Source organism: Aliiroseovarius sp. F47248L (assembly GCF_023016085.1).
GTDB lineage: Bacteria > Pseudomonadota > Alphaproteobacteria > Rhodobacterales > Rhodobacteraceae > Aliiroseovarius.
Genome location: NZ_JALKBF010000001.1, coordinates 1,475,900 through 1,533,570 on the forward strand (window position 1 = coordinate 1,475,900; position 57,671 = coordinate 1,533,570).

At 54.6% G+C, this 57,671-nt stretch carries 50 protein-coding genes and 1 tRNA gene (2 of these 51 running past the window's edge); 24 read left to right on the top strand and 27 right to left on the bottom strand.

The window, feature by feature from the left end:
* Both MWU51_RS07375 and MWU51_RS07380 read left to right on the top strand, forming a co-directional pair.
* A protein-coding gene (locus MWU51_RS07375) for an MBL fold metallo-hydrolase (protein ID WP_247038756.1) crosses the window boundary here: on the top strand, window positions 1-11 show its end. 868 nt of this gene lie to the left of the window's left edge; 11 of the gene's 879 nt are visible here — the last part of the coding sequence; the start codon falls outside the window, past its left edge; it ends in the stop codon at window positions 9-11.
* Window positions 12-67: 56 nt separating this feature from the next.
* Window positions 68-142: transfer RNA gene (locus MWU51_RS07380), tRNA-Asn, on the top strand.
* Between the two features lie 305 nt (window positions 143-447).
* Here MWU51_RS07380 and MWU51_RS07385 read toward each other — a convergent pair.
* Complete coding sequence (locus tag MWU51_RS07385; RefSeq protein WP_247035984.1) at window positions 448-987, bottom strand: GIY-YIG nuclease family protein; 540 nt, start codon at window positions 985-987, stop codon at window positions 448-450.
* A 130-nt stretch (window positions 988-1,117) separates the two neighbouring features.
* Between MWU51_RS07385 and MWU51_RS07390 the strand changes: the two genes are divergently transcribed.
* Together MWU51_RS07390 and MWU51_RS07395 are read left to right on the top strand one after the other, a co-directional pair.
* Complete coding sequence (locus tag MWU51_RS07390) at window positions 1,118-3,169, top strand: AAA family ATPase (RefSeq protein ID WP_247035986.1); 2,052 nt, start codon at window positions 1,118-1,120, stop codon at window positions 3,167-3,169.
* Between the two features lie 90 nt (window positions 3,170-3,259).
* A complete protein-coding gene (locus MWU51_RS07395; RefSeq protein ID WP_247035987.1) occupies window positions 3,260-5,035 on the top strand; it encodes a UvrD-helicase domain-containing protein in 1,776 nt (591 codons plus the stop codon).
* Window positions 5,036-5,167: 132 nt separating this feature from the next.
* Here the strand turns inward: MWU51_RS07395 and MWU51_RS07400 are convergent, their stop codons facing one another.
* The 5 genes from MWU51_RS07400 to MWU51_RS07420 all read right to left on the bottom strand — a co-directional run bounded on the left by MWU51_RS07400 (window position 5,168) and on the right by MWU51_RS07420 (window position 10,665).
* Window positions 5,168-5,683, bottom strand: coding sequence for a deaminase (locus MWU51_RS07400; RefSeq protein ID WP_247035991.1), 516 nt, complete (start codon window positions 5,681-5,683; stop codon window positions 5,168-5,170).
* Window positions 5,670-6,239, bottom strand: coding sequence for a class IV adenylate cyclase (cyaB, locus tag MWU51_RS07405; protein WP_247035996.1), 570 nt, complete (start codon window positions 6,237-6,239; stop codon window positions 5,670-5,672). Before cyaB ends, MWU51_RS07400 begins: the two co-directional genes overlap by 14 nt.
* A gap of 14 nt (window positions 6,240-6,253) precedes the next feature.
* Window positions 6,254-7,516, bottom strand: coding sequence for a class I SAM-dependent methyltransferase (locus tag MWU51_RS07410; RefSeq protein ID WP_247035997.1), 1,263 nt, complete (start codon window positions 7,514-7,516; stop codon window positions 6,254-6,256).
* A 252-nt stretch (window positions 7,517-7,768) separates the two neighbouring features.
* The gene (locus MWU51_RS07415) at window positions 7,769-9,292 is read right to left on the bottom strand and encodes a recombinase family protein (protein WP_281502650.1); all 1,524 of its coding nucleotides are present in this window, start codon (window positions 9,290-9,292) and stop codon (window positions 7,769-7,771) included.
* Between the two features lie 206 nt (window positions 9,293-9,498).
* Window positions 9,499-10,665, bottom strand: a complete 1,167-nt coding sequence (locus tag MWU51_RS07420; protein ID WP_281502651.1) for a DUF87 domain-containing protein — start codon at window positions 10,663-10,665, stop codon at window positions 9,499-9,501.
* Between the two features lie 198 nt (window positions 10,666-10,863).
* Here MWU51_RS07420 and MWU51_RS07425 point away from each other — a divergent pair, with 198 nt between their 5' ends.
* The 7 genes from MWU51_RS07425 (at window position 10,864) to MWU51_RS07455 (ending at window position 17,019) form a co-directional block, all read left to right on the top strand.
* A complete protein-coding gene (locus MWU51_RS07425) occupies window positions 10,864-11,391 on the top strand; it encodes a DUF3768 domain-containing protein (RefSeq protein ID WP_247036000.1) in 528 nt (175 codons plus the stop codon).
* A gap of 348 nt (window positions 11,392-11,739) precedes the next feature.
* The gene (locus MWU51_RS07430; RefSeq protein ID WP_247036002.1) at window positions 11,740-12,090 is read left to right on the top strand and encodes a helix-turn-helix transcriptional regulator; all 351 of its coding nucleotides are present in this window, start codon (window positions 11,740-11,742) and stop codon (window positions 12,088-12,090) included.
* Window positions 12,080-12,541: a hypothetical protein gene (locus tag MWU51_RS07435; RefSeq protein ID WP_247036003.1), complete on the top strand. Its 462-nt coding sequence runs from the start codon at window positions 12,080-12,082 to the stop codon at window positions 12,539-12,541. Before MWU51_RS07430 ends, MWU51_RS07435 begins: the two co-directional genes overlap by 11 nt.
* 194 nt (window positions 12,542-12,735) lie before the next feature.
* The gene (locus MWU51_RS07440; protein WP_247036004.1) at window positions 12,736-13,503 is read left to right on the top strand and encodes a hypothetical protein; all 768 of its coding nucleotides are present in this window, start codon (window positions 12,736-12,738) and stop codon (window positions 13,501-13,503) included.
* A gap of 173 nt (window positions 13,504-13,676) precedes the next feature.
* Window positions 13,677-14,036 carry a hypothetical protein gene (locus MWU51_RS07445; RefSeq protein ID WP_247036007.1) on the top strand — a complete coding sequence of 120 codons (360 nt, stop codon included), beginning with the start codon at window positions 13,677-13,679 and terminating at the stop codon, window positions 14,034-14,036.
* On the top strand, window positions 14,036-16,111 hold the full coding sequence (locus MWU51_RS07450) for a type IV secretory system conjugative DNA transfer family protein (protein ID WP_247036008.1): 2,076 nt from the start codon (window positions 14,036-14,038) through the stop codon (window positions 16,109-16,111). Before MWU51_RS07445 ends, MWU51_RS07450 begins: the two co-directional genes overlap by 1 nt.
* Before the next feature lie 20 nt (window positions 16,112-16,131).
* On the top strand, window positions 16,132-17,019 hold the full coding sequence (locus MWU51_RS07455; protein WP_247036010.1) for a replication-relaxation family protein: 888 nt from the start codon (window positions 16,132-16,134) through the stop codon (window positions 17,017-17,019).
* Window positions 17,020-17,048: 29 nt separating this feature from the next.
* On the opposite strand, the gene MWU51_RS07460 is transcribed toward MWU51_RS07455, so the two are convergent.
* The 6 genes from MWU51_RS07460 to MWU51_RS07485 all read right to left on the bottom strand — a co-directional run bounded on the left by MWU51_RS07460 (window position 17,049) and on the right by MWU51_RS07485 (window position 23,724).
* The gene (locus tag MWU51_RS07460) at window positions 17,049-19,877 is read right to left on the bottom strand and encodes a type I restriction endonuclease subunit R (protein WP_247036012.1); all 2,829 of its coding nucleotides are present in this window, start codon (window positions 19,875-19,877) and stop codon (window positions 17,049-17,051) included.
* Window positions 19,878-19,885: 8 nt separating this feature from the next.
* The gene (locus MWU51_RS07465; protein WP_247036014.1) at window positions 19,886-20,512 is read right to left on the bottom strand and encodes a hypothetical protein; all 627 of its coding nucleotides are present in this window, start codon (window positions 20,510-20,512) and stop codon (window positions 19,886-19,888) included.
* The gene (locus MWU51_RS07470) at window positions 20,512-21,798 is read right to left on the bottom strand and encodes a restriction endonuclease subunit S (protein WP_247036016.1); all 1,287 of its coding nucleotides are present in this window, start codon (window positions 21,796-21,798) and stop codon (window positions 20,512-20,514) included. Before MWU51_RS07470 ends, MWU51_RS07465 begins: the two co-directional genes overlap by 1 nt.
* Window positions 21,799-21,800: 2 nt before the next feature.
* Window positions 21,801-23,135 carry a type I restriction-modification system subunit M gene (locus tag MWU51_RS07475; protein WP_247036018.1) on the bottom strand — a complete coding sequence of 445 codons (1,335 nt, stop codon included), beginning with the start codon at window positions 23,133-23,135 and terminating at the stop codon, window positions 21,801-21,803.
* A 3-nt stretch (window positions 23,136-23,138) separates the two neighbouring features.
* Window positions 23,139-23,369 carry a type I restriction-modification system subunit M N-terminal domain-containing protein gene (locus MWU51_RS07480; protein WP_247036021.1) on the bottom strand — a complete coding sequence of 77 codons (231 nt, stop codon included), beginning with the start codon at window positions 23,367-23,369 and terminating at the stop codon, window positions 23,139-23,141.
* Between the two features lie 130 nt (window positions 23,370-23,499).
* The gene (locus MWU51_RS07485) at window positions 23,500-23,724 is read right to left on the bottom strand and encodes an AlpA family phage regulatory protein (RefSeq protein WP_348646721.1); all 225 of its coding nucleotides are present in this window, start codon (window positions 23,722-23,724) and stop codon (window positions 23,500-23,502) included.
* A gap of 240 nt (window positions 23,725-23,964) precedes the next feature.
* On the opposite strand from MWU51_RS07485, the gene MWU51_RS07490 reads away from it, so the two are divergent.
* Both MWU51_RS07490 and MWU51_RS07495 read left to right on the top strand, forming a co-directional pair.
* Complete coding sequence (locus tag MWU51_RS07490; protein ID WP_247036023.1) at window positions 23,965-26,466, top strand: hypothetical protein; 2,502 nt, start codon at window positions 23,965-23,967, stop codon at window positions 26,464-26,466.
* 28 nt (window positions 26,467-26,494) lie between these two features.
* Window positions 26,495-27,514, top strand: a complete 1,020-nt coding sequence (locus tag MWU51_RS07495; protein WP_247036026.1) for a hypothetical protein — start codon at window positions 26,495-26,497, stop codon at window positions 27,512-27,514.
* 208 nt (window positions 27,515-27,722) lie between these two features.
* Here the strand turns inward: MWU51_RS07495 and MWU51_RS07500 are convergent, their stop codons facing one another.
* A complete protein-coding gene (locus tag MWU51_RS07500) occupies window positions 27,723-28,829 on the bottom strand; it encodes a site-specific integrase (protein ID WP_247036028.1) in 1,107 nt (368 codons plus the stop codon).
* An 815-nt stretch (window positions 28,830-29,644) separates the two neighbouring features.
* Here MWU51_RS07500 and MWU51_RS07505 point away from each other — a divergent pair.
* Window positions 29,645-29,986 (top strand): TfoX/Sxy family protein, encoded by a 342-nt coding sequence (locus MWU51_RS07505; RefSeq protein WP_247036030.1) that lies wholly within the window; start codon window positions 29,645-29,647, stop codon window positions 29,984-29,986.
* A 158-nt stretch (window positions 29,987-30,144) separates the two neighbouring features.
* On the opposite strand, the gene ndk is transcribed toward MWU51_RS07505, so the two are convergent.
* Window positions 30,145-30,567 carry a nucleoside-diphosphate kinase gene (gene ndk, locus MWU51_RS07510; RefSeq protein WP_247036032.1) on the bottom strand — a complete coding sequence of 141 codons (423 nt, stop codon included), beginning with the start codon at window positions 30,565-30,567 and terminating at the stop codon, window positions 30,145-30,147.
* 178 nt (window positions 30,568-30,745) lie between these two features.
* On the opposite strand from ndk, the gene MWU51_RS07515 reads away from it, so the two are divergent.
* The 3 genes from MWU51_RS07515 (at window position 30,746) to MWU51_RS07525 (ending at window position 33,886) form a co-directional block, all read left to right on the top strand.
* A complete protein-coding gene (locus MWU51_RS07515; RefSeq protein WP_247036034.1) occupies window positions 30,746-32,602 on the top strand; it encodes an ABC-F family ATP-binding cassette domain-containing protein in 1,857 nt (618 codons plus the stop codon).
* A 2-nt stretch (window positions 32,603-32,604) separates the two neighbouring features.
* Complete coding sequence (locus MWU51_RS07520; protein WP_247036036.1) at window positions 32,605-33,228, top strand: MarC family protein; 624 nt, start codon at window positions 32,605-32,607, stop codon at window positions 33,226-33,228.
* Between the two features lie 70 nt (window positions 33,229-33,298).
* The gene (locus tag MWU51_RS07525; protein ID WP_247036038.1) at window positions 33,299-33,886 is read left to right on the top strand and encodes a TIGR02281 family clan AA aspartic protease; all 588 of its coding nucleotides are present in this window, start codon (window positions 33,299-33,301) and stop codon (window positions 33,884-33,886) included.
* A 29-nt stretch (window positions 33,887-33,915) separates the two neighbouring features.
* On the opposite strand, the gene MWU51_RS07530 is transcribed toward MWU51_RS07525, so the two are convergent.
* Together MWU51_RS07530 and MWU51_RS07535 are read right to left on the bottom strand one after the other, a co-directional pair.
* Window positions 33,916-34,374, bottom strand: coding sequence for a DNA polymerase III subunit chi (locus MWU51_RS07530; RefSeq protein ID WP_247038760.1), 459 nt, complete (start codon window positions 34,372-34,374; stop codon window positions 33,916-33,918).
* Between the two features lie 53 nt (window positions 34,375-34,427).
* Window positions 34,428-35,906 carry a leucyl aminopeptidase gene (locus tag MWU51_RS07535; protein WP_247036040.1) on the bottom strand — a complete coding sequence of 493 codons (1,479 nt, stop codon included), beginning with the start codon at window positions 35,904-35,906 and terminating at the stop codon, window positions 34,428-34,430.
* 96 nt (window positions 35,907-36,002) lie between these two features.
* Between MWU51_RS07535 and lptF the strand changes: the two genes are divergently transcribed.
* The 6 genes from lptF to rsmA are packed head-to-tail and all read left to right on the top strand — an operon-like array spanning window position 36,003 to window position 43,625.
* Window positions 36,003-37,202, top strand: coding sequence for an LPS export ABC transporter permease LptF (gene lptF, locus MWU51_RS07540; RefSeq protein ID WP_247036042.1), 1,200 nt, complete (start codon window positions 36,003-36,005; stop codon window positions 37,200-37,202).
* On the top strand, window positions 37,199-38,296 hold the full coding sequence (gene lptG / locus MWU51_RS07545) for an LPS export ABC transporter permease LptG (protein ID WP_247036044.1): 1,098 nt from the start codon (window positions 37,199-37,201) through the stop codon (window positions 38,294-38,296). Before lptF ends, lptG begins: the two co-directional genes overlap by 4 nt.
* A complete protein-coding gene (gene lptD / locus MWU51_RS07550) occupies window positions 38,293-40,446 on the top strand; it encodes an LPS assembly protein LptD (protein ID WP_247036052.1) in 2,154 nt (717 codons plus the stop codon). Before lptG ends, lptD begins: the two co-directional genes overlap by 4 nt.
* A gap of 58 nt (window positions 40,447-40,504) precedes the next feature.
* Window positions 40,505-41,791: a peptidylprolyl isomerase gene (locus MWU51_RS07555; protein WP_247036054.1), complete on the top strand. Its 1,287-nt coding sequence runs from the start codon at window positions 40,505-40,507 to the stop codon at window positions 41,789-41,791.
* Window positions 41,788-42,789, top strand: coding sequence for a 4-hydroxythreonine-4-phosphate dehydrogenase PdxA (gene pdxA, locus MWU51_RS07560; protein ID WP_247036056.1), 1,002 nt, complete (start codon window positions 41,788-41,790; stop codon window positions 42,787-42,789). The genes MWU51_RS07555 and pdxA overlap by 4 nt, the downstream gene beginning before the upstream one ends.
* A complete protein-coding gene (gene rsmA, locus MWU51_RS07565) occupies window positions 42,786-43,625 on the top strand; it encodes a 16S rRNA (adenine(1518)-N(6)/adenine(1519)-N(6))-dimethyltransferase RsmA (RefSeq protein ID WP_247036057.1) in 840 nt (279 codons plus the stop codon). The genes pdxA and rsmA overlap by 4 nt, the downstream gene beginning before the upstream one ends.
* Before the next feature lie 11 nt (window positions 43,626-43,636).
* Here the strand turns inward: rsmA and MWU51_RS07570 are convergent, their stop codons facing one another.
* A complete protein-coding gene (locus tag MWU51_RS07570) occupies window positions 43,637-45,325 on the bottom strand; it encodes a chloride channel protein (RefSeq protein WP_247036058.1) in 1,689 nt (562 codons plus the stop codon).
* Between the two features lie 76 nt (window positions 45,326-45,401).
* Between MWU51_RS07570 and MWU51_RS07575 the strand changes: the two genes are divergently transcribed.
* Entirely contained in the window at window positions 45,402-46,775 is a 1,374-nt protein-coding gene (locus MWU51_RS07575; RefSeq protein ID WP_247036059.1) for an FAD-linked oxidase C-terminal domain-containing protein, read from the top strand.
* A gap of 6 nt (window positions 46,776-46,781) precedes the next feature.
* On the opposite strand, the gene recN is transcribed toward MWU51_RS07575, so the two are convergent.
* From recN to MWU51_RS07625, 10 genes are all read right to left on the bottom strand, one after another.
* Window positions 46,782-48,434, bottom strand: a complete 1,653-nt coding sequence (gene recN, locus MWU51_RS07580; RefSeq protein WP_247036060.1) for a DNA repair protein RecN — start codon at window positions 48,432-48,434, stop codon at window positions 46,782-46,784.
* A 39-nt stretch (window positions 48,435-48,473) separates the two neighbouring features.
* Complete coding sequence (locus MWU51_RS07585) at window positions 48,474-49,400, bottom strand: outer membrane protein assembly factor BamD (protein WP_247036061.1); 927 nt, start codon at window positions 49,398-49,400, stop codon at window positions 48,474-48,476.
* A gap of 220 nt (window positions 49,401-49,620) precedes the next feature.
* Window positions 49,621-50,553 carry a UDP-3-O-acyl-N-acetylglucosamine deacetylase gene (gene lpxC / locus MWU51_RS07590; protein WP_247036062.1) on the bottom strand — a complete coding sequence of 311 codons (933 nt, stop codon included), beginning with the start codon at window positions 50,551-50,553 and terminating at the stop codon, window positions 49,621-49,623.
* A gap of 536 nt (window positions 50,554-51,089) precedes the next feature.
* A complete protein-coding gene (gene ftsZ / locus MWU51_RS07595) occupies window positions 51,090-52,733 on the bottom strand; it encodes a cell division protein FtsZ (protein WP_247036063.1) in 1,644 nt (547 codons plus the stop codon).
* 234 nt (window positions 52,734-52,967) lie between these two features.
* Window positions 52,968-54,302, bottom strand: coding sequence for a cell division protein FtsA (gene ftsA, locus MWU51_RS07600; RefSeq protein ID WP_247036064.1), 1,335 nt, complete (start codon window positions 54,300-54,302; stop codon window positions 52,968-52,970).
* The gene (locus MWU51_RS07605) at window positions 54,299-55,261 is read right to left on the bottom strand and encodes a cell division protein FtsQ/DivIB (protein WP_247036066.1); all 963 of its coding nucleotides are present in this window, start codon (window positions 55,259-55,261) and stop codon (window positions 54,299-54,301) included. The genes ftsA and MWU51_RS07605 overlap by 4 nt, the downstream gene beginning before the upstream one ends.
* Window positions 55,249-56,163 carry a D-alanine--D-alanine ligase gene (locus tag MWU51_RS07610; protein ID WP_247036068.1) on the bottom strand — a complete coding sequence of 305 codons (915 nt, stop codon included), beginning with the start codon at window positions 56,161-56,163 and terminating at the stop codon, window positions 55,249-55,251. The genes MWU51_RS07605 and MWU51_RS07610 overlap by 13 nt, the downstream gene beginning before the upstream one ends.
* A gap of 230 nt (window positions 56,164-56,393) precedes the next feature.
* Complete coding sequence (gene murB, locus MWU51_RS07615) at window positions 56,394-57,326, bottom strand: UDP-N-acetylmuramate dehydrogenase (protein ID WP_247036070.1); 933 nt, start codon at window positions 57,324-57,326, stop codon at window positions 56,394-56,396.
* 1 nt (window position 57,327) lies between these two features.
* Entirely contained in the window at window positions 57,328-57,573 is a 246-nt protein-coding gene (locus tag MWU51_RS07620; protein WP_247036072.1) for a DUF2484 family protein, read from the bottom strand.
* Window positions 57,570-57,671, bottom strand: partial view of a DUF2484 family protein gene (locus MWU51_RS07625; protein ID WP_247036074.1) — the 3' end only. It continues 138 nt past the right edge of the window; only the last 102 of its 240 coding nucleotides appear in the window; its start codon lies beyond the right edge, outside the window; it ends in the stop codon at window positions 57,570-57,572. Before MWU51_RS07625 ends, MWU51_RS07620 begins: the two co-directional genes overlap by 4 nt.

The window sequence follows — 57,671 nt, forward strand, 5'->3', positions numbered from 1 at the left end:
GGATCAGTTGAAAATACGCTAATAGCTCTTGCGGCCCTGAATCGCACTTGCTATATCGCCCACGTGTTCCGGCGTAGCTCAGCGGTAGAGCAGTTGACTGTTAATCAATTGGTCGTAGGTTCGATCCCTACCGCCGGAGCCAAAGAATTCAAGGGCTTAGCGATAAATCGCTAAGCCCTTTTGGTTTCTCAGGCTCATTTTAGGCTCAGAAATCTTTGAATTTCCCCACGAAAACTTATGTTCCGCCATGTGCAACTGCTTCGTACAGATCAGGGCTGGAGGGATCTGCCGAGCGTAGCCGCCGTTTAACGACCAATCTCGATGCTGCGATTGCAGCCCGCATTGCTGCCGTTCACGGGCAGCGCAGTATATATTAGCATTAGGCCAGGATGAGCGCCCCTTCCCACTGCTCAGTGGCGTTGGGTCGAGGTAAACGTGCAAATCTGCTTAATGCGCGTCAAAAGCGCAGACATCGTAGTCGTTGCCTGATGCACCACATTTCAGACACCTCTCGCATCCATAGTTTTCATTGAAGGACCACCCTCCGGCCCATCCACAAGAGGGGCAAAAGCCTTGAGCTTCGACATCTCCCCACGCCCACGGGCTTGCGAATTCAGGCACCCCGTGACGATCATAGGAGACTACTTCAAAAGCATCTTGGCCGACTGTAACAAACCCGTTTGCGGAGTGAGACTTCAGAACATCAATCACTACGGCCGGATACAAAGAAAACCACTCATTCAGCATTCGTTGAGCTTCGAATTGCTGATGCAGTGACCTTTCGATGGCCCGATCATCTTCCTGAGAACGAGACTTAATAATGCCCATCAGTGCCAGCCTGTTAGGGTTGCCAGTCTGAAGTGCGGATGTGCGTCGCCTGACGTCCATTGAAAAGCCAATTTTTATTGGAAGTGGCTCGACAAATTCCGTCCGCATTTCAGTAAGAAAATAGATCGTCATTCGTAACCCATACCATGTTTTGATCATTCTAAAACTTGTTCCTCAAGCAGCAAGCCGAGGTGTCATTCACGCCGATGAGGCTGTGTGGCTAGTGACAGAACGTTGAAAGCTCGATACACTTTAAAAGTGTAATTTTTCGCGTCTAAAGTAGATAATTATGAGAATAAACAAGGTAACGATCACCAATTTTCGGCGACTTGAAAAGGTTGACATCGATTTTGAAGAAACCGAAACCGTTTTTGTCGGCTCAAACAACAGTGGAAAGACATCAGCGACCGCGATCATGCGCTGTTTCCTTGGCGGGAAAGACTTCAGCATCCATGACTTCTCGGTCGGCTGCATTCCCTCGATAGATCAGTTTGGAATGTCCGGAAATGCTGAGGGTTTTCCCTTCATCGACCTAGACATTTGGTTCGCAGTTGACCCTGACAGCATAGAATATGGCCGAGCAGCGGCATTGTTGCCGCGAATGTCCGATGACTTCGACGAACTAGGAGTCCGCCTTCGATTGACTGTAGACGATGCTGAGAAGCTCAGAGGTGATTTTCTAGCGGCATATCCCGACGCGGGCCGGGAAGGCAGTGAACACAGGCTTTCGAAGTTTCTTGCGACCGCCAAACTGTTCGAACGACATTTCAAAACACAATTCTTTGCGTTAGCTGCCAACGAGGGAGGTGATCCCGGTGCAACGCCACTGGACAAAAAGGAAGGGCGTAAACTGATTCAAGGTTTGTTGAGAGTCGACTTTGTAGACGCTCAACGGAACATCGATGATCACGACAGCCATCGTAGTAATCGTCTGTCTGCGGCCTTTGCCGGATACTACGAGAAAAACCTCGACCAGGCAGATAATGCTCAAGCTGCCTTTGAAATCATTGACCAAAACAACAGCGACCTGACCGACCATTACGAGGAACAGTTCTCATCCCTTTTGGACATGATCGGTGGGCTAGGCGTTCCCGCCGTCAATGACCGGCATTTGAAGTTAGTTTCGACCCTCAGTCCGGAAACTGCTTTGAGAGGCAATACTGACTTACTGTATATTGATGAGAGCACGTCACACGAGCTGCCCGAGCAGTACAATGGCCTTGGCTTTAAAAACCTCATTTACATGGCCATCCAAGCAAAGCATTTCTACTCGCAATGGGCGCGAACCCCCAAGGACCGCCCATTGTGCCAAGTGATCTTCATTGAAGAGCCCGAGGTTCACCTGCACGCTCAGGTCCAACAAACGTTTATCCAGAACATCTGGGATGTTTTGGACTCTTCGGCTCAGGCTGAAGGGATCGAGGAAGAAGTACCTCAAATGGTGGTCACGACGCACTCCTCACACATTCTCGATGTGGTAGACTTCGCCAAAGTTAGGTATTTCAGAAGGTCTCACCTCACCACGGATGATCCTGAAACTTGCCCCGTGATGAATGCATCTACTGTGAAGAGCCTGCGCAGTTTTACACCGTCGCCGTTGGGAGAAGATGAAGATTCTGAAGCGCGGGCTCTCGAGTTTCTGGAACGTTACCTGCGTTTGACCCACTGCGATCTGTTCTTTGCTGACGCGGCGATTTTGGTTGAAGGTGCCGTCGAGAAACTGCTTCTGCCCGAGATGATCCAGAAAGTGGCCCCAAATCTGAGAAAGTCGTTCCTCACAATTCTCGAGATTGGGGGAGCATATGCTCATCGCTTCGATGAGTTGATCAGTTTCTTGCACATCCCATGCCTGGTGATCACCGATCTGGATTCAGTCTCTCCCGAGGGGCGGCACCCTACGGTTCGAGCTGATACTCCCAACGCGCTGACCTCTAACGCTTCGTTAAAGACACTGTTGGATATTTCGACTGTCCAGGAGCTCATCGACCGGTCATTTGCAGACAATTGTCGGAGCAACCCAGATCGAGCAATTGTCTACCAGTTGGATATATTGGTCTCTGAAAATGGTAATGATCATACGATGCGCCCACGGACACTAGAGGAAAGCTTCGCCTACGAAAACTTCTCGAAAGCGCGTAGTGGTGATTTGAGTTTGGGTATCGAAATATCTGCAGATTTGGGAGAGGCATATAAGGAGATTTTTGAACGGGTGAAGTCTAGTTCATTCAAGAAGACCGACTTTGCAATGAGCGTCCTCGCCTCTGACGATGAATGGCAGGTGCCGAGTTACATCTCCGAAGGCCTTACTTGGTTGGAAACGACCGTATCAAGTCACCAATGATCATCAGATTGTATAGTTATGTCTAATCTCATCCCAACCCAAGCTGACCAACAAGTATCCCAATGCCTTGAGGAAGGCAGAAGCTTTGCAATGATTGCTGGCGCAGGGGCCGGAAAAACGACTTCACTTATTTCGGCTTTGGATCACGTCCGGAAGACGTTTGGCCCGTCGCTGCTCAAACAAGGACAGCGTGTGGCGTGTATCACATACACCAAACGAGCTGTGGCGGTCATACGAGAACGGCTGGGATTTGACGACTTGTTCGAGGTCTCCACCCTCCACAGCTTCCTCTGGGGGGAGATGGGTAGTTTTGGCTTTGATATCCATGAAGCCGTTACTCTGTTTGTCATTCCCAAACACATTGAGGCAGCTCGAGAAAAGGACAATGGCGGAACATCTAAAACTGCGATTTCTGCTCGCCAGAAAGCCGAAAAACTAGAGGAAGAACTTGGGTCTTTGGCTGAAGTGCGTACATGGAACTATGATGACTCCAACTTCAGCAATTTCAGCGAAGGTTTGTTGGGGCACGACGACGTAATCTCCGTGGCTGGATACCTCCTCAAGGAAAAGAGTGTTTTTCGGCGAATTCTAGGTTCTCGCTACCCATTCATTTTCGTGGACGAAGCCCAAGATACCTTTGTTTCAATCGTGGAGGGCTTGAACAAACTAGGTGCGGGTGTGGGGCTGCCGATGGTCGGATACTTCGGTGATCCTTGGCAACAAATCTATGAAGGCCGTGCCGGAAAATTTTCACCGCCGGAAGAAGGCATACCCATCACAAAGACTGAAAATTTTCGTTGTTGCCCCCAAGTAGTCGATCTCCTCAACACCTTTCGAACCGACGTTGAACAGGTTCCATCTGGGAAGGCCGCCGATCTGAAGGGAAGTGTCGAACTGGTTCTGGTTGAGGCTGAGGCTCCCGAAGGTCCAAGGAAAACCTACACGAGTGAGCAATGCGACCGCGCCTCGGAAAAAATGGATCAGGCTATGGAGACGTGGGGCTGGACGGAACGTGAGGACGTCACACTACTTTTCCTTGTGCGCCAAATGATTGCCCGCCGATTGGGTTTCGAACAACTCAATTCGCTCTTCATTGGCGACTTCGCCTCTTCAAGAGCGGAGGACGACTTCAAGGCCGGGGATCACCTTCTGGTGCGTCCGTTTGTTAATGTGGTTTTGCCCCTTATTCGAGCTCAGCAGGAAGGTGATCAGCGCGGTGTCATAGATTTGCTTCGCGCAAAAAGCCCGGATTTCGCTTCCGAGGGCCCAAATAGTAACCGCAGCCTTGGCGAAATGATTGAAGTGTCGCGAAGTGCGGTTGAGCGACTCCAAGCTGCTTGGGCAACGAGTACCGTCAAAGAAGTGCTGCTCTTGACTCAAGAGCTGGGGCTGGCGCGAATGCCTGACCGTTTGATGGAGCACCTCAACCGACAACCGCGGCCAGAAGACTTCGACAAGGAGCTTTATACTAACGAGAAAGGCGATTGGCTCGCTGACGCATTTTTTGCGATGAGTACAGAAGAGCTTTCCCCGTACTTCGACTTTATTTCCGAGAACACTCCGTTCAGTACCCAACACGGCGTGAAGGGTGAAGAGTACCCCAATGTGGTCGTGGTGTTTGACGACGTGGAAGCTCGTTGGAGCCAGTACAATTTCAACAAGTTGCTAACCCCAGAAACGATCGGGGAACCCACCGAAGGTCAACTTGAGCGCGGTAGGAAGCTGGCTTATGTGTGTTTTTCGCGTGCAAAGCTAAACTTGCGAATTCTCCTTTTCACACCAAGCCCTGAGAAGGCACGTGCAGAGCTTCTTTCCAGAGGCCTTTTTGAAGATGGTCAGATCACATTGGTCAGTTTGGCAGCATAGCTTCAAGCTGCTTTCGCTCGAACGCTGACTGGAGGTTGGCCTACCTTTGGCTTGGTTCTGACATATGGTGTGTGTTTTTGGTTGGTATGGTTCACAAGGTGTCAAGGACCAATCAGTCCCAATTAATTGAGGCTACGTCGCCTTGTGGATCCTTGAACTGAGATCCAATTTTTCAATTTGTTCAAGTCCCAGAGGTAGTGAGCTTGCAAGAAGGCGATAAGTCTTTTCCAATTCACTAATTCCCCAACTAGCGTTTGGAATTTCCCATCGTTCAATGTACCGGACCCCAATGATGCCAGACTGACATATCTTTTTCAGACACATGATACAGGGCTGGTACGAAGAGTATAGAATTGCTCCTGACGTCGAAACGCCCTTTTGCGCGGCTTTTGCGATGACCTTTTCTTCGGCGTGCAAGCAGAAGCATAAGTCATATCCCACACCATGTGGGAAATCGACCTCGGTCCTGCATCGCGGACAATCGCCGTCCATACAGGAGAGGCCAGTGTCCTCCGGCATCCCATTGTATGCTTCAACTTGAATCTCATTGCCAACGACAAGAAGGCTGCCAACTTTTCTCTTCTGACATTCGCCGAGCGAAGTGACATACTTCAGACGCGTCAAAATGTCATTTTCACGCAGCATCATTCGCCTCACGTACTAAATCACGGTAGGGCGTTCGGCAGATTTCACTTGCGGCAAGACCAAGGCCTTCAGCCGTCCTGCGTATCACGCGCTTGCCATGATCGGGATCGTGATGCTTCACCTCTAGTTCAACAAAGGCTCCGACCCCCTTCACCACATCTATCGATACCTCTACACCCTCCGGTCCGACAAAGGACTGGCGTTGTTTTTCGACGGTCGCTACCTCAAAGAAGTCTAAAGCATTCAGCATCTTCTTGGCGATGTCGTGCTGGGAGCCAATTTGAAGGTCCACCTCTTCCTTCCAAAACTCATCAGCAACCTTCATGTCAGCTGTGGAAGGAGGCTTCCAGGTAATCTCAGAACGCCCGTCGACGGTGCGAATCCTTAGGCACTCTTCGCTTTCGATAAAGTCCTTATGCTTGGAAGAGTAGTAGATGTCTTCCTGGCTTAGCGACGCCTCCACCTTAAAGCCTTGATTTAAAACATTTTTCCCAAACTCAACTGCCAGCACTTCGCTACCAAGCCGGTAGCGCAGCTCAATTTCAAATATTTCCTGCATGCTTGTAAATCCTATCATGGGCTGCTCAGAACCGCCATGAAGTATACGCCTCGGAATGTGTGGCAATCAAACCGATACTGGCACCTGTATGGTTTTATCAGCTCATCAAATTCTGGCTTTGACAAAAAGTGCACATAGGCGTCTTGAAGGAAGTGAACGTAATAGTTGTGTCGGAGTCGTCCCCATTTTCCTTCGAACTCTGGGTTCATAACCTCAACGATCAGTGCTCGTTTGGCGATGCGCACCGTTTCTGCAACCAACTGCTGCACCGCATCCTGGTCAGGCATGTGATGCAAAACGTTCTTACAAATCGCCACATCGAACTGGTTGTCTAGGAACGGTAGGTTTGTTGCGTCATGGTTAGTGTATACCAGCCCATCAGGGCTCTGTTCGCCATTAGATTTCTTTGAAAGCAGCTCGACTTGGCTAAATGAGATGTCGTTTCCGACAACAAGATCAAACTGGCTGGTGCGAGCTAACTGTTCACAAAGCTCATTTTCTCCGCAAGCGACATCTATGAGGGAAGATGTTCCGTCTTCAGACAAGATCGACTGTTCCATCTGTTTGTACTCATCAATTGAGTGTTCTCCATAGAACTTCGAAGCAAACCTAAAAACTGGTTTAACGAACTTATCGTGGAAGGCGTAGCGATGTTGATATTGCTCATTAATAGATATTTCACGCTCGTGAAATGGTGCTTCGCCAAATGCCTTTTTTGAAACGTGCTCTTGAGCCTCAATAAAAATCTTCTTATTGTGCGATATGGCAATTTCATCTGGCGGTAAGGTGATCGGGACGAAGTGGCCACGAGTTCGGTCACCCAGCATAAGCAGTTTATCTGGGTCGTCAGCTCTTACACGGCCGGTAAAGGCGATACCGTGGTGCACACACTCTTCGCCGTCGAACACAAACGTATTCTTCAGAAACGCAAACGGCTCAATGTCTGAAATGATGATGGAAGGAAGTGAGTGCTGTGCCAGCCTGTTGGCAGCTTCCAAGAATGTTTCGCTAGAGGTGAGCTTCACACTTCCGCCAACCAGCGACCACTTTATCTTCTCTTCAGCGAATGTCCGTTCTGCCAGAATTTCATGACGCTTATTGTACGGTGCAACAATCACAAAGAATTTTCGCTGTCGACAATACTCGAATGCTTCAACGCTTGTAAGTTTGAATAATGTCTCAACTACTGGGGCCGACGGATACAGGGAGCGGTAAGTTTCATACTGGTCTTCATAGGATGAGGAACGGGGAGCCTCGTACTCAAGGGTGTCAATCATTCTGCTCCTCCACATATCTTTCTTTTATGGCCTTGAAAACAACGCTAACGCAAAGAAATCGATAAAAAGAATCCTACCGACATTTGCGCGCTCAAGTCTAGCTGTGACATGAAGATCATACTCTTCCAGAGTGCTTGCGAGGACCAAGAGGAACCCACGATTCAGTCCTCTTCCAGATTTCCTGAATATCGCTCAAACGAACGCTTTATCGCTTCAGGCGGTCCAAAATTTCGGTCTGCGTGTCGGTTATGGTCATTTTTCCAAATCGATGCACCTTGCTAAGCCTGCATCGGTGTGCTCCGGTTCGATCGGAATTTGCCCTGTGTGCAAAAGTTCGAGAAGTGGGCCGTTATGGTTCACCATAGGGGTCAGCCGATCAAAATCGCTGACCTGAAGCCAAGAATATGGCTCTAAACATATCTCATTTCCCACAACCGTCCGGTTCGAGAAGCAGTTTTCGAGTATCCAGCGCTTTTCGGCTGGTTTTGCCGAAATATGAAGCTGTGCAAGGTTTTTCATCAGTTCGAGAAATTTCTCCATCTCGTCATCGGAAAGGTGGAACTGCTCAGCCCTTTTCCGTTCTTCACGAACGGTGGTAAGTTCCAGAGTCAGTGCCCGCTTTCGACTGTCATGTTCGTCGCGCGTGATAGCAGTATCTATCAATAAGTCGGTCAGGCGTGTGAGCCGCGCTTGGCACTGGCCAATTCGCAGATCTAGTGACTTGGCCTTCTGATCGCGATCGTCATTTACCAGCCACGCGTACCAATCCTGCTTCAACTTGTCAGCCTGGTCTTGAGTTAGCTCACACTTCCGCAATGCAGCCACTACCACGTCGGTAACAGCGTCTTCGCGGACAGTCTTTGTGGCGCAACACGGCGTTTGGCATCGATAGTATACCCGGCCCTTTTGTCGCTCCGGCGACATCGCGCTATCGCAGAGCCCGCATCGAAACAGCCCCCGATATAAATGATTGTGGCGAGTTACTTTCTTACCAGCTTTTCCGGACTTGATGTCCTGGACGCGTTGAAAAACCCTTGCTGTCACAATTGGATCATGGATGCCTTCATAAACAGCTCCCGTGCGTTTGATAACGATCATCCCCGTATAAAATGGGTTTCCAAGAATTGTCTCGACACCGTGTTGACTCAACGGTCGACCGGCCTGATTGCGCAATCCCAACCGCTCCAACTTAACCTGAAGCGAACGCATCGAGTATTGTCCTGTGGCATAAAGGGAAAAAGCCTGCCGGATTAGTGGCGATTTTGTCGGACAAGGTGTTTTGGGCTTTCCGCGCCCATTGTCCAGATAGCCGATCGGCGCACGAAACGGATACAGCCCTTGCTTCAGACGTCCGTTGAGGCCCTTGATGCACTCTTCTCGCAGGTTATAGATGTAATCTTCAGCGATGACTGCCTGAAGATTTGCCGCGAGACGCCCTCCCCGCGACCGGAAATCCAGGCTTTCTGTGGCGAAGAAGATATCGATGCCTAGGTTCGGCAATTCAGAAACCAAAGCCCAGTCACGCAGATTTCGGGCCGATCGATCAATTTTATGCATGATTAAACCGGATGCTTCGCCTTTCTTGAGTTGGCGAAGCATCTGGTTGAAGATTGGCCGTCCACGCTTAGCAGCGGTTTCTTTCTCTTCAAACCATTTAATGATCTCGAGGTGGTGCTGACTCGCAAAGGCCGTGATGGCATCAACTTGTGCATCGAGTGAAACACCCAATCCCTGCTTCTGGGTGGACACTCGGATGTATCCAAAACACGGTTTCATACGTCGTCATCAGTATCCTCAGACTCTACCATATCCTCAGCATTTGGCGAATCTGGACCTTCCTTCCAAGGCCATGCTCCGTCCACCAACATACGCAGGTACATCTGGCGGCAAATTTCGAGATGGCGTTCTAGGTGTTCGTCTTTGTTCATGTTCCTAAGGATACTGGGATGTCACCATCCCGAAAGACGGCTCCGGTTTCAAGATCAGCCAAAGCCAGAAGGCAAGGTCTTCATGGAAAAACTTCGGATCCTTTCACCATTCACCATGAGCCTCACAAAGGCCCGGAAGTTTGGCTGCATCATGATGTCCTGTGGATCGATTCGTCCGAGTTGATTGGCCATCGTTGGTGCGTCCAGAGCTCCAACCCGGAAACACACAATGCTTCCGACATTTCCCATGACGGAAGCGAAAACGGCAGAGCTGGATTGCAGCGTATGTTGCTGACTCAATGTGACCCCAAAGTGATACTTTCGGGTCTCGGAAAGCAGCTCGGCCAAGGTCTCGGTTGTAAATGAATGAAACTCATCGACGTAGAGCATGAACGGACGTCGTTCAGTCTCAGGTAGGTCTGCCCGAGTGAATGCAGCATGGGCGATGCTAGATACCAAGAGGCCACCGAGGACATTGGCGATGTCCGCACCGAGCCGGCCTTTCTCCAGATTGACGATTAGGAAACGACCTTGGTCCATAATGTCTCTGAACCGCAAAGGCTTCTCTGGGTCGCACACAGCGCGTCGCACTGTGGGGTGTGCAAGAAATGCGCCGAGTTTATTGGCGATCGGCGCGATTCCGTCTGCGCCAGTTTTGTAATTCATAGCCGGAAACTCTTCCTGCCAGAAACGTTGGACCTGCAAATCGCTGACCTGGGATAGAACCTGTTTTCGGAAATCTCGTTCAAGAAAAATCCGGAGTATGTCGCCAAGGTCAGTCTCTGGCAGTTCCAGTAGCGCCAAGATTGCATAGCGTAGTAGGTGCTCCATGCGGGGGCCCCAGGCTTCGGCCCATTGTTTCTTGAGGGCGTCGATGAGACCCGAGGCAACAATTGGCCTGAATGCGGCGCTGGTGCGCGTGAGCGGGTTATACCCAAACGGGCTGGTGGTGTCTGCAACGCGCCAATACAGCGCGTGCTCGCCAAGGTTTTGCGCCAGCTGGTCAGCCAAATCACCGTGCGGATCAATGATGCAAAACCCCAACCCGGAACTGGCATCTTGGCGTACCATGTTCTCAATAAGAGTCGACTTGCCAGTCCCAGTCTGGCCGATGATGTACATATGCGACAATCGATCGGTAAGCTGGATTCCGTACGGAATTGGACCGTTGGCACGATAGGCTAGACCAAGGGTTGTCACGCGATTTGGTAGGGATGGCATCGCTCCATTCTGCGGCCTTTGCGCTTTTCGCAATAGACGGTCTCACAGGTCGGTTGTCATGCTTGCAGAATTCGCAAGTGGGCACGTCTTTGCATTTCACCGGTAATTCTCAACAATGACAAAAGGATAGTTCCATATTCGCCTCGCGATGGGTGCGCCGGAAATCAGTCGGGCGCACTCAAACGCGAGGAGAGAAACATGCCAAAGGATATTAATATCTGGGATATGGTCGGAGCTTATCCGACTTGCGGAAACTGTGGATCACCAAATGTGGTTCGGGATGCCTGGGCGAAATGGAGTATCGCGTTCGGGGATTGGGTGCTCAAGGCGGTTTTTGACGAGTTCGCTTGCGACAAATGCGGTGAGGTCAACACGCCGACGTGGCAGATTGATAAAGAGTTCCGCACCAAGCGGATCGCGCGTCTCAATGACGCGTTGCGTCATGGGCAGCTCGACAATGCCACCATCGTGGTGACAATCGGCGTCAAGTCTATGGGAGATGCTTTCCTCGCCAAAGCTGGGCAAGCAGTCGCAGAGTACGATGGCTTTTCTGAAGACAACGACCCACATGGCGAACATGACTTCGGGGCGTTCGAGATTGATGGTGTAAAACTGTTCTGGAAGATTGACCCTTTCGATCCAAAATTGGAACAGCATTCGGCGGATGCAGCCAATCCGCTGGTGACACATCGTGTCCTGACAATCATGTTGGCCAGCGAGTACTGAGAGCACGCCATTGTTCGGTTGCAGAATGGACCCGCCCTGGATGGGGCGGGTTTTCTTTTTATGACTGGAGTTGCAGGTCGTACGATGCGGCCCGTCTGGCGCGAACTGGCGAAATGCGCAAAAATACCTCTAGGAAATTGTGAAAACGGGTTTTGCCGCCGATCTGCGGGCTCGGACTTTAGTTGAGGCGAAACGGGCTTTGCCCTTTCGCTCGCTTGCGCCTCAGCCAGGGTCCGATCCCGGCTGGAACCGGCAAAACCCGTTTTCAAATGCTGCAATCGACCACCAGTTTCCCTGCGTAGAGTAAAGGGCTACCATAGAGCCCCTTATTCACTAACCAAACCAAGTATGTTTGATGAGTTCATTTTTGATCTTAAGGCCGCGCGTAAAATGTCTGGCCTGACACAGAAGGATTGTGGCCACCTTATCGGCGGGTCGGAATACCGTATCAGCCAGCTAGAGCGAGGTCAGCGTTTGCCGACGATCCGAGAGATCTGCACATTGTCGCTCGTGTTCGGTAAGAATTTCGAAAGCCTCTACGGCGCGATTTTCGACGAAGTTCGCAACGACCTAGAAGTTCGGCTGGGACATCTATCAGAACCGGAAAAAACGATACCGGGGCATCACAACCGAACGCGGACGTTGGAACGACTGCATCAGCGATTACTAGACGAAAGCGGCACACACCATGACAGCTAGGAAACAGCGCGTACTGGCGGTCGCCGCGCGAACGAAACGCATCGCTTGTATAATTCTCGAAGATGGTATGCCGGTCACCTGGGACGCAGCCGGGAAGAAAGCAAAATCACCGGAAAAAGCCGCCAGGAAACTCCGGGACTGGATCACGGAACACAAGCCCGACGTCTTGGTCAGCGAGAACCCTGACTCTGCGGCGAGGAAAGGCAAACGACAGATTGCCATTCTCAAAGCCTTTCAGTCAGTTGGAGAAGACCTACCTATCCGCAATCTCGTCGTCAGCCGAGAACGAAGGTTTGCCAACGTCTACGAAGAAGCTTCAGCTTTCGGTGAGCAGTTCCCAGACTTGGCAGGGCTGGTTCCAAAACATGCCAAGCCCTGGGAAAGCGAAGGACACAACGTGGTCTGTTTCGAGGCATTGGCGTTGGCGCGTGACGCGGAGCTGTTGGGATGATTTCAATGATAGATCGGGACCAGAAAAACCGAGTCAAAGTAACGTATGCTCGATGACATACTCACCGAGATCTTGCCGCCGCGCTTTGCTGCGGCTTTCTCGATTTTGACGCGAACACTCAACTATTGAGTGAGCACCTGTTAGAGTGCAGGATAGCAGCTATTAACAAGAGTATTTATTGGAAGGGATGGATTATGGCAGATCGCCTACGGTCATATGACGTTGCAAGAAAGACATTCAGTTTTTTAGAATTCATTGGATGGAGCGTTGTTGTGCTCGGGATCTTTGTTGGCCTTATCTTGGCCAGTAGTGCCGGACGCTATGCAGGAGATGGTCAGAAATTCTTGCTATTCTTAACGGGCGCGAGCGGCTCTTTGATTGGTCTATTTTTGGTCGGGGCTGTTCAGAACTGGCGAGCGGGTGTTGACTCCGCCGAATACGGCCAGCAAGCACTAAAAGTGGCCAGAGAGCAGCTCGAGATTTCCAAACAAAGCCTCAAGCGACAAGACACAGATAGTCGCTCGTTCTCAGCTCAGAAGGCCGTTGTAGGGGAGAAACCTGGGGCTTCGTTCGAGCGCACCGAACCGAGCTTGTCACGTCAATCAAACGGTGAAGATCCTGGCAGGCATCGTGGCCACAACATCTATCATATCGGCAGCACTTATCGAGCTGTTGGACAGGTGTTTCCCACACATGCAGATGCCGTGGCCGCAATTGATGCAAAACTGGATGTCCCCGCTATCGAGAACAAGAACGAGGTGCCGATAGCCAGCATTGTCGAGCCTAACCCGGGGCAAGAAGCGGAAATTGAAGTTGGCGAAACCAAGTCGAGTATAGAGCCAGCCCACACGATCACCGAAGAGAACGGGAAATTCTTTTATGGCCGCATGGCGTTCTCATCGCGCGAAGCGGCTGAAAAGTACGTCCGCCAGCTTGGGGTAAACCCGAATTTCCGCAGCTAAATGACCCCCATACGGACCCCCAACCTCTATGGGTATTCCGTATGGGGAAACACTCTTGAAATCCGCTGAACATACCAGAACAAGAACCGGCCAATTAGCATCATGACTTCATCCGCTTTCGCTTCTTCACCCACCACCCCAAAATGTAAAATTAGCCTGCCCGGCTTACCCTGATGCGCGTCTCAATAGATCATCATACAATCCGCAAAGGATTGCTTCTGAAGAAGACATACTACGAGGTCCATCTCACCGTTGCCTTTACCCACGAAGAGAAACAGATCATTCGGCAAAGGGGACTCTTAAAAACTAAGCTTGTTGATCGAAGGCCAGCCAATGCTCGGGTGGATGATCGGGATGAGAAGTTCGAACTGCGCGTCGAACATCTGATGGATGGAAGGACCGATCGGTTTCTTTGCGCCACGCCTTCGAAATCCAAAATCTACGAAGAAGATCTTTTGGAAATGTTGAGCCAGATGAAAGCGTGGCTGGACGATAATGCCGAAACTGGTACCCGAACTGTGGTTGAGTTCTGATGCAGCGTTCGGCGTTCGATGACCTCTTCAGCGGATCCGCAGCCTTCGTGATTGTCGCGGGCTTTCTGGTTCTTGCGATCATCGTGACACCGTTTCTGCTTCTGGGCGCAGCCCTCTACATCGGTATCCGAATGTACCGCGAAAGCCCGAAGCGTTTGGAACGTCTTGCCCGCGAAGAAACCGAGCTGCTGTACAATCACGCTCTGGCCGGGGACGTCCACCTGACGGAAGATGACGTCGATGCAGCGCTGGCACGTCACTGGCCACCCGACATGCCGGAAGCACTGAAGATCCAGCTGCTGGAGATTGGCAAAGAGCTCTTCGTACAGGAAGGGCTGATGCCGGAAATCCCACCGCCACCGGCACTCTGCAACACGGTCGAAGGTGCGCGCTATCGGGATATGCTGGCGCGGGTTGGTCAGGCTCGTAGTGACCGGGTGATGGTGTTGTCGGCCCTCGATGTGATCTCGCAAAGCCTGGCCACGATTGCCGAGGCTGTGCCGCCAATTGATGGTGATGTTCTCGTCGAGGTCACGCAGTTCGTCCACCCGCTGGGGAACGCCGTCTCGAGCCTGATCGCTCCGTTCTTCCAGGACAACGATTACAACCATTTCAAGAAGCTTCGTGAACGCCTTGATGCCAATCTTCAGAAGACACACAGGTCGCAGCCGATCTTTCCGCGCGACTACAAAGGCGATGATGTGGTTGAAACCTACCTGTCCGGCACGGTTCTGAAAGAGCTCTTCCGACTGCGCACACCGTTCACGATCCCCGAGAAAAACCGGTTCGAACACACGCATATCGTGGCAGGCTCCGGCCACGGCAAAACCCAGACGCTGCAATACTTCATCGTCAGGGATCTTAAGGATGTCGAGCGGCACGACAAATCCGTCATCGTGATCGACAGCCAGGGAGATTTGATCAATACGATCCTGAAGGCGAAGACTGTGCCGCCCGATCGGATCGTGCTGATTGATCCGGAGGACATCGGCTTCCCGGTCAGTCTGAACCTCTTCTCGGTTGGCCAGGAACGGCTGGAGCGCTATGACGATCTGGAGCGCGAGCGGCTGACCAACTCGATTATCGAGCTCTATGATTTTGTCCTTGGCTCGCTCTTGTCCGCAGGCATGACAGCAAAGCAAAGCGTTGTCTTCCGCTATGTCACCCGGCTGATGTTCCACATCCCCGGTGCGACGATCCACACGCTGCGCGAGTTGATGGAACCAGGTGGCACTGACAAGTACCGCGAACACATCGAAAGGCTGGAGGGCACGCCTCGCCGTTTCTTTGAGACCGAATTCGACAGCAAGGAATTCACCAACACTAAAACCCAGGTGCTGCGCCGTCTTTATGGCGTGCTGGAAAACCAGACCTTCGAGCGGATGTTCACGAACCCGCAATCGAAGTTCGACATGTTCACCGAGATGAACGCGGGCAAGCTTATCCTGATCAACACGTCGAAGAGCTTGCTGAAGGAACAAGGCACCGAGATTTTCGGGCGCTTCTTCATCGCGCTGATTGCTCAAGCCGCTCAAGAACGCGCCACGCTGCCGGACTACGACCGCTTGCCGGTGATGGTCTATGTCGATGAGGCACAGGACTACTTTGACCAGAACATTGGCGTCATACTAAGTCAGGCCCGCAAATACAAAGTCGGCATGATCATGGCGCACCAATACCTGGGTCAGCTCTCAAACGGCCTTCAGGAGGCGTTTGAAGCCAATACGTCGATTAAACTGGCCGGTGGCGTCTCTGCGCGCGATGCGCGCGCTCTGGCGGGGCAGATGGCGTCCGGCGCAGAAAAGATTCAGGAACAGCCCAAGGGCACCTTCGCCACTTTTGTGCGCGGCCTGACTAAGAACGCTGTCCCGATCAGTTTCCCGTTTTTTGTTCTGGAGAACCTGCCGCGCGCGTCGAAGGATGAGATAAACGAGATCCGCGATCACAGCCGAAAAACCTATGCTGAACCATTGCGCAAAAGTGCTGAACATGACGCGCCACCGGAGAACGAGAAAGCAGAAAAACCCGAAGAAAAACAGGATGATGACCCAACATCCCGTTCTCCAGAGCTCTGATTCCTGCTAGCATGCCGGGCATGAAGCAGACGGACAGCCTTGGCAGGTCAACATTCCACCACATAGCGCCTCAAACTGGCGTCAGGCCGACGAATCGCGAGATCCTTTGGCTCAAGCATATTGAACGCCACGGCCCCCTATCATCGCAGTATCTCTATGAATTGACACGTGACACGCATCGCTGCAAAGATACGGCGCTTCGGCAGATGCAGAAGCTGCGCGCGGGAGGTTTTCTTCGACTGCCTCAGCAACAACGAGCCACCGAACACTCTGATTTCAATCCTTACGTCTATGATCTGACCAAGGCAGCGAAAGAGCATCTGTTTGATCTGGGGCTAGCGGAACCGACCGTTCGTCCGACAGGCCATTGGTGGCATGGCTTTGCGACGTCATGTGTGACTAGCTCGATCGATATCACAGCGGCGCAACGCCGTGTTCGCTACATCCCAGCGCACACGATCCTCACCAAGCGGGGCGTAACGCTAGAGATCCCGATGAAGCGCGGAAAATTGATACCTGATCAGTTGTTCGCACTCGACTACGGTGGCAGCTTCCGCGCATTCATGCTGGAGGTCGACCGTGGGACAGAGCCAATCAAATCCACAGCTGCAAGGAAATCGCTTGGCCGTTCGATCGATCAGTATCTTGAAGTGCTCGAACGTCAGCTACAAAAGTCGCACTATGGCCTGAAGGCAAACATGCTTGTTTTGTGGTTGTTCACAAGCCGGTCCCGACAGGCAAAATTCCTTGATGTTCTAAAGGAAAAATCACATCCCGCTGGAAGGGCAATCGTTTCCCAAGCCGTCAATCCCGTGCGACTCTATAAGAACGTCAATGCCGAGCTAGTGCTAGGCGATTGGGCTTCAATTGGATCAAAGCTGTTTCAGATGATCGACCTGCCTTCGTAGACGACCCGGGGCTTCGAGCCGAGCTTTCCCTAGTCGATACCGTCGATGAAAGTCTCAACGAAATCCTTGATTTTGCCGATCACGCGTTCCGCGATGCTACCGCGTTCACGGAGCTTCGGGCGCGTTTCCATGATGCCGATGACCTCGTCGCGCATTGGCGGCTTTTCTGTGAACAAGTAGTTCCCGATGACCCTTTCGAGACCTTCGGCATCCAGTCCTTCGTCCTCCGAAAGCTGCCGGATCGCTTGGCGCTTTTGCTCGGCCCAATAGGTTTCAAATTCATCGCCGACATCGGCCTCGGCTGGGATGTTCGGGAAGAGCTCAGCAATGAACCGGGCGATGAGTTCTTTTTTGCTGCGCAGTTGGGCTTCCGTGTCCAGGATATCCATGATCGCTTTGCGTTGTTTCGCCTGATCTTCCGGTTTGGAATCCCGCATGTTTTGCAGCAGGGCGATGATATAGCTGACGTTGATTTTATCGCGGCTGATCAGTTCAACTTCAAAGTCGATATCGTCAAGGATCGACACCTTTTCCTTCTCGTGGTCACTGCGGACCTTGTCGTAGAGATCGAGATACTTGCTCCTGAAATCTGCGAATAACTGCTCGTTAATTGGCAGGTCATCAAAGCTGAATTGGGTGAAGCAATCCAGGACGTTTTTCACGCGGATTACCTCTCGGAACGCCTGGATGAACCTGGCTTCGTCCTCCTCAGTTAGAAGGTCATCCACGCTTTCAACAGTCGGCGTTACCTCGAACAGGTTGTCGACCGCCTCCTGGAATTTTTCGATGTAGTCCTCGTATGGGGCGAGGACGATGTCCTCGATTGCATCCTTGTTGGCAAAGAGTTCGATCGCTTGATCGGTGGCCGGTTTCAGGTTGCGGAAGCACACCACGTTCCCTTGGGATTTTTTCTGACCCAAGGTTCGATTGGTCCGCGAATATGCCTGAAGCAGTCCGTGGTATTTGAGATTTTTGTCGACGTAAATTGTGTTCAGCGGTTTGCTGTCGAAACCGGTCAAGAACATGTTCACGACCAGCAGGATGTCGAGCTGCTTCGCTTTCACGCGCTTTCCGATATCCTTGTAGTAGCCATAGAAATTGTCGGTCGAGAAGTTGGTGCCGAACATGCTGTTGTAATCATCGATATACTCATCAAGCTTGTCGCGGCTGTGTTTGTTGATCGGGGTATCGTCGCATCCATCAGGAATGATGTCGGTATCGATGAAACCAGCAACTTCCTGGTCATCCTCGTTGGCTTGGTATGAGAAGATCGTACCAATGCGCAGATTGTGCCCTCCTGCGCCTTTTTTAGCCCGTAGCAGCTCGTAATAGGCGCAAAGGGTCTTCACGTTGCTAACGCAGAAAATGGCCGTGAATTCGCGGCTGTGTGTCTTCCGGGCATGGTTGGCAATGATGTAGTCAGATACCTTGTCCAGTCGCTCCGGCGCTTCCATCACTTCGGCGGTGTCAATCGCCTCGACTTCGATATCAGCAATTTCGTCCTTTTGCTTCACCGTCCGGATGTACTCAACTGAAAACTTCAGAACGTTCTCGTCACGGATCGCATCAGTGATGACATATTTGTGCAGACAGTCGCCAAAGAGGTCCTTTGTCGTGCGTTTGCCAAGTGCGTTCTTGGAGGCGTTCTTCGCGAAGATCGGCGTGCCAGTGAATCCGAACATCTGGACGTTTGGGAAGTACTCAACAATCCGGCGATGCGTGTCGCCAAACTGGCTGCGATGGCACTCGTCGAAAATGAACACCATGTGCTTGTCCTTAAGCGCATCCATCTTCTCTAGGTGCTTCTGTCGACTGATCGCAGTGTTCAGCTTCTGCAAAGTGGTCACGATGATCGGCGTGTCGTCGGTGAACTGCTGGACCAGGCTGCGGGTGTTGTTGGTGCCATCAATGCTGCCAGGGCTGAAACTGTTGAACTCCTTGATCGTCTGGTAGTCGAGGTCCTTACGGTCAACGACAAAAACCACCTTGTGGACGTTCGGCGACTGGGTGAGGATCTGCGCCGTCTTGAACGAGGTAAGAGTCTTGCCTGATCCAGTCGTGTGCCAGATGTACCCGTTTTTCTCGGTGTTCTTGACCCGCTCAACGATCGCTTCGACCGCATAGTACTGGTAGGGCCGAAGCGCCATCAAAGTTTCATCGCTCTCATTCATAACGATGTACTTGGTGATGATCTTCGACAGCTGACACTTTTCAAGGAAGGCCTCGGCAAACTCGGACAGTTGCGCGATCTTTTTGTTGTCTTCATCGGCCCAGAAGAACGTCTGCTTGAAGTCGCGCTTATGGATTGGGTTGTTGGCGTAGTACTTGGTGTTGACCCCGTTCGAGATCACGAAAATCTGGATGTAGCCGAAGAGCCCATAGCCCGCCGAAAACGAGTGGCGGTGATAGCGGTTAGTCTGGTTAAACGCCTCTTTCATCTCAAGGCCACGACGCTTTAGCTCGATCTGCACGAGCGGCAAGCCGTTGACCAACAGCGTCACGTCATAGCGGTTGGTGTACTTGCCGGTCATGGTGACCTGGTGCGTCACCTGGTACTGGTTCTTGCACCACTGGATCTGATCGATCAGCTCGATGTAACCAGTCGTGCCGTCATCCCGTGTGTAATCGATCTTGTCGCGCAGGATTTTGGCCTTCTCGAAGATTTTACCCTTGGCCAGCTTGTTGAGAACCTGATTGAACTCTGCATCGCTGAGCGTCATGCCGTTGTGGATTTCGAGCTGGGCCTTCAGATTTTCGACCAGGGCCGTTTCGTCAGGAATCGAGACCTTCGAAAATCCCAAGGTTTCAAGTTGGGCGACGAGGTTGTTTTCGAGCTGTTGTTCTGACTGGGTATTCATATCGTCGGCTATTCATTCGTTTCTAATGCTTGAAATTCATCAAAATAGTTTTCGTAAGCGTCGTAGTCATGCTGATAAAGTAGCCAACTGTAGTACGCACCGCCAATCCGATCACCCTTGGCATCAAGCCACTTGTTGAAACCGCCTTCGTCTGAGTGATCGTCGTAGTTCATTTTACCAGAAGACATCTCCAAAATGTGGAAGTAGTAAGCCGCAAAGGATAGGGCCAAGTTCAACGACATCGCAGCATGCGCTGGGCTAAGCTCCTTCTTCGAGGGCAAATGCCCGTGGGAAATGTCGCCACTTGTGCTGCGGTTGCCTAGAATGCGCCCAGCAGGAGTGATCAACGCAGAGAACACTTCTTCATAGAAGTCGGGATCATGCTCATCGAAAAAAGCTTTGGCTCCCTTCAAAATAGCGGTGATTTTGGCTGTCTCGATCTTACTGTGAACAGGTGCTTCAGCAGTATTTGCCCAAGCATTCTTGCCCACACATTCGTAGATCGTATTGGCGAGGTCGATCTGCTTACCCACAGTCGATGCGCCATTGTAGGCTTCTTCTAGTGGCACCCGAAAGGCCTTGGCCTCTGGAAAGAAATCCTTCAAACGATCGTAAACTGTAAAAGCATCCAACATTATACAAACATTTGCTGTAGTAGGCCCTTTTTGAAATCTTGGGCAGCGAACAGCTCATCCTCGACAAGACTGATCTTGGTGTCGATGGCAGATAGAAAATTTGCAATTTTTCTTTGTTCGTCAGGGTGCGGAAGCTCTAACGTCAAGGTAGCCAGGTTACCCTTAGAGACACCAAGAACCGAAATGCCTTGAGCGATGCGCATAGTCTGTCTTCGCATGGTCGCGCTCCTGAGTAGGTAGCCAGCGAATCCAAGAACCAATTTCCAACCCTTTGGTCGAGCAATGTAGGTATGAAGACCTGCAACCAGTGGGGGGTCACTTAATTCTACAATCTCGATGGCTTTGCCTATGTCTGTGTAGTCTTCGGATGCGTCAGCAATGACAACATCACCTGGTTTGCAAAAATCCTCTTCTGCGAAATCAGCTCTAAGAGAACCCGAGATGTAGGGCACCTTTTCGAGCCCTTGCCTGAAGTTGGCATGGAATTTAGAATGGATATCGCCGTAGTGAATGTTCTGAACTTCGCCGTTCGCACCATAATTCAGCTTGTCCCGCGACAAACTGTTGGTGCGAACCCAGTCAAACGTTTCCCCAACCGTCGTTTCCGCCCAATCAGGAAAGTCGTTGCCCTGGCCGTCTTTAAAACGGAGTTTCTGGGTGAAGAGCTGTTGCATGCAGCCCTTTTTGTAGTCTTCCAGCAGCGCCTTTTTGCGCGTCAACTGCTCAATCTTGGTCTCAACTGTTTCAAGATACGAGGATATTTTGTCTTGCTCTCGATCCTTCGGAAACGTGAGAGGGAAATTTTCAAGTATTCTTTGGCTCAAATTGTTGATGTTTGTTCCGCCACCGGCAACGTCCAAATAGCTTCGAAATCTCTCAGAGCGAAATAGATGTCCCGCAAATTCGCTCGAAACACGCGAGCCCTTGCGGCGGCCTCTGATCGTAAAACCTGAGAACGACATCTTTTCGGAAATTGGGCCTATTTGCAGGCAACGACCAATTAGTGCCTTGTTTCCGTTTGAACGGACGAACAACAAGTCACCTTCGCTCAGCAGATCATTTTCGCGAACGTTGCCTCGGATTGTGATCTCGGCAAGCTTCGACGCTTCGGAAAGCAAGGTGTTATCTTTAAAATCCCCAACACCAACGACCTTTATTTTCTCGCCAACAGATCCGCGCGTAAAGTTGAGCCCATTTCGATAGTCGAACTCCTCGTGTGACAGGGCCGTCTCCCATTCATCCGAAAACTCAGGTAAACGCAGTTTCGGTGTGTTTTCTACTGCCACACTCATAGCGCAAAGGGGGCTTTAATGCCGAGCTCATCGCAAAATCCCGCGATGGTCTTGTCGGTGGTTTTCATATCTTTCTCGAGCGTGTGAAGTGCAGTTGCAACCGCATCGAGATCAATCTCTTCCTCTTGCTCAAACGTATCCACGTATCGCGGGATATTGAGGTTGTAGCCGTTTTCGGCAATCTCCTTGAGCGGAGCCGGATAGGCGTATTTCTCGACCTTTTCACGGCGCTCATAGGTCTCGACTATTTTGCGAACGTACTCGTCAGTCAGAGCATTCTGGTTGCCGACCTTCTCGAATTCTGCGCTGGCGTCGATGAACATGATGTTGTCATCGTGAACGCGGCACTTTTTAAGAACAAGGATGCAGGCCGGAATCGAGGTTCCATAGAACAGGTTTGGCGGAAGGCCTATGACTGCATCCAGGTAGTTCATTTCTTTGATGATGTATTCGCGGATCGTTCCCTCAGCAGCGCCTCGGAAAAGCACACCGTGCGGCAGCACAATAGCAGCAGTGCCGTTGTCGGCGAGCTGGTAGATCATGTGCTGAACGAAGGCGAAATCAGCCTTCGAACTCGGAGCAAGTTTGCCATACTGGCTGAAACGTTCGTCCGTTTCGTTGAGCGGATTATTCGCCCCTTTCCACTTCGCGGAGAACGGCGGATTGGCGACCACTGCCTCGAACCGTTGATCGAGGTGTTGCGGCTCTTCGAGGGTATCTTCCTGCTTGATGTCGAACCGGCTGAAATGCACATCGTGCAGGATCATGTTCATCCGCGCGAGGTTGTAGGTCGTTCGGTTTAGCTCCTGACCATAGAACGAACCGACATCGGCCTCTTTGGCGATGCGCAGGAGCAAAGAACCTGATCCACATGCCGGGTCATAGGCTGACTTGATCCGTTTCTTGTCCAGGGTAACAATCTTGGCGAGGATCTTTGAAACCTGCTGCGGAGTATAGAATTCACCGGCTTTCTTGCCCGCACCGGACGCGAACTTCGAAATCAAGTACTCGTAGGCGTCGCCCAAGACATCCGCGTCAACTTTGCCGAGTTCGAAATCGATCTTGTCGAGGTGCTTCAGAACACGCGCAATTAGCGAGTTCCGCGCATCCACGCTGCGACCGAGCTTGGTGCTGTTGAGGTCCAGGTCCTCGAACAGTTTATTGAAGTCATCCTCACTGTCAGTCCCCATCGTGCTTTGCTCGATGGAATTGAGGATCGCCTGAAGGTCTTCCAGGATGAAGTTGCTTTTGCCTTTGGTGTCGGCATTACCCTTGTCGCTAATTGCCGTGAAAAGTTCGTCCGGTTGTAGGAAATACCCCAGCTTGTCCAAAGATTATTCTTTGATCGCCTCAATGTCGTCCTGGTCGGTTACTTTTGCGTAGTCCTTCACGTCCTCGGTTTCGAGAAGCTTGTTCCCGAAGAGGTGCTGTTTTTCGGATAGGTACTTGTAAAAAATGAACCCGAGAATGTAATCGCGAAACTCATCGGCATCCATCTTCCCACGGAGTTCGTTGGCGATGTTCCAGAGTTGCTGCTCGAGCCGCTGTTTTTGTGCTTCAGTCATGATTTCATTGTATATTTTTGTTCAGTTAATAGCAAAGTGACCTAGTGGGAAGAGATTAGCAACTAGCAATTGAATCCATTTACCAAAAAGGGTGACCGGACTGTGCACGCCCGGTCACCCAGCTCCTGTATCAGGAGTGTCGTTTGGGTTCTTCGCGACTATCCAGCCGTTGCTGAAGCCAGTCCAGCACCTCACACTCGACCCATCCCACTCTGTTCGGGCCCAGCTGTACCCGCTTAGGGAATTGGCCTGCCTTTTCCAGCCGCGCGATGTGTTGCGGCGAGTATAGGACCAGCTCCTTGAGCTGGCGCTTTGAAAGTATCCTCATCACGATGTCTCCATGATTGAAGAGCATCGCGATGCCCTAGGTTTGACAAACGCCTAGGCACACGAAGAATATCGCGAATAGCCCTTGGATCAAGGGGGTCGGAAACCTAGTAATTCACTTGATGCATCGGAACATCTTGTCAACATTTGCTACAAAAGAGGGCGATCAAAAACTGAAGGAAAGCCCAATCACTGACATATCAGGGAAAAGATGATATGTTAAAAAGCTAATTGGATCGTCACGCTACCCGTTTCAGGAGGTGGAGCGATGTTCGAAAAGACAGCAACTCTTATTTTTTCAGTTGTTGCAGGATCGTGTTTTCAAACCCCGGCGTTTGCGGACATTGCTGTTGAGTTCTTGTATCATAACTCTACTACGACCCGAAGTGCGACTAAGCCAAAAATCGGTCAGCTGCTCTACAGTACGCCTTTCCCCACAATGGACCACCCTGCATCCTATCTCATTCCAGGAAATTTGGCCGAGCACTTATTTTTACTCCCAACAGCAATGGAGCGATCGCCTCTACAGTCACCTGATTTTTTGGAGGTTTTTCATCAGCCCTACTTTCAGGTTGTTCCCAGATCAGCAATAGATGAAACACCTCTAGACACATTTGATTGGAACCTTTCTACGGAAGATACCCAAAATAGTTGGTTAGAAAATGAACCGACGATTTCAGAATCTCAGAGAACCAGTAAATATCACCTTCTCGATGAAATTCTAGGCTGGGAAAAAATTCGAAATGCCTTCGATGCACCTCGGTTTACTCGAGCAAGAAGCAGTCGGGAGATTTTTTGCTCAGCCAATTTGAGGAAAAGGTATCCAAGATTGTCACTCATTAGCAACGTGGCTGACGATTTCTTCACTACTTCTAACTGGGCGGACGATGGTTTCAATTCATGGGCTGCTGCTTTAGTCGATCATGAAGCGTCAATCTGGATAGCCCTAGATTCTGAAGACCTACCTTTCAGTAGCTTGGCCTCCTTACAACGAAAGCAGTTTGAAGCATCTGACCCGTTTGAAGAATTTCTCATTCGCAACTGCCTCATCTCACATCTGAAGGAGATTTGGAAAGGAACTCCAACAGTCACTGATTCAAAACTCTTCTCGACGCCCGCGATTGTTCCTTGGGTGATGATGTTTGAATGGTATGACCACTCTGCTGGCAAGTTCCTGATAAGGAGCGGAACAAAGCCAGAAGAACTAGAGATGACGATTGAAAATGTCGATACGATATTGTCCTATCTTGAAATCCTTGAAGACTCAGAAATCCGAGACGCACTAGACCGTTCGTTCTTGAAATTCCTTTCAGCTGTGTATGACACTCCCGAAGACGTTTCTGTCAGAACCTTAGCGAATGAATTAAGCTCGCTGAGAACCAAATTGATGGCGCGAAAGCTATCGCTCAATATGATTTCAGAATTGCTGTATAGCATCAGCAGACTGGATAATGACAGGTCTCCATCTGTCGCCAACTATGGTACCAACACAAGTGATAAAAACGGAATCATTGAACAGTACGTATTAGAGCAAATTAGCGCATTTAAAATCCGTTACGGTGGCGTTGGGAAAGTGGCAAACGAAATTAAATCGGCTTTCCCCACGGCAGATCAAAAGTTCCTAGACAGTATTGCGCTTTCAATGCAGTTCGAATTGGACTCTCGGGTTGAGTTGTTCAGTCAATTTGCCAAATGCCTTTATTGGGAACTTTTTCCCGTCAAACCATTCGACATCGAGCTCTACCATTCAGCTCTACAGAGAGTTAACTTTTTTGAAAACCCAAGTCCAAACCCAAGACGCCGATGGTCGGATTTGGTTCAACCCATCTCAAGTAATCGCTTTGTTGTTGATTTCGATAGACCTCTCTTAAGTTACTCTACTCGAAGGTTTCCGGGGTATCGAAGGAACAGGGATAGTGGTCTATGTGGCGTTATAGCCAACCGGAAACTTCCAACTCGAAATTTCCCCGAAATATTCGACTTAGCGAATCTTATGCATGATCAGAAATGGCTGGATACTAAGCAACGAGACTTTGTCAGAAATACCTTTCTCCAACTGGATTTAGTGTCACTCACCCCGCCACCAAACGCGAACCTATTGCCGCGGCTGACCATTGATCGTGAGTGGGAAATCCAATCCCAGAGACAGATTGCACAGGTTCTAGACCGTTCGTCCAGAGAAGTGAGTAGCAGACTGCGAAGCGTTATTGCGGAATATGACAAGGAATTGGGCTTGGAAACAAACAACGTTCCTGTTGAAGCCTACACTCTTTGGAATGCAGGCAACTCCGGCGCCAACGTGAAAAACTTCTTTGCGAATGAAACCCTACATGGAGCTTTCGCTGCGGACTTTTTTGTCACTCTTCAAGGTGCGAAAAACAGCGGAATGCCCAGATCAAACCATTTCCAAGCGATCGTTTGGTTCGAAACTGCGAGTTCAGGAAAGCGCTGTCTCTACTTCGACCAAGACAAAAAGAGAATTGCACTCGGGGTGCAGGGTACCTCAGAAAACTGCATCACTTTTCAAGTCAGTCGAGATGTGAATCGTGTTGGGTTATTGAGGGTTAATGCCACACTTGCTTTGAACTCAGCTTTGTTTCTCATTTTGGATGATGCGATTGTAGACCCCGTAGAAACCTGGTTGTTCGCTGAGCGAAATCTGGTTCCTAGGCGCGTTTACCGACGCGTACTTGATCCTGTCCAGCCGGTCATGAGAGGTTTCTACACAGCTCTAAAAGATGAAACTTTCGTTCTGGAGGTCCTCCGTTGAAGTCGATACATTGCCGAAAGCGCGCGAGATGATCGATACTGCCTTCGCAACACTCTTAATCAGCGAACTGTTTGCGGTCGATGGTATGAGAATTCCGTTTAGCAATATTCCGGTTCAACTGGTTTTGTCGGAAGAAGCAGCTGATGCCCTGGAAGTTGACATTGATTTCGACTCGAAAGGAAACCTGGACCCAAAAGGTTACATCTGCCTGGCCGTACTGAATTGTGGACCTCACCCCGGAGAGGAAGCCGAAATTAGCACGTCACGAGCTACAGCCGAATTGCCTCCATCGATCACAAGTGACACCACTTCTTTAGCCGCGACTGGTGTCTACGAGTTTGTTCGCAGTGTTACGAAGTCTACACTTGAGTTTTTTGGCTACCAAAACCTGGATCAGAATGTCGCAGTTTTGAACCGTCAGGAAGTGTCTTGGCTAGGGGTACCATATTCGATGCCAGCGGAGCTATTACAGAGTGATGCCTTAGGTCTGTTCCCTTGGAACACAGGAAGCACCGATTGGACCTGGTCGAATCGTATCCAAGGAATACGTTCGGTGAACGAATTTGGATCCGACTTCGATAACTCTTTCAAACAAGATACGATTGGGTTTCTTGGAAAGTACTGGAACTTTTCCACCAAACCCGATGAGAGTGACTTCGTATCGTTGCCTGAGTTTGGGCTTGGAGCAGATTTCGAGAATGCGCCAATGGTCAGGGCGAAAGTAGAAGAGTTCATCCAGAAATCTTACTCTATTTCAGAGGCCTTTGGGTCCAGTGAGTTTGTCTATATCTATGAAACCAAAGACAACAGAGCAATTACCAATGTAACCTTCGACAGTGGGTTATTTTCTTTGGGCAAGTCATCTCTATTTCGTGAGGCAATATGCTATGAAAATAGCTGCAGTTTTCGATTTAGTATCCGAGACCGGTTCGAGGAACCAGTCCGCATTGAGGGGTTGGAATTCGGACAGCCGTACGGCATTTTCCACGAGTTTGCCGCCCCGGTCCCTTACACACGTGACAACATAGCAATAGAGGGGTTTTTTTAGTCGTTAGGAACAAGTTGACCATTTTGGAAATCTGAAGCTTTTTGTTCAGATCGAAATGATGCCCCCAAAACCCGGCATCTCGAGGCAAAAAAAGTAGAGGATAAACCGCTGAGTTGGCGGTTTGTAGGTATCCTCATAGCGATGCCTCCAAGAGTGAAGAGCATTGCTATGCTCAAGAGTAGACCAAAGCCTAGGCAGCCCGAGTATATTAGGCCGAGTTTAACCTAGCAATGTACTTGTCATATTCGGCAACCGCCGCCTGCATTTCCTGCTGGTACGAATGTCGATTATAAACTGCAGCGACACCGCTGATCGTTCCGGATGTGTGATTTAACAGTTTCTCTGTGACATGGACGGGTGTCCCAATTTTTGCGTGGATCGTCGCAAATGTTCGCCGAAGATCATGAAGAGTAAAATGTGACAGCCCGGTTTCCGACAACATTCGCCTGGTAGATTTTCCAAACCCATTGAACGGCTTATCGTCAGCCGTAGTACCAAAGACGTAGGTTGCGCCTCCTTCTACTTGGCTGATCAAATCAAGCGCATTTTTTCCAAGTGGCAAAACATGTTCTCGCTTGTTTTTAGTTTTGCGCCCTGGGAGTATCAGCCGTTTTCGATCGATGTCTTGCCACTCCAGATTGGCAATCTCTCCTTTTCGTTGTCCTGTAAAAACAAGGAGTTGGACAATCTGGCCAAACCGATCCGTGTTTTCACGGCAGAAGAAAAGCAGTGCCCTCAACTCATCGTCGTTCAAAACGCGTTCTCTCGGTGTCATGCGGTGCGGGCGCCTATGAGGCGAAAGTGGGTTACTGGTTAGATACCCTCGGCGAACAGCCCAGTTGAAAAACACCTTGAAAGTGGTGAAGGCATAATTCTGACTGGATGGACTTTGGGTTTGCTTGGCAATCTTTATTAGAACATCATTCCCAGTAATCTTGCTGATGGGGCCTGCAAAAGAAATCCCGCGCAAGTATAGATTGTAACCCTTCATGGTGGTGGGACGCACTCTGCTTTCGCAATCTGAAAGATAAGCCTCAATCACGGTCTGGCATTCATGTTCCGGGGTCTTACTGGGCTCCAAGGCTTGAGTTGAGAGAAGCAGTTTGGCCTGCTTGCGAGCATTCGCTAGTGAGAGTTCTGGGTAACGCCCCAAGGTCTTTCGCCTTCGTTTCTCACCCAGAAGCACGACATACGACTTGCTGCGAGTTGAACAACGAATTCCAAAGTTTGGCGTCAGTTCATCCCAGTAGGTCACCTGCCCATTAGATGCGAATGGGAGCTTCTTCACGGCCAAGTCAGTCAGACGGAGTTTCATTTTAGGCTCATTTCAGGCTCAGGAATCATGTGCGTTTGGGCGCATTTTAATGATCAACTATGTTCACATATCAACGCTTATCTACTGGATTACATACATTATTTGTTGCGCAATGTGAATCTATGTTTTCGCGAGTAAAACAACTGTTAATCAATTGGTCGTAGGTTCGATCCCTACCGCCGGAGCCAAATTCTCAAGCTACCCATCTGAAGTCCCTAGAAACAGGGGCATACGTGTCCCTCGCAACTATTCAAAGCTTGAAGCCAATGGGGCTTGCTAGCCCGCGGACACGGCGCAGTAAGTGGGTAGTCCTACGAGGTGAACTCGTAAAACTGGTTCATTCGGCCAGGGAAACACCGTCTCAGATCAAAAAAGTGAAGGTGATCAAATAGCGCCTTAGGCCTGTTCGGCATCCTGTGTAGGCAGTAATTGCGCACTTGTTGAAGGGCTGATGGCCGCTCTGCCTGTGACTCTGACGCCACAATATTTCAATAGACAACACAATTGTGAAATATTTAGTCGCCACTCCCCGTTCATAATCTGTTAACATGTGAATACCGAAAGGTCTCTGGTGGGGAAAATGGTGCGTCATATTCAGGCGCGAACCGCAATAGCTGGAGTGGGGTAATGGTATATAAGTCACAGAATAAACAGATTAAAACACCAAAGCGCGTCGTTCGTTATCTTCGACAACAAACACCGCCGAAAACCGACAGATCAAAGACCGAGGAACCGGAGACACCCGCCGTGGTGTTCACGGACTGGGCCAGTATCTGACGGTTTTCACGGTCGGACAACACGCTTAAGTTAGGATCATGACTGATCCTGTATCGTCCATACGCAATCTTGGGCCCGCCTCGGATGCGGGGTTTGCCCGGGCAGGCATCCACTCGGCAGATGAATTGCGGGAGCTGGGCGCGGATGAGGCTTATCGCCGCCTTCTGGCCGCAGGCTCTCGTCCCCATTTCATCGGATATTATGCCATGGTCATGGGGCTGCAGGGTCGGCCTTGGAATGACTGCAAAGGCAAGGAGAAAATCGAGTTGCGAGCGCGGTTTAATGCAATCAAGGCCGAGACCCGTGCGAACACCCCGTTGGAAGATAAGATGGAAGCCATCTTAAACGAGATCGGTCTTCCGAGGCAGAGCGATATCTAATCCGGTGGCTCACAATGTGAGCCTGAGAGGCGCTGCCCCTCGCGGCGTGGCCGCTTACGCCGGGATACTTTCGGCCAGAAGAAAAAACGGCTTGGGTAAACTGAAAAGGCCACCCGAGTTTCCCCGAACGGCCCTTCCAATTTCAAAAACCTGATGGCTTAGCCAACCAGTTCCAGACCCGAGAAGAAGTAAGCGATTTCTTCAGCGGCGGTTTCTGGGGCGTCTGAGCCGTGCACCGAGTTTTCGCCAACCGACTGGGCGAATTCCTTGCGGATTGTGCCTTCGTCTGCGTCTGCCGGGTTGGTGGCGCCCATGACGTCACGGTAGGCTTTGATCGCGTTTTCGCCTTCCAGAACCTGAACAACAACCGGTTCAGAGATCATGAATTCGACCAGTTCACCGAAGAAGGGGCGCTCTTTATGGACGCCATAGAAGGTTTCGGCTTGTTTCTGGGTCATGTGGATGCGTTTCTGCGCGATGATGCGCAGGCCTGCGGCTTCGATCTTGGCGTTGATTGCGCCGGTCAGGTTGCGTTTGGTGGCATCGGGCTTGATGATCGAGAATGTGCGTTGAATGGCCATGTCGGTCCCTTTTTACGGTTGGGCAACGGGACCCCTGCCCCATGGCAGCACCCGCGCGCGTGTCATTTGCGCGTCCCGTAACATGGGATCAAGGATTTGGGAAGCGTCGATTGTGACCTGTCCTAACCGTGCGTGACAGCGATTGACGCCCGCGCGCGGCTCAGGCACATGAGACAACATGCTAAAGATTTCAGATATCACTTATGCCGTTGAGGGCCGCCCATTGTTCGACGGTGCAATCGCGGCTATCCCGGATGGTCATAAAGTCGGTCTTGTCGGTCGCAATGGCACGGGCAAGACGACGCTGTTTCGACTGATCCGGGGCGAACTGGCCTTGGAATCGGGTGAAATCTCGGTTCCCAAAGGCGCGCGGATTGGCGGTGTGGCGCAGGAAGTCCCAGCCTCGCAGACCTCGCTGCTGAACACCGTGCTGGCGGCGGATACCGAACGGGCAGCATTGATGGCGGAGGCAGAGACCGCCACCGACGCCCACCGGATCGCCGATATCCAGACACGTCTTGCCGATATTGACGCCTGGAGCGCAGAGGCGCGCGCGTCTGCGATCCTGAAGGGATTGGGGTTTGACGATCATGAGCACGCCCTGCCCTGCGCCGATTTCTCGGGCGGGTGGCGCATGCGGGTCGCGCTCGCGGCGGTGTTGTTTTCCGAACCGGACCTTTTGTTGCTGGACGAACCGACCAACTATCTGGATCTTGAGGGTGCGTTGTGGCTGGAACAATACCTGACAAAATATCCACATACGGTCCTGATCATCAGCCACGACCGCGGGCTTTTGAACCGTTCGGTCGGCGCAATCCTGCATTTGGAAGACCGCAAGCTGACGCTGTATCAGGGCGCTTATGATCGGTTTGCCGAGACCCGCGCCGCGCGTTTGGCAGTCGCCGAAAGTGAAAACAAGAAGGTCGAGGCGCGACGCGCACATCTGCAAAGTTTCGTGGATCGATTCCGGGCGAAAGCATCAAAAGCCGTGCAGGCGCAATCGCGTCTGAAGATGATCGAGAAGCTCAAGACCATTACGACGCCGCAAGAGGCCGCGTTGAAGGCGTTCAGCTTCCCGGAACCTGAAGAGTTGTCGCCGCCGATCATCAACATGGAAGGCGCATCTTGCGGGTATGGCGACACAACGGTTCTGTCACGAATGGATCTGCGGATTGATCAGGACGACCGGATCGCGCTTCTGGGCAAGAACGGTCAGGGCAAATCGACCTTGTCGAAACTGCTGTCGGATCGTCTGCCCCTGATGACCGGAAAAATGACCAAATCCTCGAAGCTGCGCATCGGGTATTTCGCGCAGCATCAAATGGACGAGTTGTATGAGGATGAAACCCCGGTCGAGCATTTGCGACGACTGCGACCCAACGAATTGCCGGGGCGTCACAGAGCACGTTTGGCAGGGTTTGGTCTGGGCGCGGATCAAGCAGAGACTGTGGTTGCCCGGCTGTCGGGTGGACAAAAGGCGCGGCTGACGTTGCTTCTGGCCACTCTGGACGCGCCGCATCTGTTGATTTTGGATGAACCGACCAACCACCTTGATATCGAAAGCCGCGAGGCATTGGTCGAGGCGCTGACAGCCTATTCCGGCGCGGTCGTTCTGGTAAGTCATGACATGCATTTGTTGGGCCTAGTGGCAGATCGGTTGTGGCTGGTAAATGACGGCGGTGTCGCGCCATATGAGGGCGATCTTGAGGATTATCGCAAGATGCTTCTATCGTCCGACGACGATAAGAAGCCTGCCAAAACCAAGCCTGCACCCACCAAACCGAAACGCGCCGACCGGGACACGATTCTGGCCCTGCGCGCCGACTTGCGCAAAGCCGAGGCTCGGGTCGAAAAACTGGAAGCAATGCGCGACAAGCTGGATGCCAAACTGGGGGATCCTGAGATCTACGAACCAGAGCGTAAGGACGAGGTGGTGGTTTGGCAAAAAAAGCACGCCGAAGTTCACGAAGCGTTGGATCGGGCCGAAGAACTGTGGCTTCGCGCCCAGGATAAGCTTGAGAAAGCAGAAGGTTAAACATGGATCTTGATCTATTTGTACCCGCGTTTGTGACGCTGTTCGTGGTGATGGATCCGATTGGTATCTCGCCATTGTTCATGGCGCTAACGCAAGGCAGATCCACGCGTGAACGACGAGGCATCGCCCTGCGGGCCTGTGGAACCGCTGGAATCTTGCTGATCCTATTCGCATTTCTGGGCGAAAATGTTTTGAACTTCCTTGGCATCTCGATGCCTGCTTTCCGTATTTCGGGCGGTATTCTGCTGTTGCTGTTGGCGCTGGACATGGTGTTTGAACGCCGCACAGCGCGACGTAAAGACCAGTCGGAAGATGGTGTCGACAGCCAGGACGACCCTTCGGTCTTTCCATTGGCGATCCCAATCATGGCCGGACCGGGATCGATTGCAACCGTGATCCTGCTATCAGGCCAAGGTGACGGATTTACCGGCATTGCCCTGGCGATTGCTGTGATGGCAGTGGTGTTGTTGATCGCGTTTATCCTGTTCAACGCCGCATCCCTGTTGGAACATGTCCTGCGCGAAACAGGCATCAAGGTTGTCACCCGGCTTTTGGGTATGCTTCTGTCCGCTTTGGCCGTTCAGTTCATTTTGGAAGGGCTGCGGGATTTTGGCCTGATGGGATGATCTTTCGTGCCCCGGTGACAACTGCGCCTGCCGTTCCTATATCTTTCGGTAAGGGGTTTGGGAGACAAGAATGACCGGCGACGATTATGCACGCGCGATTTATCTGACCTTGCTGCTGGTGGCGGTGGGCGGGTATTTCGTCGCCGAGAACCGGAAAAACATCGGGCAAACTTTTCGCCACGCCCTGATTTGGGGCCTGATTTTCGTCGGCGCGATGGCGGGTGTCGGGCTTTGGCAGGATATCCGAAACGACATCACGCCGCGCCAAAGCGTGGTGCAGGAAACCGGACAGATCGAGTTGCCGCGGGCGCATGACGGCCATTTCTATGCCACGTTACTGATGAATGGTCAGCCGATAGAGTTTGTTGTCGACACCGGGGCCAGTCAGATCGTTCTGACCAAGGAAGATGCGGAACGCGCTGGTGTGCAGATGGACGCGTTGCGCTTTTTCGGTCGTGCGATGAGCGCAAATGGCCCGGTGCGCACGGCGCCCGCCCGCATCGCTCGGGTCGAGCTTCTGGGTATCGAGGATTTCGGTGTTGAAGTTTGGGTAAACGACGGCGAAATGCCGGGATCGCTCCTCGGAAACGACTATCTGCAACGGTTTGAGAAGATCGAGATTGAGCGGGACAAGCTGATCCTGACACGCGGCGACTAACAGTCTAGAAACGCATCGCAATCAAAAGCTTACGAGCTTGCATTCATCTCCCATCGCCCGCTTTCCTGACTCCAGTATTTCGCAGTCAAGCCCGCGGCAACCACGTCTTTCCACTGGGTGCGCGCATGGGCCACTGCATCTGCGTCGTTGCCATCGAACAGGATGCTGACGCGCGTCAACCCTGCCATTTCGTTGGTGTCTATAACCGCCCCATCGACCACGATCAGTGCGTCCGCCTGATTTGTTATCTCTGTGTCCGTGGTCAGCAAGACAGGCTGATCCGCGTCATGCGGCCCACCTGATTGGCCATGTGGCAAAAACCCGTCATCCGTGGTGGTCCAAAGCCGTTCGTCCAGCCAGTCCATCCGCTTCGGGTCGGTGCCGCGAAGGCAGATTTTCCAACCTGCCTCCAGCGATCTTTGCAAAAGTACCGGCAAAGTTGCCTCAAGCGGACTGCGCGTCATGTGATAGAAAAAGACCTCGCCGATCTTCTCCGCTGGCGCGCTTTGCTCGTCTGGGGTGTTGCTTGCCGAGTCCGACATTACTCAGCCTCGAACATGTCCTGCACCAGACGGTTCAGAGCCAGAACACCCCAGCCGGTCGCACCTTTGGGCCACAACGGACCGTCCTGAGCCACTTGCGCCGTCCCTGCAATATCAAGGTGAATCCAAGGCTGACCTTCCTTGACGAACCGGCCAAGGAACTGGGCGGCCGTGATCGAGCCCGCAGCGCGGCCACCAACATTTTTGATGTCGGCCTTGTTCGACTTGATCAGCTGATCATAGCCCGGCCCCATCGGCATCCGCCACGCGCCTTCTCCTTCGGCCTTCGCAGCGTCCAGCAGTCCATCACACAAGGTGTCATCATTCGAGAAGACACCGGTGTTTTCGTGCCCCAGCCCGATGATGATCGCCCCGGTCAGGGTGGCCAGGTCGATCATGCCAGCCGGTTTGTATTCCTCCTGAGTGTACCACATGAGGTCACACAGGACGAGCCGCCCTTCAGCGTCGGTGTTGATCACTTCGATCGTGTCGCCCTTCATCGAGGCCACGATGTCGCCAGGGCGTTGTGCACGGCCATCGGGCATGTTTTCCACCAGACCGACCAGCCCGACCACGTTGGCTTTTGCCTTGCGGGTGGCCAGCGTTTTCATGACGCCCGATACGGTGCCAGCGCCGCCCATATCCATGGTCATGTCTTCCATACCTGCGCCGGGTTTCAGGCTGATGCCGCCGGTATCAAAAACGACTCCCTTCCCGACCAGTGCCAAGGGGGCGACGTCCTTTTCGCCTCCCATCCATTCCATCACGACCACTTTCGACGGGGATTCCGACCCTTGCCCAACGGCCAGAAGCGCACGCATCCCAAGTTTCTCAAGCGCGTCTTCTTCCAGCACCTTGACCTTCACCCCAAGTTTTTTCAGCGCCACGAGGCGGTCGGCAAACTCGGTGGTGGTCAACACATTGGCGGGCTCGTTCACCAGATCACGGGTGAAAAAGACCCCGTCGCTTTGGGCATTGATCCGATCCGCTGCCCCCTCGAACTGATCAACCCGCGACACCATCACGGTCAAGCTGCCCGGCTTGGTATCTTGTTCTTTGTCCGTCTTATGGTCGGTGAACGCATAGGCGCGCAACACCGCCCCAAGAGCAAGGTCATCGGCATGCTTGACCGGTCCGGCCAGAACCAGAACATCCTTGCTTGTCATAGACTTACCAATCGCGCCACCTGCTTTACGAGCAATATTCATATCGGCACGCGGGGCCAGGCGGATGACCTGCACAGCCTCGGCCTTCATGCCCGTGGGAAAGGCCATTTCGTGGGTGTCGCCGTCTTTCATCTTCTCGAACGCGTCGCTTTCCGCGAAACGCAGAAGCGCACCACGGGTCAGCTTGTTGACCCGTCGCGCCGCCGGGTGCAGCTTGCCCGGCTCAGACAAAACTACGACCACACGACCTTCGTGTTCGCCAATGGCATCAAGGTTTACTTCGCTAAAAACGGGCTGGATCGGGGTCGTCATGGGACATTCCTTTCAGGCAATCTTTTGCCATTCCTAGCCAGAGGCACACCGAAAGACCAGATAGCAGTTTTCCCCGGCGGAGGGATCGGCTAGAAAATGACCCACAACATGTTGGGGTTCACCGGGGGTAACGTGGCCAGATTCGACCGCTATATGCTGTCGCAATTGATTTTGCTGTTTGGCTTTTACGGGCTGGTGCTTGTTTTGCTCTTCTGGGTGAACCGGGCAGTGCAGCTATTTGATCAGCTGATCGCCAACGGACAAACCGCCATGGTGTTTCTTGAATTCTCGGCAATGATCGTGCCCGGTGTCATCGTGTTCATCATCCCGATTGCGTCCTTCGCAGCGGCCGTATCTGTGACGAACCGGCTGAATTCGGAAAGCGAACTGGTCGTGGCTCAAGCCGCAGGCTTTGGCCCCTTTCGGCTAGCCCGCCCTGTTTTGGTCTTTGGGATCTTCACCGCATTATTCATGCTGATCCTGACCCATGTTCTTGTGCCAATGAGCCAATTGCGCTTTGCCGAACGACAGGCCGAAATCGCCGAAAACATCACTGCACGTTTCCTGACCGAAGGCAGCTTCGTGCACCCGGTCGATGGTGTCACCCTCTATATCCGCGAGATCAGCCCATCGGGCGAGCTATTGGACATCTTTCTGTCCGATGAACGCGATGCCACACAGAAATATACATATACAGCCAAGAAAGCTCTGATTCTGCGCACCGATGCCGGACCGCGCCTGATCATGTTTGACGGGCTGGCGCAGTTCCTGAATGTAAAATCACAAAGGCTGTCGACCACGGGGTTCAAGAATTTTACCTATGACATTTCTGCGCTTCTGACCGGCCCGATTGGCGGCAATCGCACCGTTACCCAGATCTACACGCCGGAACTTTTGAACCCGCCCACCGCCACCCTGTCTGAAACCGGTGAAACCCGCGAAGCCTTGCGCGCCGAAGGGCACTTCCGCAACGCACAGGCGCTTTACTCTATCGTGACGGCGATGACCGGGTTCTCGATGCTGATCGTCGCGGGGTTTAGCCGATTTGGGTTGTGGCGGCAGGTTGTGCTGGCACTTGGCGCGGTTGCGCTTCTGCAAACGTTGGACAACACGATGCTGGATATGGCGCGCCGGAATGCAAGCCAGTTGTGGTTGGTCTATGTCGCAACCGGCGTTGGGTTCATTCTGAACATCGTGATCCTGATCTTGGCCAGCCGCCCCTCTCCACGCGACATGCGTCGACGGCGGCGCACGTTGCGCGAGATGTCCCGGACACCGGCAGGAGGGGTTGCATGAAACTTCACTTGTATATCGCGCGCAGGTTCTTGTTTGCCTTTTTGACCATGCTCGTCGTGTTGGCGATGATTTTCGTTCTTCTGGACATGGTGGAAAGCATGCGCCGGTTTGACAGCGCCGCCGTTGGCTTTGGAAATGTGCTGGGTTTGACCCTGTTGAATGCACCAGTCTGGATGTACCGCATTCTGCCGCTGATCGTCATACTGGCGACCTTGTGGATGTTCCTGAGCCTTGCGCGCAGTTCCGAGATGGTCGTGACTCGCGCCGCGGGGCGTTCGGCATTGAACACTCTGGTTTCGCCTGCGCTGACGGTTTTTCTATTCGGCTTGTTGGCCGTGGCTGTTGGTAACCCGATAGCAGCGGCCACGTCCAAGAAATACGAGCGCATCGCGGCACAGTACAAAGGCACGGGGGGATCCGTCCTGTCGATCTCGACCGAGGGTGTGTGGCTCAGACAGGGCAACGAGGACGGTCAGACGGTGATCCGCGCGACAAAGTCTGATCTGGAAGGCACCAGCCTGTCGGGCGTAACCTTCTTTTCTTTCGCGCCGGATGGGCTTCCCACCCTTCGGATCGAAGCGAAAACCGCCAGCTTGGAACCGGGCCAATGGATGTTGACCAAGGCCAAGGTCTGGGATCTTGAGAACGCAGACAATCCCGAGATGGACGCCGAATCTTATGACGAATACCTCGTGGATTCGAACCTAACACAGGAGCAGATCAGGGACAGTTTCGGCAAGCCAAGCTCGATCTCGATCTGGGACATGCCGCACTTTATTCGTCAGTTGGAAGCCGCCGGATTCTCGGCCCGCGCGCACCAAGTATGGTTTCATATGGAGCTTGCAACGCCATTTTTCCTAGTAGCGATGGTGCTGATTGGCGCGGGCTTCACCATGCGCCACACTCGGTTCGGGCGTACTGGCATCATGGTCTTGTTGGCGTTGATGATGGGTTTCGGGGCCTATTTCATTCGCAATTTCGCGCAGATTCTGGGTGAAAACGGTCAGATTCCGGTGCTTTTGGCCGCGTGGGTGCCACCCATCGCCGCAATCATGATGCCCATGGGGCTTTTGTTGCATCTGGAGGACGGATGATGGGTCTTCGGTCAGGTCTACGCACAAGCCTTTTGGCGATGTGGTTGGGAGTCGCTGTCACCGCAGCTGCGATATTCACGACGTCGCGCCCCGCGTTGGCAGGGCAGGCAAGCCTGATCGCGGACCACGTGCGTGTCGAAGGCAATAGCGCGTTGATTGCACAGGGCAATGTCGTTGTATTGTACGAAGGCACACGGTTGACGGCATCGCGCGTGGTTTATGACAAGTCGACAGACAAGCTCAGCATTCAAGGGCCGATCACCATTAGCCGTCCCGACGGCACAGTCCTGATAGCTGGCGCAGCCGAGTTGTCGTCAGATCTGCGCAACGGCATCCTGAAAAGCGCGCGACTTGTCCTAAATGAACAGTTGCAGATTGCCGCCGCCCAGATCAATCGCGTGAATGACCGCTATACGCAAATGACCCGCGTTGCGGCCTCGTCCTGCCACGTGTGCAAAACCAACCCAGTGCCGCTGTGGCAGATCCGGGCCGAACGCGTGGTGCATGACGAAAAAGCCCGGCAATTGTATTTTCATGGCGCACAGCTTCGCATCGCCGACGTTCCAGTTTTCTATCTGCCACGATTGCGTCTGCCCGACCCCACCCTAAAGCGCGCCACTGGGTTCCTGCCCCCTCGCATTCGCACCACATCGACGCTTGGCGTCGGTGTGGTCACCCCATTCTTTTTGCGCCTGGGTGATCATGCGGACCTGACCTTGTCCCCGTTTCTGGCCGCCAAGACGACCACGCTTGAGTTGCGGTATCGTCAGGCGTTCCAGGCGGGGGACATCGAGTTTTCCGGCGCAGTCAGTCGGGACAACGTTCTGCCCAACCAGACGCGATACTACGTCTTTGGCGAGGGTAAATTTAATCTGCCTCGCGACTATACGCTTTCGTTTGAACTGCAAGAGGTCTCGGACCCCGCTTATTTGCTTGATTACGGCTATTCCGATCAGGACCGACTGCGCAACGCGATCAACGTGATGCGGGCACGACGGGACGAGTTCGTGTTCGGGGGCATCACCCGCTATGACACGTTGCGTGAATCCGAATTGCCGATATCGGACCAACTGCCCTTTGCGCAGATCGACACCTTCTATGAACGCCGCTTCTTTCCGAACTGGCTGGGCGGTGAAGTGCGCGGCAATCTGTCATGGCAGGCGCATTTTCGCGAAAGCAGTGAGGATATTCTTGGCCGCGACATGGCGCGATTGGGGGCTGGGATAGGCTGGACCCGCAGCTGGATCGGCCCCGCTGGTCTGGTGATCGAAGCCGAAGCGGGCGTGGATGCCAATGTTTACTGGATCGAACAAGACAGCCGGTTTGAATCTGAACAGAGTTTTGCGGCGCCCTCTGCCGGTGTGACTCTTCGATGGCCCATGTCGCGCGTGGCGGCATCGGGGGCGGTCGATATTCTGGAACCCGTCGCCCATATCGCATGGTCCAAACAGGTCGGGGCCGATATCCCCAATGAAGACAGCGTGTTTGTCGAGTTTGACGAGGCCAATCTGTTCGATCTGAACCGGTTTCCCGGTTATGACCAGCGCGAAGATGGCGCGCGTGCAGCGGTCGGGTTAAGCTGGACACGCCACTCACCCTCAGGCTGGGCCTTTACGCTGGCCGCCGGTCGGGTGTTCCGTGAAAGCGGGTTCGACCAGTTCACCGATGCATCGGGGTTGGCAGGGGACAGTTCGGACTGGCTGTTGGGCGCGCATGTAAACCTTGGTGGGCGGTTCGCACTTCAGGGCCGCGCGCTTCTGAACAACGATTTCGGCGTGACCAAGTCGGAAACGCGCGCCGCCTATCTGGCCGAGGACTTCGAGATTAGTGCCGCCCATATCTGGGTGATCGAAGACACTGCTGAAAACCGCCCTGACCCGACCCACGAATTGCGGCTGGACGGCGCTTATCAGATCAGCGACTTCTGGCGCGTGTCGGCCGATGGCAGCTTTGATCTTGAGGCACAACAAGCTACACGGGCCGGATTGGGGCTGCGCTATCAAAATGAATGCCTTTTTGTGGACCTTTCCCTCTCGCGTCGTTTCACATCCTCCATTAATGTGACGCCAACAACGGATTTCGGCTTCAAGGTTGAACTGACGGGTTTCGGCGGCGCACGGGGTAAAACGGCCCATAAATGCAGCGGCTGACCGGAACCGATAAATGAGATGACAGGTTGAGATGACGATGAGCAGATCGGACAGGACTATGGTGAAACGCAAGAATAACAGCCGCGCCAGCACGTTGCCGAAACCCCGGTGGACCCAGCGTCTTGCGGCGAGTTTGGTGGCCGGACTGCTTGTCGTGACTTCCTTCGGTGCGGCACCGGCAGTCGCGCAAGATCTGTTCGCCCCGGTAAAGAAAATCAACGACCGGGTAATAACCGCTTATGAACTGTCACAACGCATGGCGTTTCTGACCATACTGAAAGCACCCGGCAACCTTCGCGAACTGGCGATGGATCAGTTGACCAACGAAGCCTTGCAACGCCAAGCTGCCGAAAACGCGGATGTGAAACCCACTGCTGAAGAAATTCTTGCCGGGATGGAAGAATTCACCGGCCGGTTCAATTTGGATATTGAAACCTTCAACAAGATCATTGCTCAGGCCGGTATCGCGCCTGAAACTTTCCGCGACTTCGTATCCGGCGGGATTGCCTGGCGCGGCGTTGTGCGCGCCCGTTGGGCCGGACGCGTTCAGGTCTCGGACGATGAGGTGGATCGCCAACTGGCTTTGACCCGCCCCGGCCAAGGCGTGCGTGTACTCTTATCCGAGATTATCTTGCCCGCCCAGACCCCAGCGCAGTTGCAGGTGTCGAATGCCCGTGCCTCGGAACTGAGCGAGATCACCACCCTGCCCGCGTTTGCCTCGGCTGCACGGCAGTATTCCGTGGCGCCTTCGCGTGGGCGTTCGGGACGGTTGCAATGGATGGATCTCTCCAACCTGCCACCTGCCGTCGCTGCACAGATTCTGCCGCTGGCACCGGGTCATGTCAGTGACCCGATCCCGGTCAAAAACGGCGTGGCGATCTTTCAGATGCGTGCGATTGAGGAAATCGACGCTCCTCAACCAAAAGACGTGACCGTGGATTATGCCACCCTGTTCCTGCCCGGTGGACGGTCTGAGACCGCGCTTGGCGAGGCTGCGAAGATCCGCGCGAAAGCTGATACGTGCGACGACCTTTATGGTATCGTCCGGGATGCGACGCCCGAGCAACTGCAACGCGAATCCCTTCCCATCGGTCAGATCCCCACCAACTATGCACTGGAACTGGCTAAACTGGACGAAGGCGAAGTATCGACCAACCTGACCTCGGCTTCGGGTCAGAACCTTGTGTTCCTGATGCTGTGTTCGCGCACTCGTGATCTGCCAGAAGAGGTCAGCCGAGAAGACATCAAACTGCGGTTACAAAACCAGCGTCTGCAAAGCTTTGCCAATGCCTATCTGGATGAGCTGAAGGCCGCAGCTTATATCGAAGATTACAGCGGTCAATGATCGCACGAACGCCGTCTGTGGACCATTTGGCACCGGTGGCGTTGACCATTGGTGAACCGGCTGGCATTGGCCCTGACATAACCGGCCCTGCCTTCAAAGCGTTGAAGGATAAGGTGCCGTTTTTTCTGATCGGTGATCCGTCGCACCTGCCGCCCGGCACCGAATTCACCGAAATCTCTGCGCCCGCCGAAGCGTTAACCGCATCCAGCTTGCCGGTGCTGCGCCACGATTTCGGCAGCGCTCGCCGCCCCGGCGCCCCCCAGGCAGACCATGCTCAGCATGTGATCACGGTGATCCAACGGGCGGTGGAACTGACGCGCGCAGGCAACGCTTCGGCAGTCTGCACCAATCCGATCCACAAGAAGGCTCTGAAGGATGGCGCCGGTTTTGCCTTCCCCGGTCATACAGAATTTCTGTCCCACCTGGCGGGCGGGGCCAATGTGGTGATGATGTTGGCCTGTGAAGGTCTGCGTGTTGTGCCCGCCACCATCCATATTGCTTTGTCGGACGTGTCGGATGCGCTCACGCCTGACCTTTTGGCGCAAGTCATTCGAACAACCCATGCAGCCCTTATCCACGACTTCGCCATTGAAAATCCGCGCATCGCCGTGGCTGGTTTGAATCCCCATGCGGGTGAAGGCGGCGCGATGGGGATGGAAGAGATCGAGATGATTACCCCGCTTCTAGACAATCTGCGGGCCGAGGGGCTGGAGCTGATCGGGCCGCAATCGGCGGACACGATGTTCCACGCCGCCGCGCGTGCAGGCTATGACGCTGCGGTCTGCATGTATCACGATCAGGCGCTGATCCCGATCAAGACCATCGACTTTGCCGGTGGCGTGAATGTCACGCTGGGCCTGCCCTTCGTGCGCACCTCGCCCGACCACGGCACCGCGTTTGACATCGCGGGCACTGGCAAGGCGGACCCTAGCTCTCTGATCGCCGCCCTGCGCATGGCACATCAGATGAGCCGCGTCCGGCAGGAGCGTGCCATATGAGTCAGATCGACGGATTACCCCCCCTGCGCGAGGTGATATCTACCCATGGTTTGGTGGCCAAGAAATCACTGGGACAGAACTTTTTGTTGGATCTGAACCTGACCGCCAAGATCGCGCGACAGGCGGGGGATCTGAGTAACTCCGACATACTGGAAATCGGCCCCGGCCCCGGCGGGTTGACGCGCGGATTGTTAGTCGAAGGCGCACGCAAAGTGCTGGCAGTGGAAAAAGACAGCCGCGCAATGGCCCCTCTGGCCGAGATACAGGCGGTCTATCCTGACCGGCTTCAGGTGATCAACGCCGACGCGCTCGACCTTGATCCGCTGGAGCATCTGACCCCGCCGATCCGCATCGTGGCCAACCTGCCCTATAACGTTGGCACCGAGCTTCTGGTGCGCTGGTTGACCCCACCCCGCTGGCCGCCGGTCTGGGACAGCCTGACTTTGATGTTCCAGAAAGAGGTCGCCGAACGTATCGTCGCCCAGCCGGGATCAAAGAAATATGGCCGTCTGGCAGTGCTGTCGCAATGGCGCACGACCCCGCGCGTGGTGATGGAACTGCCGCCCGAGGCCTTCACGCCGCCGCCCAAGATCCATTCCGCCGTGGTGCATTTCGACGCCCTGCCCGAACCACGTTTTCCGGCGGACGCGGACAAGCTGCAAGCGCTTGTGGCCAAGGCATTTGGCCAGCGCCGCAAGATGCTGCGCGCGTCTTTGAAAGGGCTGCATCCGAATATCGAGGACGTGTTGACCTCGGTTGGGATCAAACCCACCTCGCGCGCCGAAGAGATCAGCATTGAAGATTTCTGCGCGCTCAGCCGGGCTTTGGCCGGCTAAACCGGTGCAGTCTAGCTGTGTTCTTCCGCCGCGGTTTCGGCCAGCGCGCGGTTGAACGCTTTCAACGCATCCACTTGGAACACCGCCCCCCAAAGCTCGGGTGGATCCCCCTCGCTGCCCAACGTGACCACCGGTACGAACCGCGCGGCGGATGTTTCAAACATCGGCATCACGGCCTCTAGAGTGGCGTTGCCGTCGATGTACACGCCCTGCTCAATCAGCTCCCAACACTGTTTTTCGTTTGCCGCCCGTTCGTGATCAACGGTTCGCATGACCGAGGCAACGCGAACGGTGGACAAAAGATAAGCTTGCGGTCCTGCGGCCAGATGCACATCGCGCCGTTCAAGTTGGGTCAGGAAGAATGACCGGTCCACCCAGCGGCTGGCCAGCGCTGTGGACAGTGACACTGCGGCCATCACGGCGATTCCGGTTTGCCAATCACCGGTCAGTTCAAACACAATCAACGTGGTCGAAATCGGTGCGCCCAGCACCGCCGCTGCAACCGCCCCCATGCCCGCCAGCGCATAGAGAGTCTCGGATCCTGATACGTCGGGGAACACAGCAGTTGCCACGATCCCGAAGGCCAACCCGGTCAAAGCTCCGACCATCAGGGCCGGTGAGAATACTCCGCCCCCCATGCGTCCGGCCATGGTAATCGCGACGGCGGCAACCTTGACCACAACAAATGTAATTGCCAGTTGCAGTCCCAGTCCGCCAGTCAGGGCAACAGATGTGGTTTCATAGCCCACACCGATGATATGCGGATACCAGATGGCCATGGCCCCAAGGATCAGCCCCGCGAAGGCCGGGCGCAGCACTTTGGGCAGGCGCAAAGACCTCTGAAGAGAATCGCCGACATCTTCGGCCCAGAAAATAGATCGCATCAGGATGACGGCGACCACGCCGCACACCAGCCCCAGAAGCAAAAAGGCGGGCAGTTCGACATAGAAGGCAAGCGAACCTTCAGCGGGCAGGATGAATTCGGTGACGTCACCATATTCGATACGGTTGATCACTGTGCCCGCAACCGACGCGATGGCAATCGGCGCAAAAGCGTGTACGGCGAAGTGGCGCAACACGACCTCAAGCGCAAACAGCGCGCCTGCGATCGGGGCGTTGAAGCTGGCCGATACTGCCGCCGCGACCGCACAGCCCAGAAGATCGCGCCCAGTTACGCCGTCTGCCTTGATCCGGGCGGACACCCAGCTTGAAATGACAGCCGCCAAATGCACCACGGGACCTTCACGACCAGACGATCCTCCGGTTGAAAGCGTGATCAGAGAGGCCAGCGCCGATCCAAGCCCCGCGCGTTTTTCGACGCGGCCCTCCCATAGGGCAGCGCCCTCGATCACATCAGCCACCGCGCGCACACGTCCGTCATGGGTGAACCAGTTCAGGATGATGCCCACAACCAACCCGCCGAAAGCGGGCAGCAAAAGCACCCAATACCACGGAAGCGTACCCGCAAAACTGTGCAGATGCGCCAGATCGTCGGTGCCATACAGCGCCGCCTGAAGCGTTTCGATTCCCTTTCGAAACCCCAGCGCCGCAAATCCGGACGCAATCCCGATCACCAGTGCGATCAGCCAGAATTGCACCTGGCTAGGTCCTTTCTCGAGCAGAATATGCCAGCCGGTAGAGGTCCGCTTTCGCAAATCCCGCCTAGAGCGATATAGAAACAATTTTAGCCGTCTAGGCATCGTCCCCCGCCCGCGCGGCCCTTCCCAAGATCACGCATTTACCATAAGTTGTTCCGGCTTTGCTGGGGAGGATGGGATGACCATCGACACCGTGTTTACCGAGCTTTCGTCCATGCTAGGCGATCGACTCAGCCGCTCCAAGTCCGATCTGTCGCATCATGGCGGTTCCGAAAGCCATTTTGAACCGGCTCCGCCCGATGCGGTGGCTTGGCCTGAAACCACCGACGAGGTCAGCAATATTCTGCGACTGTGCCATGCGGCCAGTGTGCCGGTCATTCCCTATGGCGCAGGCACGTCATTGGAAGGCCATACCAGCGCGCCGATGGGTGGACTGTGCATCGACACGTCGCGAATGAACCGCATGCTTTCGGTCGATCCGGGCGACATGCTTGCGGTGGTGCAACCCGGCGTGACCCGCGAAGATCTAAATCACGAACTGCGCACGTTGGGCGTATTCTTTCCGGTTGATCCGGGGGCCAATGCCTCGATCGGCGGAATGGCGGCGACGCGGGCATCTGGAACAACCACGGTGCGCTATGGGTCGATGCGCGACAATGTGATGGGCCTGACCGTGGTGCTTGCGGATGGGCGTGTCATCAAGACCGGGTCACGCGCGGCAAAATCTGCGTCGGGCTATGATCTGACCGCGCTGTTTCTGGGGTCGGAAGGCACGCTTGGCATCATCACCGAACTGACCTTGCGGCTGCACGGTGTGCCGGAACAGATAAGCGCGGGCATTTGCGCTTTTCCTGACATGTCGTCTGCTGTGGGGGCGGTGCAACAGGTAATCCAAATGGGCATTCCCGTGGCGCGGATTGAATTCGTGGACGCCGACACTGCGCGCGCATTCAACGGCTATGCCGGGACCGACATGCCTGAATGCCCGCATCTGCTGGTTGAGTTTCACGGAAGTCCCACCGTTGTAACCGAAGCCAGTGAAGCCTTTGGTGAAACTGCCTCGGATTTTGGCGCCACGGGATACGAACACGCGACACGCACCGAAGATCGCAATGCGCTGTGGAAGATCCGCCACCACGCGTATTATGCGGTGCTGGCGCTGCGCCCGGGTGCGCGCGCCGTGGTTACGGACATCTGTGTGCCGATTTCAAAACTGGCCCAAGCCATCACCGAGACACAGGCCGACATTGCAGCGTCCGGCTTGATGGGGCCGATCCTTGGGCATGTGGGGGACGGAAATTTTCACGCAGCTTTGTTGATCGAAGACGGCAACGATGCCGAGAAAAGCATAGCCAAAGACCTTGCAGCCCGGATGAGCACCCGCGCCCTAGAAATGGGCGGCACAATCACCGGCGAACATGGGATTGGTATGGGCAAACTGGGGCTGATGGAGGCAGAGCACGGTTCAGCCTGGTCGGTCATGGGGGATATCAAACTGGCGCTGGACCCCAAGGGTATTCTGAACCCCGGCAAGCTTATACCGCAAGGGTAACGCAGCCTAGCCGCCCAGAAGTTCGCGCGCGGCGGCGCGGCCCGCATCAGTGATCGTATCACCCGAGATCATGCGCGCCACTTCGTCGATGCGGGCAGTGCTGTCCAAGGGGCTAACCGTAGTCAATGTCATGCCCTGCGACACGGATTTCTGAACTTGCCAGTGATGATCGCCCAATGCCGCCACCTGCGGGCTGTGCGTGACAACCAGAACCTGCCCGCCTTGTGACAAGGACGCCAAACGTCGCCCAACCGCATCAGCTGTGGCCCCGCCCACACCGCGGTCAATTTCGTCAAAGATCAAGGTAAGCCCATCTGTTTCGCGGGTCAGGCACACTTTCAACGCCAACAGGAACCGGCTGAGTTCTCCGCCCGAGGCGATCTTGTTCAACGGGCCCGACGGCGCGCCGGGGTTGGTTGCGACGGTGAATGTCACTTGATCGCACCCGTCGGGACCAGCCTCCGACCGCGTGATCTGAGTGGTGAAGACAGCGCGTTCCATCTTCAGCGGGGCAAGTTCGCCCGACATCGAATTGTCCAGTGCGGTCGCGGCCAATGACCGGGACCGCGTCAAAGAAGCTGCGGCATTGTCGTAGTGGCTTTGCGCAGTGGCCATATCGCGTTCCAACCCGGCAATCGCATCGGCACCTGCATCCAACGCGTCAAGCCGCGCGCGCAGATCTTCGGCAAATCCCCCCAATTCATCCGGGGCCACCTGATGTTTACGGGCCATCGCGCGGATCGCGAACAGTCGTTCTTCTACGGTTTCCAGCTCGTGCGGGTTGAAGGTCAGTGTGTCCAATGCAGTCTCGACCCCCTGCACCGCATCGCCCAGTTCTGCCAAAGCACGCCCAAGCGCCGAGATTGGCGGATCCAGCGTATCCCCCGCCTGATCGGCGACGCCTTCCAACCAGCGCAACGCGTCGCCCATCCGCGCCTCGGCCCCCTCGCCCGACGACAAGGCCTGATGCGCTTTGGTGATGTCCTCGCCGATACGCTCGGCGGCTTGCATCAATCGGCGTCGGCTGTCCAGTTCGGCGTCTTCGCCCGGTTCTGGGGCAAGCGCATCCAGCTCTGCAACCGCGTGGCGCAGAAACTCTTCCTCGGCCTGTGCGGCCGCCAGATCGGTGCGCGCCTGATCCAGTGCCGTTGCTGCACGCGACAGGTCGCGCCAAGCTGTGCGCGTCGTGTCAACCTGCGAGCCCAGCCCGCCAAATTCATCCAGAAGTTTCCGGTGCACACGCGGGTTCAACAATCCGCGATCATCCTGCTGCCCGTGCAGTTCGACCAGCGTATCGGAAAGCGCGCGCAGAACTTCGCCAGAGGCACGACGGTCGTTGACCCACGCCGTCTTGCGCCCATCAGCACGATTCACCCGACGCAGGACCAGCTCGTCCTCGACCGGGAAGCCAGCGTCGTCCAGCACCACACGGGCTGGGTGGCCATCTGGAAGATCGAACACTGCTGTGACTTCGCCTTGTTCGGCCCCGGCGCGCACGAGATCCGCACGCCCGCGCCACCCCAGCACGAAGCCAAGACTGTCCAGCAAGATGGATTTGCCCGCCCCGGTTTCCCCGGTCAACACATTCAGACCCGGCTGAAACTCAAGTTCCAGCCGGTCAATGATCAGAAGGTCGCGGATATCAAGACCACGCAGCATGATGCCCTCGGTCGCTTACTGCCCTGCCACGGCGAAGGGTCAGAGCCATTCGCCCTTGATCAACTGGCGATAGACTGCACTGAGCCAATTGTTACCTTTCGCCTCGGGCTTCAGCCCGGACTTGGTCAGCAAACGATAGCTGCTCTGATACCACTCGGTCGATTGGAAGTTGTGCCCCAAGATCGCCCCGGCGGTTTGTGCCTCGTCTACCAAACCAAGCGACATGTAGCTTTCCACAAGTCGGTGCAAGGCCTCTGCCACATGGGTCGTTGTCTGGAACTGTTCAACCACCACGCGGAATCGGTTGATCGCAGCAGAGTAATGCTTGCGCTTCAGGTAGTACCGCCCGATCTCCATCTCTTTCGCAGCAAGATGGTCAAACGCGAGGTCAAACTTCAGGATTGCTGATTTCGCATATTCGGTATCGGGATAGCGTTCGATCACCGTGCGCAGAGCTTGCAACGCCTGATACGTCAAACCCTGGTCACGTCCGATTTCGTCGATCTGGTCGTAATAGCTGAGCGCCAGAAGATATTGCGCATAGGCTGCATCTTCAGAGGCCGGATAAAAGTCGATGTAACGCTGGGCGCTGGCCCGCGCCTGTTCGTAGTCACGATCCTTGTGGTGCGCAAAGGCCTGCATGATCAGCGCGCGTTTGGCCCATTCCGAATAGGGATACAGACGTTCCACTTCGCCAAACCACTTGGCAGCTTCCGAAGGGTCACCACGATCAAGATCGTATTCACCACGTTTATAGATTTCTTCCGCTGTCCACTGGTCGATCGGCTTTTTCTCAACCGGTTTGGAAAAAGCGCCAAACAGGCCGCCGCCGGATCCGCCACCGCCGCCCGAGCTGCCACCCAGACTGCCAAACCCCAAGCTGCCAGAGCCACCACCGCACGAGGACAGAACAATTCCCGACACCAGCGCCACGCTGATAGCTTTGCCAAATTTCACGCGGATCATGACCGGTGCCACCCCAAAAAATTGTTATCCAACCCAAAGGTCCGAATTGCTCTCGCCTGTCCTAGCACAGAAATTTTCAAGGCAAAATGGTTTGCGCGGCAATTTTCGCACCTCAGGGACACTTGGCACACGCTCAATGAACCCACCTGCGCCCAAAAACAGAGAAACCACGCCTGAAAAGCGTGGCTTCCGTATTATAATCAATAGGTTCCAGTTGCGATTATGCCGTCATCGGCAGATCAGAGCGGCGCACCCCTACCCCGGGCAATCGGCGGGCGGTTGCGGCGTCACATTCGACCATGCGCCACGCATCTGGTGAGTCAAACAAGGCGCGAAGAAGCTTGTTGGTCATCGCATGGCCCGCCCGGTGCCCGACATAGCGCGCCTTCAGCGGAGCGCCCGCCAGGGCCAGGTCGCCCACCGCATCCAGCATCTTGTGACGCACGGCCTCGTCAATGCGGCGCAGTCCACCGGGTGACAGAACTTCGTCGCCATCCACAACAACCGCGTTGTCATAGGTGCCGCCAAGCGCAAGCCCGGCCTCATGCATCGCGTCCACATCGGCGCGACGGCAGAAGGTACGGCAATCGCTAAGCTCGCGTACAAAATTGCCATTAGACAGGTCCAGACGCTTGTTTTGCGTGCCAATCACACGGTCCGGGAACGAGATATGAAAATCGATCTCGAACCCGTCTGACGGTTCTAACCGCGCCCAAACGGCATGTTCACCATCGTCTTCGCGGTATTCAACTGGTTTCAGAACCTCGATCACCCGCACCGGCGCAGACAATTCGCGCACGCCAGTTTTTACGAGTCCATCCACAAACCGGGCGGCGCTGCCGTCCATGATCGGCACTTCCGGGCCGTCCAACTCAACCAAGGCGTTGTGAATGCCGCAGCCCGCAAGCGCGGCCATGATATGTTCGATGGTCTTGACCTCGACCCCCGCATCATTGCGGATCAGGGTGCAAAGCGGTGTCGGAACTCCCGAAGCCCAATGGGCGGGGATCAGATTGTCGCGGTCCGTGATATCAATGCGTTTGAACCAGATGCCATGTTCAGCCGAAGCAGGCCGCACGCGCATACGCGCCGGGCGTCCTGAATGAAGCCCGGTGCCGGTAAATGTCACACTGCTTGCAACTGTGGTTTGCACGTGTTGCCTCTTAATTTGCCTCAGCTTGGTTCGCGCTGCCCTTGTTCCTCAAAGCCCAGACGCAACCGCATTCTTCGCCGCGCCAGGAGCCGCAGACGACAGGGTTCTGTGTGGAGTGTCACAGGTCCTTACCGTCTTGGGTCTGTGTGGTGACCGGATTTGTCCGATTGCCACTGCCAGTCTCCGTGCGATGAAAGGTGTTTGAAACCGTTTCATGCAGCGGCAGGTCTGACGCGCTCCAAGCATGTAGGGCTTGGTGACACAGAGGTAAATCCTGCCCGGTGCAATAACAATTCAAACCTCTGTAACGGTCTGTAACATGGAAACTCGCCCCGGCGGGAGGTTGCCGAAACACCTTCTTCCGTTCCGCAAGGTATTGTTCTTAAACGCAAATGACCCGCCGTTTGGCAGGACATTATTTGTAGTTTAGTGAACAGTGCGACAGCGTGTCATACACAATGATGGTCCGCTGTGGCCTTGGTGTAACTATCCAGATCGCGCGAAGCTGCCCCCGCGCGATCTGGTTTGTTACAATCTTAGTTCGCCTGACGGCGCAGGAAGGCCGGAATTTCAACCTTGTCTTGTTCGGGATCGGCTGCCGGGGCCTGCGGTTGGGCGGGCCGTTCGGATTGAACCGGCGGTTGGCTGCGTGCCTGATCTTCTGCACCAGCCGCCCCCGATCCTGTCATCCGATTGATCAACGAATTGATACCAAAGCGCGGCTTGTCATGCGCAGAGGTGTCGGAATGGGTTGGGCCTTCGTGATGTAATGCAGGTTGTTGCGTGCGCGGTTGGTTGTGCACGGCGGCCTGCAAACGGGCCAAAGCCTCGGGCGATGGTGTACCCGGAGCAGGCGCACGCGGAGCTACAAATGTTGCCACATCGGGTTGTGCGTCATAGTCCGTCGGTTTCGCTTCGGGTTCGCGCGGCTGATAAGCGGGCGGAGGAATATCACCACCGGCCTGATCGACATTGAACACGTTTTCTGTCGGCGCTGTCGGCGCTTCTTCTTCGCGCTCCAGGTCACCAAACAAGGTTGGTTCACTGTTGGCGACCTCGGCTTTAGGGGTTTCTGCTGCAGGTGCGTTTTCAATCGCCGCTGCCGCAGCAACCGCATCCGGTGCTTCAGCTTCCATCTTCTGCTCGACCTCAAGCGGTGCCTGCAACGGGGTTGCCAGGCTGCGACGCGGCACTGGCATCTCGGAGTTGACGTCCACGGCATCAATACCGGTGGCAACGACAGATACGCGCATCGCTCCTTCCATGTCGGTGTCGAGCGTCGAACCGACGATGATATTGGCGTCTTGATCCACTTCCTCGCGGATGCGGTTGGCTGCTTCGTCCAGTTCGAACAGGGTCAGGTCGTAGCCGCCGGTGATGTTGATCAACACGCCTTTCGCGCCGCGCAGGCTGATTTCGTCCAGCAGCGGGTTTGCGATGGCTTTCTCGGCGGCCTGAACGGCGCGATCTTCGCCTTCAGCCTCGCCGGTGCCCATCATGGCTTTGCCCATCTCGTCCATCACGGCGCGGACATCCGCGAAGTCGAGGTTGATGAGGCCGGGGCGAACCATCAGGTCCGTGACACCCTTAACGCCCTGATAAAGCACATCATCTGCCATCGAGAACGCTTCGGTGAAGGTCGTCTTCTCATTGGCCAGCCGGAACAGGTTCTGGTTCGGAATAATGATCAGCGTGTCGACCATCTTTTGCAGGGCTTCGACACCGTCTTCCGCCTGACGCATACGTTTCGCGCCTTCGAACTGGAAGGGTTTGGTCACAACGCCGACCGTCAGCACACCCAGCTCTCGCGCTGCTTGCGCGATGATCGGGGCTGCACCGGTTCCGGTGCCGCCACCCATACCTGCTGTGATGAAGCACATATGCGCGCCAGCCAAGTGATCGACAATCTGTTCGATGGACTCTTCCGCCGCGGCTGCACCAACCGATGCGCGGGCGCCAGCGCCCAGCCCCTCGGTTACCTTCACACCCATCTGGATGCGGTCTTTCGATCGCGACTGCTGTAATGCTTGCGCGTCGGTGTTGGCTACAACGAATTCTACGCCCTCGAGTTCCTTCTCGATCATGTTGTTGACCGCGTTGCCACCGGCTCCGCCCACGCCAAATACCGTGATACGAGGTTTCAACTCTTCCTGACCGGGCATGGTAAGGTTCAAAGTCATGATATGTCCGCCTGTTTATGTCCGCGCCGCACCGATGTCCCCCGATGGCGGCAAATGCTGTCTATTAATTCCGACTGAATCGCCGGTTACTGCCTCATTTTTACCATGATACCCCATAAAACAGCCTTCCGTCACCTCCTAAAGGGGCGGAAAGCCGCAAAATATTGAGGAAATCGGGGGTATTTCAGCAGGATTTCGCCGAAGACACCGTATGTTGGTGTCGTGACGGCCCTATCACCAATTGTCTTTGAACCACCGGAAAGCGCGTCGCAGGCTGCGGGCGGGATAGCTTTCGGCCGGAATGTCAAAATCCCACCATTCATCCTGCGGGTGGGCAGCGAACAGACACAGCCCAACAGCCGAGGCGAACCCCGCCCCCGTCGCCGCCTGCGGCAAGCCCTGCACGCGCAATGGTCGACCAATACGAACCTGTTGGCCCAAAATTTTCGGCGCAAGGCCGTCCAAGCCAGGAATCTGACTGCCACCGCCGGTCAGGACAATTTGCTGGCTGCGCAGATGTTCGAACCCTGACGCATCCAGACAGGCCCGAACCTCTTCCAAAATCTCTTCGACGCGCGGGCGCATGATGCCGATCAGCTCGGCCCGGCTGACCGTGCGCCGGTCATGTTCCCAATCGCCCGTGTCGCCGCCAATCTCGATCATTTCGCGATCATCCATCCCGGTGGCCACGACGCCGCCATAGAAGGTCTTGATCCGTTCGGCCGTGGACAGTGGCACCTGCAACCCCTTCGAGATGTCCGAGGTTACATGATCGCCGCCCAGCCGCACGCTGTCGGAATAAATCATGTGCTTTTTCATGAAGATGGACAGACCAGTTGATCCTCCACCTAAATCTATGCAAGCCGCGCCAAGTTCCTGTTCATCTTCCACCAAGGCCGAGATGCCGGACACATAGGCCGAGCTGGCCAGCCCAGCCAGTTCCAGATCGCAGCGCTTGATGCAGTAAAGCAGGTTCTGAATGACCGTGCTATCAACCGTCAGAACATGCATGTCCACCGCCAGCCGGTTTCCAATCTGTCCGCGTGGGTCGTTCAAGCCCGACCGGTGATCCAGAGCGAAATTTACGGGCTGGGCGTGCAACACTTCGCGCCCGTCGCCGATATCCGGCATGTCACAAGCCGCCAGAACCCGCGCGACATCATCTTCGGTAACGGCAGAATTGTTTAGCTCGACCACGCCGTCCAGACCGTAGCTGCGCGGGTTGGCACCCGAGAAACAGGCGATCACGTGATCGACCCGAATATTTGCCATTTTCTGCGCCGCCTGAACGGCGGTGCGAATAGCGCGTTCGGTTTCCTGCATCGCGTCGATTTCGCCAAACCGGACACCACGCGACCGCGTGGTGGCCGCGCCGATCACGCGAAACGCGCTTTGCCCGGCCAGGCTGCCCACCCCATCGCTTTCGCGAAATTGATCCGGCCCATCAAAGCGCAGGATCAGGCAGGCAATCTTGGAGCTGCCGATATCCAGAATGGCAATCACACCTCGCTGCATGGCGGCTTCACGCATCGAGCGCATGGCGCGCTGCTGGCTGTAAATATCGGTCATTGGTCGTCTACTCCAAACTCAATCGCACGTATGCGACGCAATTCTTCGACGGCAGGTTCGCCCAATCGAAGCGTCGGTCTCAGGGGATTTCTCATGTCAACTACGGTCAGATCACGCGCCATTACTTCTTGCGCCTGATCCAGAGCGATCACTTGTTCAAGCGCCGCCACGGGATCAGTTTCTGGTAAAAGGATGCGCTGTTTTGTGGCCAGAACCACATCCCAACGACGTTCCCCCACGCGCACAAGGCCGCGCAATTGGGGACCGAATGGCCGCGCGGTTTCGATCAGGTCCAGCGCTTCTTTGACAGCATCGTCTGCCCCGGCTCCGGCAATCAGCGGCAGGTCCGACCGGCCATTGCGCGCCATAAGGCTTGCCACCCTGTGACCGGTGCGATCCAGCAGATCGAGGATACCTTCATGGCGCCAGATGATGACCGGCTGGCGTTCGGTGATGGCAACTTCCAACACCCCGCCTGGCCGCACCCGCAGTTCGGCCTTTTCGACCACATCCAGCGTGGTGATTTCCTGACGCATGGCCTCCAAGTCCAGATCAAAGCTGGAAATTGGAAAGTCGATCGGAAGCATTTGCCGCACGGCGTCGCTTACAACCGGTGTCGCACCTTCGACTGCCATCAGCTTGACCATAAACTCGGGGCGTTCCTGCACTGACCTCTGAACTTTGGTGAATGTGTCAGCAACCGCCGCGCGGTTTTCGGGGATTGAGAAATACCAACCAACTGTCAGAAGAACGGCACCAATCGGAAGCCCGACCCGTAGCATCGCCCGAAAGGTTGGTGTCAACCACAAACGATGCACTTTATAGGCCAGGCGCGATGGGGCCGGATCACGATGAGAGTTCGCAGGTCCCTGAGCAATGCTACCAGCACCGGTCGCACGCCGCGCTGCAACGGAATGGTAAGTGCCTGAAGGGCGTGACTTTCGCATCAACGATCGCATGAAGCGTCCTCCACCATCCATGCGCAGAACTGCCCGAAAGTGATCCCGTGATAGGCTGCTTGCTCGGGGGCCAGTGATGTCGGCGTCATGCCCGGCTGGGTATTGGTTTCCAACAGGATCAACCCGTCTAGTCCGCGCGCCTCGTCCCAGCGGAAATCGGTGCGGCTGACACCGCGACAGCCCAAGACCTCGTGGGCGCGCAGAGCATAATCCAGACAGGCGGCTTCGATGTCGGCGGGGATTTCGGCAGGCATGATGTGGCGCGACCCACCTTCGGCATATTTTGCGTCATAGTCATACCAGCCATCGGTCAGAATGTCGGTCACACCAAGCGCCCGATCCCCCATGACAGTGGTCGTCATCTCGCGCCCCGGTGCATAGGTTTCCACCATCACCGTCTTTGGCATGCTCGGAGCCAGTTGTGGCGGCGTGTTCGCACCGTCCTGCACGATGTAGATCCCGACCGAGCTGCCCTCGTTATACGGCTTCACCACATAGGGCGGGTCCATCACGTGGCGCGCACGCACTTCATCGGCCGACGCCAGGACACTGTCCACGACCGGTAACCCTGCCACGCGGAACGTATCTTTCGTGCGCTCCTTATCCATCGCGAGCGACGAGGCCAACACACCCGAATGGGTATAGGGGATTTGCAGCCACTCAAGCAGACCTTGGACGCAACCGTCTTCGCCCCAGCGGCCATGCAGCGCATTGAACACAACATCGGGGGTTTCCGCGCGCAGACGTTCGGCAAGATCAGGGCCGGCATCAATCGCGACCACGTCATAGCCCTCGCCTTTCAGCGCCGCGACGCATTCGCGCCCGGAACTCAGCGAGACCTCCCGCTCAGCCGAATGGCCGCCCAGAAGTACCACAACTTTCGAGACTGTCTTGCCCGACATGCCTGCTCTTTGCCTCGTCCTTGGTCGCGAAGACGCAACCAACTGCCCAGCCGTTTCCGGCGCCAATCCGCACTTTGCGCGCGGTGTTTATCTTTGTCGGAGGCTGTACCGCCCCTTTGCTCAGGGCTTTATGCCCCTTGTTTGCAAGGGCGTTTGCCCCTTATCACCGGTTCTTTTCGACCGGATCTGAAGGGCCTGCCCGACCCCGGTATCTGCGCGCATCCGTTGGCTTATTTTTCTGCCAATTCACCCACGCGCATGATTTCCCATACTAGCTCTATGCCACTGTGTTCGTAAACCTTTTTTCTGACCTCTTCGCCCAATCCTTCAAGGTCGGCGGCAGTGGCGTCACCGGTGTTGGTCAGGAAATTGGCGTGCATCGTGTTCATCTGCGCCCCACCAAGGGTGGCGCCACGCATGCCCGCATTTTCAATCACCTTCCACGCTTTCAGCTCGTGACTGTCATCGGTGCGCCCGGTCGAGCTGAACCCTGCCGGGTTGCGGAAGGTCGATCCGGCGGTTCGGTCCTTGGTGGGTTGGGTCTGATCCCGCTTGGCCAGTTGCGCGTCCATACGGGCGACCAACTCGGCAGGTTCGCCCGTTGGGCCTTCGAAGGTAGCGCTGATGATCACGCACCCGTCTGGCAGATCTGACTGGCGATATTGGAAGTTCAGGTCGTCTGCGGTCAGCGTCACCCGCTTACCTGCCCGCGTGACGGCTTGTGCTTCGACGAATACATCTGCGACGTAGGAGCCATAGCAACCCGCATTCATCCGCACCGCGCCGCCGATGGCACCGGGAATGGTGCGCAGGAAGGTCAAATCAACACCCGCGTCCGCTGCTTTGCGCGCCACGTGCGCATCCAATGCAGCAACGCCCGCTGTCACGCGGTTGCCATCAATCTCAATCCCGTTGAAGCCCCGCCCCAGCCGGATCACCACACCTCGAATGCCGCCATCGCGCACAATCAGGTTTGACCCGACGCCCATGGGAAACACCGGCACTTCAGGGTCGAGCGCGGCGAGAAACGCGGCCAGATCATCCTCGTCCGCGGGCATGAAGAACCACTCTGCCGGGCCACCAACACGCAGCCATGTCAGCGCAGACAAGTCCTTTTCCTGCACCAAAGTTCCACGCGTTTCGATCTTGCTTGGGTGGGTCACGTCAACCTCGTGTCTTGCGCAGCCACCGGATCAGGTAAATCACTGGCCAGCGCAAGATCGACATCGCTGCAATCAAGACCAGCCCGCCCACCAGCGGTCCGTTTTCGTATACGACGTAACCCAATAGCGGAATGCCCACGGCAATCAAGACGTAAGCCACCCGCCAATGATGATCCCGCGATGGAAACAGCGCGATGATTTGCGCGATGACGGCCCAGAAACAGGTAAGGATCAGCGACAGCGTCATACCTGCCCCAACGTTTTGCGGGCCAGATACCAAAGCGGGCGGCGAAACTTGGAAATGAAAGCACCCAATCCAATGGCAGACCATAGCCACCCATGTGA

What these genes read in the sequence shown, in the direction of transcription:
- MWU51_RS07385 (WP_247035984.1), bottom strand. Translation starts at nt 987, where the DNA reads ATGATCAAAACATGGTATGGGTTACGAATGACGATCTATTTTCTTACT.
- MWU51_RS07390 (WP_247035986.1), top strand. Translation starts at nt 1,118, where the DNA reads ATGAGAATAAACAAGGTAACGATCACCAATTTTCGGCGACTTGAAAAG.
- MWU51_RS07395 (WP_247035987.1), top strand. Translation starts at nt 3,260, where the DNA reads ATGATTGCTGGCGCAGGGGCCGGAAAAACGACTTCACTTATTTCGGCT.
- MWU51_RS07400 (WP_247035991.1), bottom strand. Translation starts at nt 5,683, where the DNA reads ATGATGCTGCGTGAAAATGACATTTTGACGCGTCTGAAGTATGTCACT.
- cyaB (WP_247035996.1), bottom strand. Translation starts at nt 6,239, where the DNA reads ATGCAGGAAATATTTGAAATTGAGCTGCGCTACCGGCTTGGTAGCGAA.
- MWU51_RS07410 (WP_247035997.1), bottom strand. Translation starts at nt 7,516, where the DNA reads ATGATTGACACCCTTGAGTACGAGGCTCCCCGTTCCTCATCCTATGAA.
- MWU51_RS07415 (WP_281502650.1), bottom strand. Translation starts at nt 9,292, where the DNA reads ATGAAACCGTGTTTTGGATACATCCGAGTGTCCACCCAGAAGCAGGGA.
- MWU51_RS07420 (WP_281502651.1), bottom strand. Translation starts at nt 10,665, where the DNA reads ATGCCATCCCTACCAAATCGCGTGACAACCCTTGGTCTAGCCTATCGT.
- MWU51_RS07425 (WP_247036000.1), top strand. Translation starts at nt 10,864, where the DNA reads ATGCCAAAGGATATTAATATCTGGGATATGGTCGGAGCTTATCCGACT.
- MWU51_RS07430 (WP_247036002.1), top strand. Translation starts at nt 11,740, where the DNA reads ATGTTTGATGAGTTCATTTTTGATCTTAAGGCCGCGCGTAAAATGTCT.
- MWU51_RS07435 (WP_247036003.1), top strand. Translation starts at nt 12,080, where the DNA reads ATGACAGCTAGGAAACAGCGCGTACTGGCGGTCGCCGCGCGAACGAAA.
- MWU51_RS07440 (WP_247036004.1), top strand. Translation starts at nt 12,736, where the DNA reads ATGGCAGATCGCCTACGGTCATATGACGTTGCAAGAAAGACATTCAGT.
- MWU51_RS07445 (WP_247036007.1), top strand. Translation starts at nt 13,677, where the DNA reads ATGCGCGTCTCAATAGATCATCATACAATCCGCAAAGGATTGCTTCTG.
- MWU51_RS07450 (WP_247036008.1), top strand. Translation starts at nt 14,036, where the DNA reads ATGCAGCGTTCGGCGTTCGATGACCTCTTCAGCGGATCCGCAGCCTTC.
- MWU51_RS07455 (WP_247036010.1), top strand. Translation starts at nt 16,132, where the DNA reads ATGAAGCAGACGGACAGCCTTGGCAGGTCAACATTCCACCACATAGCG.
- MWU51_RS07460 (WP_247036012.1), bottom strand. Translation starts at nt 19,877, where the DNA reads ATGAATACCCAGTCAGAACAACAGCTCGAAAACAACCTCGTCGCCCAA.
- MWU51_RS07465 (WP_247036014.1), bottom strand. Translation starts at nt 20,512, where the DNA reads ATGTTGGATGCTTTTACAGTTTACGATCGTTTGAAGGATTTCTTTCCA.
- MWU51_RS07480 (WP_247036021.1), bottom strand. Translation starts at nt 23,369, where the DNA reads ATGACTGAAGCACAAAAACAGCGGCTCGAGCAGCAACTCTGGAACATC.
- MWU51_RS07485 (WP_348646721.1), bottom strand. Translation starts at nt 23,724, where the DNA reads ATGCTCTTCAATCATGGAGACATCGTGATGAGGATACTTTCAAAGCGC.
- MWU51_RS07490 (WP_247036023.1), top strand. Translation starts at nt 23,965, where the DNA reads ATGTTCGAAAAGACAGCAACTCTTATTTTTTCAGTTGTTGCAGGATCG.
- MWU51_RS07495 (WP_247036026.1), top strand. Translation starts at nt 26,495, where the DNA reads ATGATCGATACTGCCTTCGCAACACTCTTAATCAGCGAACTGTTTGCG.
- MWU51_RS07500 (WP_247036028.1), bottom strand. Translation starts at nt 28,829, where the DNA reads ATGAAACTCCGTCTGACTGACTTGGCCGTGAAGAAGCTCCCATTCGCA.
- MWU51_RS07505 (WP_247036030.1), top strand. Translation starts at nt 29,645, where the DNA reads ATGACTGATCCTGTATCGTCCATACGCAATCTTGGGCCCGCCTCGGAT.
- ndk (WP_247036032.1), bottom strand. Translation starts at nt 30,567, where the DNA reads ATGGCCATTCAACGCACATTCTCGATCATCAAGCCCGATGCCACCAAA.
- MWU51_RS07515 (WP_247036034.1), top strand. Translation starts at nt 30,746, where the DNA reads ATGCTAAAGATTTCAGATATCACTTATGCCGTTGAGGGCCGCCCATTG.
- MWU51_RS07520 (WP_247036036.1), top strand. Translation starts at nt 32,605, where the DNA reads ATGGATCTTGATCTATTTGTACCCGCGTTTGTGACGCTGTTCGTGGTG.
- MWU51_RS07525 (WP_247036038.1), top strand. Translation starts at nt 33,299, where the DNA reads ATGACCGGCGACGATTATGCACGCGCGATTTATCTGACCTTGCTGCTG.
- MWU51_RS07535 (WP_247036040.1), bottom strand. Translation starts at nt 35,906, where the DNA reads ATGACGACCCCGATCCAGCCCGTTTTTAGCGAAGTAAACCTTGATGCC.
- lptF (WP_247036042.1), top strand. Translation starts at nt 36,003, where the DNA reads ATGACCCACAACATGTTGGGGTTCACCGGGGGTAACGTGGCCAGATTC.
- lptG (WP_247036044.1), top strand. Translation starts at nt 37,199, where the DNA reads ATGAAACTTCACTTGTATATCGCGCGCAGGTTCTTGTTTGCCTTTTTG.
- lptD (WP_247036052.1), top strand. Translation starts at nt 38,293, where the DNA reads ATGATGGGTCTTCGGTCAGGTCTACGCACAAGCCTTTTGGCGATGTGG.
- MWU51_RS07555 (WP_247036054.1), top strand. Translation starts at nt 40,505, where the DNA reads ATGGTGAAACGCAAGAATAACAGCCGCGCCAGCACGTTGCCGAAACCC.
- pdxA (WP_247036056.1), top strand. Translation starts at nt 41,788, where the DNA reads ATGATCGCACGAACGCCGTCTGTGGACCATTTGGCACCGGTGGCGTTG.
- rsmA (WP_247036057.1), top strand. Translation starts at nt 42,786, where the DNA reads ATGAGTCAGATCGACGGATTACCCCCCCTGCGCGAGGTGATATCTACC.
- MWU51_RS07570 (WP_247036058.1), bottom strand. Translation starts at nt 45,325, where the DNA reads ATGCCTAGACGGCTAAAATTGTTTCTATATCGCTCTAGGCGGGATTTG.
- MWU51_RS07575 (WP_247036059.1), top strand. Translation starts at nt 45,402, where the DNA reads ATGACCATCGACACCGTGTTTACCGAGCTTTCGTCCATGCTAGGCGAT.
- recN (WP_247036060.1), bottom strand. Translation starts at nt 48,434, where the DNA reads ATGCTGCGTGGTCTTGATATCCGCGACCTTCTGATCATTGACCGGCTG.
- MWU51_RS07585 (WP_247036061.1), bottom strand. Translation starts at nt 49,400, where the DNA reads ATGATCCGCGTGAAATTTGGCAAAGCTATCAGCGTGGCGCTGGTGTCG.
- ftsZ (WP_247036063.1), bottom strand. Translation starts at nt 52,733, where the DNA reads ATGACTTTGAACCTTACCATGCCCGGTCAGGAAGAGTTGAAACCTCGT.
- ftsA (WP_247036064.1), bottom strand. Translation starts at nt 54,302, where the DNA reads ATGACCGATATTTACAGCCAGCAGCGCGCCATGCGCTCGATGCGTGAA.
- MWU51_RS07605 (WP_247036066.1), bottom strand. Translation starts at nt 55,261, where the DNA reads ATGCGATCGTTGATGCGAAAGTCACGCCCTTCAGGCACTTACCATTCC.
- MWU51_RS07610 (WP_247036068.1), bottom strand. Translation starts at nt 56,163, where the DNA reads ATGTCGGGCAAGACAGTCTCGAAAGTTGTGGTACTTCTGGGCGGCCAT.
- MWU51_RS07620 (WP_247036072.1), bottom strand. Translation starts at nt 57,573, where the DNA reads ATGACGCTGTCGCTGATCCTTACCTGTTTCTGGGCCGTCATCGCGCAA.